This window comes from Mesorhizobium delmotii, assembly GCF_900149755.1.
GTDB lineage: Bacteria > Pseudomonadota > Alphaproteobacteria > Rhizobiales > Rhizobiaceae > Mesorhizobium > Mesorhizobium delmotii.
Genome location: NZ_FUIG01000013.1, coordinates 934559 through 992229 on the forward strand (window position 1 = coordinate 934559; position 57671 = coordinate 992229).

The window sequence follows — 57671 nt, forward strand, 5'->3', positions numbered from 1 at the left end:
CGCCGCTCTACGTCGTCGTAGGACGCGGCGGTCCGAACCTGGTGCGCGGTATGGGCAACCTCGCCGAGACGCTGGAGTCCCTCGGCCTGCCCTACCGCTTCTTCGGCTTCGACAGCGCGATCTCCGAGGTCGTGAACTACGCCAAGCGCGTCGACACGTGGATGCGCGCCGGCGGCCGCGACGAGATCGCCGCTACTCTGGGGCTCAAGGCCGCGGCGGCCTGAGGGAGGACGGACATGTATCACAAGGGCATTGAAGGCTTTCCCTATTTCCTCGGCCTCCGGTCACTGGCCGATATCGCGACCCGCGACGACCGGGTCTGCGTACTCAACATCCTCGGCGGCGAGTCGCGCACGGTCACGCCGACCAGCCACGCCTTTTCCGGCGGCAACGTGGTCTTCGGCACCTCGCCCGGCCGCGGCGGGCAGGTGCTGAAGACGCCCGTGGGCGATATCCCGGTCTACAACAACGTGCGCGAGGGGCTCGACGCCGGCCACGCCTTCGATACCGGCGTCGTCTACCTGCCGCCGTCGGGCGTGCGCGACGGCGTGGCCGAGCTCGTGCGGGTGAACCCGGGCTTGCGCAAGATCGTCATCATCACCGAGAAGATCTCCGTGCACGACGCCCGCGAGATTCGGGCGATGGCTCAGGCGAACGGCATCGACATCATCGGCGGCAACTGCCTCGGCGTCGCCGATTCGTGGAACCGCGTGCGCATCGGCGGCGCGCTCGGCGGCGACAAGCCAGAGGAGTCGCTGCTCAAAGGTTCGGTCGCGATCTTCTCGAACTCCGGCGGCTTCACCACGACGATCGCCCAGTATCTCGCCACTGCGGGCTGGGGCACGACGACGCTCGTCTCCTCCGGCAAGGACGTTTACATCCACTACGCCGCGCCCGACTTCGCCCACGCCTTCGGCAACGACGACCGTTCCAAGGCGGCGGTGCTCTATGCCGAACCCGGCGGCTACTACGAGCAGGGCATCGACTGGACGAAGCCCGTCGTCGCCTGCGTCGTCGGCCGCTGGAAGTCGAAGCTGACCCGTGCCGTCGGGCATGCCGGCGCTATGGCCGGCTCGGGCGACAGCGCCGAGGACAAGGAGCGCTGGTTCATGGAGGCCTTCGGCGTGCCTGGCCTCTTCACGCCCGAGAACCCGGTCGTGTCCGCTAAGGGCGCCGTCGTCACCAACATCGCCGACATCCCCGCCGCCCTCACCGCGGTGATGGCGCTCAACGGCGCCGCGCCCGACTTCGCGCCGCGTGGGGACCTCGCGCTGAAGCCCTGGGTCGCCAACGACCAGGGCCTGCGGCTGCCGCCCGAACTCGCCATGCCGGCCGTCACCGCGCCCGAGCCCTACGCCGGCCAGATCGCCGCGCTCGGCGCCCAGGTCGGGGCGGTGGTCGCGCGGCAGAACATGAAGGACAAGTCCGGCGCGTCGGTCATGGACCCGAAAACCCAGGTGACGAGCGTGCACGGCCATTCAGTGCTCGATCTCGCGCTTGAGCCGCTGGAGGCGACCTTCGCCCTGCCGCTCGTGCACGAGATCGCCACCGAGAACGACCGGGCGATGCTCGACGTCGCGGTCGCAGCCGAGGTCAACCTCGTCGGCGACCCGATCCTCGTCGCCGCCGACGCGGCGCGGGAGGCCGGCAATGCTCCGAATGCGGTGATGGCAACCGCCGCCGCCATCGTCGGGCCGAAACGCGTGGAGCGGGCGCTCGGCTGCACCCGGGCACTGATCGGGCTCTTCGCCCATTCGGGCCTCAGGGACGGGCGCGACGAGGAATTCGACGCCTCCGGGATTGTCTGTGACGATGCCACCCGGGCGCTGTTCCTGGCCACCGAGGCCGAGGCCGCCGACCCGCGTCCAGAGGCGATGCTCGCGGCGATCGCAGCCCGCGGCGGCAGGTCGGCGTTCCTGAAGTTCCTTGGAGGCCTGGGCGGCCGGTTGTCGCGGGACGCAATTCTCGCGGCCATCGCCACGACGATCGCCTGGGGGCCGCTGATGCGCAAGCGCATCTCGCGCCTTACCGCCGAGACACTGCCCTGGTACCTGCGGCTCTATGGCGTCATGGTCGGCGCGACAATCCCCGGCGAGCACCACCGGTCGGGCTCGCTATGGGGCATCCCACGCGACGAGCGCTTTGGGCAATGGACGATGGCCGACCTCTGCTTCCTCGCCATGACTGGAAAGAAGCCCACTCCCGAGGAGGCGCTGCCGCTGCAGATGCTCGTCGGGCTCCTGATTTCGAACGGCCCTGGGTCGATCTCGGCTCAGGGTGCCAAGGGCGCGGTCTCGGCGGACGGGCCACAGACGCCCGCGCGCGTGCAGATCAACAAGGCGATGGTCGGCTTCCTTACCCATACCGGCTACAGCCACGGCGGCAACGGCTTCGAGGGCATGGCCTTCCTGCTCGAGCAATTCAAGGACACCGGGCTGACCGACCCCTCCGACCCAGCCCACGGCCTCGACCTGAAGGCGATGGCGACGGCGTTCGCGCGCACGTACCGCCGCGAGAAGGCCCAGGCCAAGGAGCTCGGCACTGAGGTCCGCGCGCTCCCCGGCGTCCATCACCCGGTCTTCAAAGGCAAGCCCGTCAACCACGATCCGCGCGAGCGCTTCATCGCGGAATTCATGGCGCGGCAAGGAAAGTACAACGTCTTCCACGCCTTCTACCGCGAGCTCGTCCAGGCACTCCACGATCAGGGGGCCTCGCCTTACGTTTTCTGCGTCAACGTTGACGCGGTAATTGCGGCGCTGCTGCTGGCGCTGCTGTGGAAGGACTTCAAGTCCGGCACCCTGACCGAGCGCGACCTGGAGACCGCTGCCTTCACCGTCTTCCTATACGGTCGCATGATCGGCGCGGCCGCCGAGATCGACGACCACCTGAACCGCGGCCGCAACATGGACACCCGCACCCCCCCGCCCGCCTGCGGCTTCGTGGTCTGATGGCGACCCCGCCCGCCACCAGCCCGCGGTCCGCACCATCGCGATGCCGCCGCGGAATACTGAACTGATCCCACACCGGCCTTGGCTTTGACTTTGGGAATGACCGGAACCCACACACTTAGCGGTCATTTGCTTCGCCCGAATGGATGTCCGGCTTGGCCCGAAACGGTCATTCCGGATGCCAATTTGCGTTAGTCCTTGGGCAAAACCCAATCACTCTAAACGACCGGGTTCGATCCCTTGCGGATGTTTAGTTGGGGCGTCGCATGACGCGATCTGACCCGAAGACGACTCACACACTCCACTCACGGAACGGCTGTTGTGCGCCGATCTCAGCCGTTCGTCGACGCTCAGCTCGATCCCGAATGCCGCCGTTCGCTCAGTCGTTGTGATGGGCTCGAGTCAACCGTGCAATCCAATGGATTGGCGGCTATCCGCCGGCATGATCCCGCCGGAAGAGCGAATTCGAACCAACGGCCGCTCGATGAACAGTCGAGATCTCTACCGGTGGGCTCTCGGGAAGCTGCTGATGCCAAACTCAACTTAATTTCGGATCGGGCTATAAGGCATTTGCCGAATATGGTGGCGACGTGCTTGCCGCCCTATTTCACCAAGGACGGGGCCGCCGGAATGAAGGCCAGCTTTCGGGGACCGGCGAGGAGCCAGTCAGCGACTGACATTGGGTCGTTGCCGGAATGCCGCCGTCGAAGAACGAGAAGGCACTGGCTGGGTGTTGATGGCCACATCGGGAGGTGAACCCATGGAACCGCGCGCCAAGGAACAGGAGAACCTTTCCCGACTCGAACGGGCCGCGCAACAGACTGCTGATCCAAAAACTATTGAACAGAAGGCGAAAAAGCCCGAGGAAAAATTCCGCTTCAGCCTTCGCAAGGAAGACGTCTGGTGGACGGTTGGTTTCGCTGCCGCTGCCTTGCTGCTTTTTGGCATCCAAGTCCTGATCAATTGGCGCTTAGAATGGCTTGACGCGCCTTTGCGCGTTCGCGTGCTGAACTACGTCAGGGGCGGCCTTCTCATTTTCGTTATGCTGACCGTTGCGAATGTTATCGAAGTCTTTCTCATTGGCCGAATTCCCAGTCGTGTTTCGCGCTTCAACTTGCAACGTATTTTTCGATTAGTCGTCGTCGTCGCCATTGTCTTCGTGGCCATTTCAGTCTTGTTTGTGAACTGGTACACTGCGGTTGTTTCACTCGGCCTGATTTCGCTGATTCTCGGCTTTGCGCTGCAAATGCCGATCTCCAGTTTCATCGCGTGGATTTATATTCTGGCCAGGGCGCCTTATCGCGTTGGCGACCGCATTCGCATCGGCGATGCCCATGGCGATGTCATTGATGTCAGCTATCTCGACACGACGTTATGGGAATTCGGCGGCGAACATCTTTGGACCGATCATCCGAGCGGACGCGTCATCAAGTTTCCGAACTCCACCGTGTTTGACACGCCGGTCTTCAACTACTCCTGGCCGCTGTTTCCCTATGTCTGGAACGAAATCAAGTTCCAGCTCGCTTATGAAAGCGATCTGGAATTCGTAGCGAAAACCATGAGAGAGGTCGTTGACGAGCAGATCGGCGACATCATGAGCCAGAAGGTGAAGGTCTATAAGCACATCCTGTCGCAAACGCCGGTGGACGAACTCGAAGTGAAGGAGCATCCAGTGGTTCATTTTCGCGTCAGTGAAAACACCTGGCTCGAGGCCATCGTTCGTTACCTCGTGCCGCCGAAGGAAGCGGGGCGCACCAAAACACGCTTGATCAAGGAAATGCTGGCGCGAATGAATGCAAAACCCGATCGCGTGCTGTTTCCGAAGAGCAATTTGAGGTGAACTTCCTCAGGCCACGCCCGGGCGGAGCCATCCCCCGCCCGCGTCGCGGCAGGCAAGCCCGGATACTCGAACGTGTGCGTCCAATCCTCCTCACTCGTTAGTGTCGACATGGCTTGCGATCTCCGACTCAGGCGGAACCCATGATTCACAACCGACCCCAAGGAACACTGTTGCCGCCACATCTAGCCGTCTTATCGGTATCGGCGAAGCCGCTGATCTGTGCTAAGCCGCCGCCCGAATAGCCAAAGGAGTAGACCCGTGAGCGAGCCGACCGTGGCCGAGGCGACCGACAGCATCTATGCATCGCTCCGGGCGAACAATGCCGACATCGACGCCCATATCGCGGCGCTCAAAGCAGCGCTGGCGCGAGAGGGGATAGAACAGGCGGTGTTCGATCCGGCAAGGCTGGCACAGAACGACCGTTCGGGCCGCAAGCTGATGCAGGCTTATTTTCGGCAGCGCGGCGTGGGCGTGAGGTTTTCGGCCTCGTAGGGGCGCACGCTGAGGCGCCACGGCCCGCCGGCAATCATTGTGGTCCAAGATCCCGCGGGGAGTTCAGGCAAGTCCGCTTTTGGCTTCTGTAGGCCGACATGCGGCTTCCGGCCCCGCCGACGTCAAAGTACTTAGGAAATCGGCCGACAAATGGTCAATTCAATCACCTGCGCCGGCTGCCGAGTACATCAGCGACCGATTCGCCGCTTCTGGCCTTCGGATTTGACCGGCTCAATCGCATGAATCTGCCGCCTTGAGCGCTTCGGCGCGGTCAGATTTGTCTAACGCTCCTATCCGTCGAACCGACGCGAAGAATCGTGGATAGTCGCCCGAACACAAATCGAACAAGCGGAGAAACGTCGCCACCCGATCGCCGTAGACGGAAGTCGCGGCGAGCTTCGCGTTGTTGATCGGAGAATCGAACCAGACATCGTATCCCCGGTATCCACGCCAGCGACTGTCGCGCATCTCTCGGTAGCGCATCCGCAGCCGTTCGATCGCGGCTGTCTTTGCGGCTCGCTTCTGGTCCGAGGTACTGGAGTCGTCATAGACGTGCGCTAGCTCGTCCCGGGTGTGCGATATAAGCGCAAGAAATTCGGTCCTGCGCTTTCGGTCGGCTTTGTAACGGCGCAATTCGCCGGTATCACCAGCCGCGCGCAGCCATTTTCTCACGCCGGTTGTTTCGACGGCGACAGCGAATGCCTCGTTGAATGCGGAATCGTCCTTCACATAGACGCGTTGGTGGGCCAGCTCGTGGAAAACTAGCCCTGCAAGATACGTTTCATCTTGGCTGAGCATCGTACTTAGCAGCGGGTCACTTGACCAGCCGAGCGTGGAATATGCAGTGATGCCCGTCACATAGACGTCCAGGCCCTGTCTCTGAAGTTCGACAGCGGTTTCAATCGCAGACCTTTTGGAGAAGTATCCTCGGTACGGAACGCATCCGAACACCGGAAAGCACCATGTTCGTGGCGTCAGCGAGAATTCCGACGCGGCGAAGATGGCCCATGTCACCGCGTCCGGACCAACGTCAACATAGCTGCGGTAGCTATTGTTGTCCGGCAGCGCTAGTTCATCTATCGCAAACTGTCGGATGGCGCTCGCCGATGCCATTCGAGCGCGCAATGTCCCAGGGGTCGACGGATCGTCGATCAGCTCTCCGACATCCTGGCGCGCCGCCATGATCTCCACGTGACCCTTCAAAGATTGTGCGTAGTAGGAAATGCTGGTGCAACCTGCCACGCCGGACATCACGATCATCGCAGCAACCGAACGAAAAAATACACGCATCACGGTTGCCCACGGCATTGCTCACACGTCCGGATAGGGCAAACGTCGCAACTACGCCCGGTCCCAAACAGTCGCGCCAATTTGGTTAAGATCCTGGATGGGGTTTAGGTTAGACGTTCGTCCTCGGCAAGATTTGTCACAATTCGGTCACTCGCCGCCAAAATGCCGAATGTCCGGGCACGGCGGACTGAAACAACGCAGCATTTTCCACTTTGAGGCGAAGTAATTCTCAACTATGGTCCGCCAGGCTTTTGGCATGGGGGGGGGAATATTGCCGATGGTTTTATCACGCAGGGGTGTCGTGCTCGGCGGCCTGGCGCTGGTCGCGGTGGGTGCAACCAGCAATATTGCTCAAGCCGCGGCGGCAAAATCCTTTTTCGCCGGTACCGCCAGCGACAACAATTTTGTCTATCGCAAGACCAACTTCGCCAAGATCGACAAGAGATGGCATCGCCAGATCGTCAAGTATTTCAGCAGCGAGCCGGTCGGCACCGTCGTGGTCGATACCCGCCACCACTTCCTCTACGTCATCATGGAAAACAAGACCGCCATCCGCTACGGCGTCGGCGTCGGCAAGGACGGCTTCAAATGGTACGGCCGCGCGACGATCGACCGCCGCGCGCTGTGGCCGCAATGGGTCCCGCCCCCCGAAATGCGTAAGCGCAAGCCGGACCTACCGCACATGGTCGCCGGCGGCGCGTCCAACAATCCGCTCGGGCCGCGCGCGCTCTATCTGCACCGCAACGGCGCCGACACCGGCTACCGCCTGCATGGCACGCTGGAGCCATGGAGCATCGGCACCGACGCTTCCAGCGGCTGCATCCGCATGTTCCCGGAAGACATCATCGACCTCTACCAGCGCTGCCCGATCGGCACCGCGGTGCAGGTCCTGCCGCACATCGCCGACCAGGCGCCCGCTTCCACCACTGTCGAATGATTGGCGCCTCATGAACCGGATGATTGAAAAAACGCGCCGGCTGCTCGCCGCCGGCCTGCTGGTGCTGGCCGCATCCTGCTCGACCAGCAACACGCTGGCCCCTTCCACGCCCGACATCACCAACACCGAGGTTGCCGGCTTCCAGAACGTGCAGCCGGGTAGCGAGGAGGATTTTATCCTCAATGTTGGCCGCCGCACCTATTTCACGCAAGGTTCGGCCGCGCTCGATTCTGTCGCCAAGGCCACCCTCGACACCCAGATCGCTTGGTTAGCAAAGCATCCGCGCTGGCTGCTCAAGCTGCAGGGTTTCGCCGACGATCCCGGCGCAAGTGAAACGGCGCTGTCGCAGCAGCGCGCCGATGCGGTGATGGACTACCTCGCCGCCGGCGGCATAGACCGCAACCGCATGTGGGCCAAGGGCTACGGCAAGGACAGGCTCGTCCGCGACTGCCCCGACACCGCCTGCAGGTCGCAGAACCGCCGCGTTGTGTCTAATTTGCGCGATGAGAGGGACGAGCCGTAGGGGGCTGCTGTTCTGCTTGTGACCCGAAGCAGAGTCTCACACGCGACGGCGGCATGGCTGCTTTGCGCCCCAAATGCGACGCTCAGTCCGGGCGCGGCGCCGCCTGAAAGCGGACGTCGCTCAAGCGCGCGCACGATGGTTTCGTCGTGCGGCTTTCGTATCGTCGACTCCCAAGGCCAAAGCGCGCTTTCCTTTCCGCCCTGACCGGAAGGTGCAGCTTAGGACCGCTTTCAAACCAGCGGCGCATCTCAAGGAAGAGCGCTCTGTCGCCGCGATCGCCGCGTACAAGGCTGCCCAGTCGCCCATATCCGAGTTTATCGGCGGCTCTCCAGTCAGCATCTGCGCAAGTCCGAATTCGATCGCACGCTGCAGATTTCGCCCCTCGGCATCCTTTCCGTTCGTCAGCTAGAGCGTATGAACTGGCTCTCCTCAATGAGGCCATTTGTGGTTGTCATTCCATCAGAGGAATCTTCCTTCGTCATGCAATGGACGTTCAGATGTTTTCAGGAGTCACGATATCGAAGGGGACCGTCCGTTGCAGCGTTGCGCCGGTGGCGTCCTGGCTGACAACGTCGATCATGGTCTGGACAAGCAGGTTGGATATCGGCTCAAGTGGGTGGCAGAGAGCCGCGGTGATTAGGCCTTCGGAAAGCCCTTTTCTCGTCTCCGGGCCTATGTCCCTGCATATAAGGCGTATTCCCTTGCGCCGGTCCGGGGGAGCTTGCCTGAGTGCGCGCAAAACTCCTGAAATTCCGCCTCCCACAATAAGAATGCCCACAAGGTCATCGGTTGTCTGAAGGAGATCGCTGACCATTCGGAAGGCCACCTCGGGCTCCTCATGCGTGGGCCGGCTCTCATCGACGACGAGCCGCGGGGCGTGTTCGCGAAGATAGGAGCGCATGCTGGCGTCGGCGACGTCCTGGCATTGATAGCGATGGTTGCCAATGAACACCGCGACGCGTCCCGGCCCGGACGTCATTTGTGCGATGAGCCATGCCGCCGTTCGCCCGAGTTTCCAGTTGTCAGCTCCGACATAGGCTGCTCTTTCCGGGGCCGACTGATCGGTAATATAGGTCACGACCGACGTTCCCTGTTCTCTCAGCGTGCGGATCGCCTGCCCGATGACGGGATGGTCCGCCGCGATCACGGCGACCGCATCACATTCCTTACCGAGTTCCAGGAGACGACCGGCGATATTGTCGGGAGTGAGAAGGTCCACGAAATCGATGAGTGGATCTACGACCTCGTCGCGGCGACCGCGACAGGCTTCGATGATTTTCTTGCTGAACAGCTGATAGAGCTCACGGGTCGATTGCTGGAGCAGGAAACCAAGGCGATAGTTCGGAGAGGCCTTCCGCAAGCGATCCTCGATCGCACCGATACCGTAGAATCCGATCCGTTCTGCCGCGCTCTGCACGCGCTGCATGGTTGTTCCCTTCACCGGCAAAGTGCCGCCGAGGATCCGGTTTACGGTCGACACCGAGACGCCCGCTGCTTCCGCTAGATCGGCAATGGTCGGTCGGCGCATCTTCGTCTCCTTCAGCTATTGTTTCATCATGACAGAGACGAAATGAAACAATCGACACACAGAACTCTATTGCAGTGTTCCATAATGATCAAGCATTCGGTATCAATGCGGATGCGTAGATGCCTGCCAACGGGGCGGGGCACGGGAGGAGACAGACATGACACTGAAGAAATGGCTCAAGCCGAGCCTAATCGCTGTTGCGCTCGCGATTGGGGCAAATGCCGCGGCGGCCGAGGGTGCAAAAATATTCGTGGTGGGTGGCAAACCCGACGATCCGTTCTGGTCAATCGTGAAGCGCGGCGCCGAAGATGCCGGCCTTGTCGTCAAGGCACAGGGCGGTTCCGTTACCTGGCTCGGCCCTCAGAACTATGACAATCTTGGTGTTGACGCCGCCGAACTCATCCGTCAGGCCATTGATCAGGGTGCGGACGCAATCGTCGGTCCGAATTGGGTGCCTGAAGCGATGGATCCGGCCTTCAAGGCTGTGGTCGATGCGAAAATCCCGCTCGTTATTTACAACGCGGGCGGCCTGAAGGCGGCCGACCGTCTGGGCGCGATGAATTACGTCGGCTCGGACGACTACAAGGGCGGCTTCGCGGGCGGAGAATATCTCGGCAAGGGCGGGAACAAGAATGGCGTTTGCCTAAATACACTGCCGGGCGCTGCCAACATCGAAGCGTTTTGCTCGGGTTTCGTGGACGGCATCAAGAGCGTCGGCGGTGAGGGTTCGGTTCTTCCGTTGCCGGCGACCTCCTTCGGTTCCGCAACGGCGGTTGCACAAGCGCTTCGCGCTCACCTGCTCCAGCACCCCGAGATCAATGCTGTTTTCGCCATCGGCAACGTCGATGCGAACTCGGCCGTCAGCGGCATCTCCCAATCCGGGAAGGCTGGGCAGGTGAAGGTCTGCGGGATGAACTTCGACGAGTCCATCCTCAACAACATCAAGACCGGGACGCAGGCCTGCGCGATCGACCAGCAGGGCTATCTTCAGGGCTACCTCGCCGTGTCGATCCTGAACGGCCGCGTGAACTACGGCCTCAGTGTCCCGACGCGCGAAATCCTGACCGGTCCAGGGATCGTGGACTCGGCCAACGTGGATGCAACGTTGGCCGGTGTCGCGGCGGGTACTCGGTAAGAGCCACTCCTGCCGTAGTCGATGCAGCCCATCCCTGAAGGGAGGGGCTGCAGTATCTCTCACGATCCGAGCGGCGCTTGAAGAGCCGCGCGAACGGTTGGTGCAAAGCTATGACAATGCATTCCAATGAGACTGCGGCGTCCGCGGCGGCTTCGGCCGACTTCTCTGCGGCGTTGGGACGGCTGGCGCGGCGCCCCGAAGCGGGCACCTTCCTCGGTCTCATCACGGTATTCGTCTTTTTTGCCATGTTCGGCGGCGCGCAGTTTGTCAGCCCGGCTGGCTTTGCCAGCTGGCTGAACATCGCCGCCGAGATCGGTATCGTTGCCCTGCCTGTCGGCATCTTAATGATCGCGGGCGAACTCGACATCTCGGTGGGCGCGGTGATACCCGCGTCCTCGCTGACCGTGGCCATCGTGTCGGGGGTCTATCAAGCCCCCGAACTCATTGGCATCTTTGCAGGTCTGGGTGTTGGCCTCGCCGTAGGCTTCGTGAACGGCTTTTTAGTGACGCGCACGTCCATACCATCGCTCATCATTACCATCGGAACGATGTTTGGCGTCATGGGCCTTACCTTAGGCCTGACGGTCATGATCGCCGGCAGCACAGGGGTCTTCATGGTCCCGAGCCCCACGACCAAGCTGCTGTTGGGTCAGTTCATTGGCGGCATGTTTCAGGTCACGATCTTCTGGTGGGTCCTTTTCATCGTGCTGCTCATTTTTCTGCTGCACCTGTCCCCCATCGGCAACTGGATCTTTGCCCTCGGCGGTGACAAGACCAGCGCTCGCAACGCTGGCATCCCCACCAACAGGCTGACCATCGGACTTTTCATGCTGTCGGGCTTTTCGGCGGCCTTCGTGGGCGTCAGCCAACTGCTGGTCTACCAGAGCGCGCAGGTGCTTGCCGGACAGTCCTTCATCTTCAATTCGATCATGTGCGTCGTGATTGGGGGCGTGCTCCTGACCGGTGGTTTCGGGTCGGTGATCGGCATCGTCTTCGGCACCCTGACCTTCGCGATCGTCAACCAGGGCATCTACTTCACCGGTATCGATCCGAACATCGGCTCGGTCATCATCGGCGCGCTGCTGCTGATCGCTGTCCTAACCAACGACAGCTTCCGCGCGATGGCGCTCAACTACGTCGCAAAGAAGAAGGGGTGAAGAGATGAACGCAATCGGCATGTTCTTTCGTCGCCCGGAGGCTGGGGCGGTACTCAGCCTCATTTGTGTCATCGCATTCTTCGTGATCTTCGGATCTGTGAGCATAGGCAGCCTCGCCGGCGCGGCGAGCTGGGTAAACTTTGCAGCCAATCTCGGTATCGTGGCGATCCCAGTCGGGCTGCTGATGATCGCTGGCGAGCTTGACATCTCCGTCGGCGCGATGATCCCGGCGGGCTCGATGGCTATCGCACTGCTGTCGGGCTACTACGGACTGCCAATTTGGATCGGAATGGCGGGGGCACTCGGACTAGGTGTCGTCGTCGGGCTGGTCAACGGCCTGCTGACGGTGCGAACTTCAGTTCCGTCGCTCATCATCACTCTTGGCACGCTGGTCGCGATGCAGGGCATCGTGCTTGCCGGCTCGGTGCTTCTGACCGGCAATGCCAGCGTCTCCCTGATTGCGCCTGACTGGGCAAAGTTCGTTTTCGGCCAGCTGATCGGCGGCAGTCATCAGGTCATCATACTCTGGTGGATCGGGATTACCGCAGCCTTGGCTTTGGTCGTCCACCATACCCGCTACGGCAATTGGCTGTTCGCCATGGGTGGGGACAAAGAGAGTGCGCGCAATGCCGGCATACCGGTGCGCAAAATGACGTTTGCTCTCTTCATCCTTTCCGCCACCAGCGCGTCTTTTGTTGGCATGTGCCAGGCGATCCTCTTCAACTCAGCACAGGTGTCGGGCGGCATGAGCTTCATCTTCAACGCGATCGTCAGCGTCGTCGTGGGCGGCGTGCTGCTGACCGGCGGGTTCGGCTCTGTCCTCGGCATCTTCTTCGGCACCTTGACCTTCGCGGTCGTCAGCCAGGGCATCTATTTCACTGACCTCGATCGCAATTGGTCGAATCTGATCATCGGCGTGATGCTGCTGATCGCCGTGGCGATGAACGAAAGCTTCCGGAATCTGGCGATGCGCCATGCTCCCAAGAAAAAGGCGAGGGCTTAAGACATGTCCGACAAGATCCCCGTTCTGGAACTGCGTAAGGTCGACAAGTCCTTCGGTCCGATCGACGTCCTGCATGAGATCTCGCTCAAGGTGCATCGAGGTGAAGTGCTCTGCCTCCTTGGCGACAATGGCGCCGGCAAATCGACACTGATCAAGACGCTCGCCGGCGTCCACAAACCGACACGCGGCCAAATCTTCATGGACGGCGAGGAAGTCGCCTTCTATCGACCAAAGGATGCTGCGGACCGGGGCATCGCTACCGTGCATCAATTCGGTGGCACCTTTCCGCTGATGAGCATTGGCCGCAGCTTCTTCGTCGGCGTCGAACCGACCAAGGGCTGGGGGCCGTTCAAGATCTTCGACCGCAAGACGGCGAACGAGATCGCCGTCAAGGCGGTTCAGGATTTCGGCATTACTCGGATAGACGATGGTGACCGGCTTGTCGGCGGCCTGTCGGGCGGCGAACGGCAGTCGCTCGCCATCGCGCGCGCGGTGCATTTTGGGGCTCGGGTCCTGATCCTCGACGAGCCGACCGCGGCGCTCGGCGTCAAGCAGGCTGCCCACGTCTTGCGCATCGTCAACGAAGCCAAGCGGCGGGGGCTGGCCGTGATCTTCATCACCCACCAGGTCATGCATGCGATGGCCGTGGGTGATCATTTCGCAGTGCTAATCCGCGGCGCCGTCGCTGCCGATTTCCGCAAGGGGGAGAAGACCCGCGAGGAGATCACCGACCTGATGGCGGGTGGCGAGACGATGGCCGATCTCGAAGCCACAATCGAAGGTTACATGGAGGCCCACGACGGGCGCCCGCCGCCCGCGCACTGAACGTCCAGCCAGCCGGAAGCCTCGCAGTTCCGTCCGCGATGCGCGCACGGGCCGGCTTCCTTCAACACCAGACTCGGAGAGGCGCGATGAAGATTGCTCTCGACCCATTTATGCACCGCCACCTGTCGCTCGAGGCGCTGCCGTCCAAGGTGGCGGAGCTCGGCTACGAGTGGATCGAACTCAGCCCACGCGGCGACTTCCTTGAATGGTTCAAGGCACCACGCGTATTTCCCGATCGCATCAAAAGCTTCAAGAAGGCGCTGCGCGACGCGAATGTCGGTATCGCCAGCCTTCTTCCGATGTACCGGTGGGCCTCGAACGACGAGGACGAGCGCCGCGCGGCCGTACGCCACTGGAAGCGCGCCATCGAGATCGCGGTCGAGATGGGCGTCGACACGATGAACTCAGAATTCGGCCGCGGCCCCCATCCCGATAAGGGCACCTGCTACTGCTGCCACACCGGCAGCATGATCGAGGCATGCGAAGATGCCTGGTGGCGCTCGATCGAAGAACTTGTGCCGATCTTGGAGAAGGAGAGCATCAACCTGCACATCGAGCCCCACCCCGAGGACTGGGTGGAGACGCTGCAGCCCTCCGTCGACATCATCCGCACGGTAAACAGCCCGCGGGTGAAGTTCCTCTACTGCTCACCGCACACTTTCTATTTCGGCGACGACACGGCGGCGATGCTTCGCGAATGCGCCGACGTGCTGGCGCATGTGCATGTTGGCGACACCTTCAACCACAAGGCGTCCTCGGGGCTGCGCTACATCGTCAACCCGCCGGGAAGCGCCGCGCGTGTACACCAGCATCTCAACATCGGCCAGGGCGAAGTGCCGTGGGACGATTTCTTCCGCACGCTGGCCGAGATCGGCTTCGACGGCATCATGACCGCCTGCGTTTTCGCCTGGGAGGAAAAAGCCGACGAGTCCGGCATCTTCATGCGGGCCGAAATGCAGCGCTACATCGACAAGTATTGGGGGCCGAAATGACCCTCTCCGTCGGAGTCATCGGAACGGGGATGATCGGAAGGGATCATATCCGCCGTCTGACCCAAGTACTTTCCGGAGTGAAGATAGTCGCGGCAACCGACATCGACCGCGGGCGTGCCGAAGCCGCAGTGCCGGATGGAGCTGAGGTCTTCGACACGCCACGAGCCCTCATCCAGTCCGACAAGGTTCAGGCGATCGTCATCTGCTCTTGGGGCCCGGCGCACGAGGAGCAACTCCTCGCCTGCATCGCCGCGGGCAAGCCGGTGTTCTGCGAGAAGCCGATGGTGACGTCGGAGGCCGCCGCGCTGCGAGTCATCGAGGCCGAGATCGCCAGCGGCCGGCGCCTGGTGCAGGTCGGTTTTATGCGCCGTTTCGATGCCGACTACCGGCGGCTCAAGGCGGTGATCAACGGCGGGACCCTCGGCGCCCCTCTGATGTACCATTCGGTCCACCGCAACGCCTCGGTGCCGGCTGGCCTCTATACCTCCGAGATGCCGCTCAACGACACGCTGGTGCATGACGCTGACATCTCGCGTTGGCTCCTTTCGGACGAGATCACCGGGGTAGAGGTTCGGCTGCCGCGCCGGTCGCGCCAGAACGAGGAGCTGCGCGACCCCCATCTGGTTCTCCTGCACATGGGATCCGGCGCGATCGTCGACGTCGAGATCTCGGTCAACATCGCATACGGCTACGACATCCGCGGCGAAGTCAGCTGCGAACTGGGGGTCGCCGCGCTGCCAAACCGACCCGCGACGGTCATTTCCGACGCGCACGGGATCCGGCAGGCGATCCCCGAGGACTGGCGCGAGCGTTTCATTGAGGCCTACGACCAGGAGTTCCGCGAGTGGATCGCGGCGGCGGCGGCAGGGACTGCCACCGGCCCTTCCGCATGGGACGGCTACGCCGCCACCCTGACTGCAGATGCTGCCTTGCGCGCCGTTGCGAGCGGCGGCCTCGAACGTATCAGTATGATTGAAAAACCCAGGCTCTACGAAATTCCGGCGGTACTCGCTGCGGAGCAGTTTGGCGCCCCCTTCACAAGAGCAGGGTCATGATCAACGGAGAGAGAACCATTTCGCGGCCCCTGCGCTGGGGCATGGTGGGCGGCGGGCGCACCGGCCAGGTGGGCTATAAGCACCGCACGGGCGCACTACGCGACAACACTGCCTACAAAATGGTCTGCGGGGCCTTCGACCTCGACTTCGAGCGCGGCAAGGACTTCGGCGTGAAACTCGGCCTCGACGCCGAACGACTGTATCCGGACTACAAAGGGCTCATCGCGGCGGAAGCCAAGCGCGAGGACGGCGTGGAGGCGGTGACGGTCGCCACGCCCAATTTCACGCATTTCGAGATCACCAAGGCCTGCCTGGAAGCCGGGCTGCATGTCATCTGCGAAAAGCCGCTCTTCTTCACTGTAGCCGAGTGCGAGGAAGTTGCCGCGCTCGCTGAGAAGAAGGGACTGATCGTCGGAGTGACCTACGGTTTCACCGGTCACCCGCTGGTGCATCAGATGGCGGCGATGGTTGCCAAGGGCGTGCTCGGCGAGATCCGTATCGTGGACCTGCAATACAGTCATGGTTTCAATGCGGGTGACGACGTGGGCGCGCCGGAAGCCGTGAAGTGGCGCACCAATCCCGCGACCGCTGGTGCGACTTTCGTTCTCGGCGATATCGGCACGCATCTCTACTACCTGTCCGAAATCGTGCTGCCGCACCTGAAGATCGAAAAGCTGTTGTGCGATCGCAAGGCGTTCATCCCGAGCCGTGCGCCGCTTGAGGACCATGCCACCGTGCTCATGCACTACGACAACGGCGCGCGCGGCCGTCTCTGGGTGTCTTCGGTGGACGCGGGCAACATGGGATCGCAGCGCTACCGCTTCGTCGGCTCCAAGGCCAGCGTGGAATGGTCCGACAGCCATCCCGACCAGTTGCTTTATGACGTGCAGGGCGAGCCGAACAGCATCCTGCATCACGGCATGCCCTATCTCGAAGAGGAGAGCCTTGCGTTCGACCGCATGGGCGCGCTGCACACCGAAGGGCTCGGCGACAGCTGGTCGAACATCTACCTGTGGATCGCCCAGGCCATCGACGCGAAGCGGCGCGGCAATGACGCCTTCCTGAAAACCCACCACTACCCCGGCATTAAGGCCGGCACCGAGGGCGTGCGCTGGCTGGAGAACTGCGTGCGCTCGGCGGATGCAGGTTCCGCCTGGGTCGACTTCCAATAAGTTCCTCCCCACCTGGGGCGCACTTTGGTGCGCCCCCCTTTTTTGGACAGAGACAATATGAAACTATCGATCTGCACCGATGTTATGGGCAATCTTTCCTTCACGGAGATGCTCGACAAATGCCTGGCGCTTGGCGTCGAGGGGGTCGAGATGACCGGCGGAGGCTGGTCGCGCGCGCCCCATTTCCGCGCTGACGAGCTCCTGTCCGACAAGGGCCTGCTGGAGTCCAAGCTGAAGGAGCTCGCAGCCCGCGGTCTCGAGATCTCCGCGCTCAACTGCTCGGGCAATCCGCTCGATCCCGGCGCCCTGGGCGAACGGCACCGCAAGGAGATCGAACAGACCATCCGCCTCGCGGGCGAAATCGGTGTGAAGAAGATCGTCACCATGTCCGGCCTTCCAGCGGCGGCACCCGGCGACTCCGTGCCGAATTGGCTTGTCTATACCAAGAGCTGGCCGGACGAGATGCCCGAGCGTGACCGCTACCAGTGGGAAGGCTGTGCCTTGCCCTACTGGCATGGGCTTGTGGAGTTGGCTGATGAGGTCGGCGTCGAGAAATTCGCGCTGGAAAATTTCTCGGCCATGCTGGTGTGGAATCCCGAAACCCTGTTCCGTCTGCGGAACGCGGTCGGCCTGAAAGTCGGCATGAATCTCGACCCATCCCACCTGTTCTGGAAAGGGGCCGACCCGATCGCCAGCGCGCGCGCCTTGGGCGACGCCATACACCACTGTCACGGCAAGGATACACGTATCGAGCGCGGCCTTGCCGACGTGAACGGCCTGCTGGAACTGAAGGAAGTCACCGACGTCGCCAACCGCGCCTGGAACTACGTCGCCGTGGGCGCGGGGCACGATTTGCAATGGTGGAAGGAATTCTTCTCGGTCGTGCGGATGGTCGGCTACAACGACTGGGTCAGCCTCGAGATGGAAGATTTCACCATGTCGACGGAGGCGGGAATCCAATCCTCCATCGACGCATTGCAGGCCACCATCAGCCGTTGAGGGTGGCCGAGTGAACCCGATCACCATTACCACGGCCCCCTGCTGCTGGGGCGTCGATGACGTGAAGAACCCCCATTTGCCCCATTGGGAAAAGGTGCTGGACGAGGTTGCCGCGGCTGGTTTCGGCGGGCTGGAACTCGGCCCATACGGCTACCTGCCACTGGATCTCGGCCTTATGTCCGAGGCTCTGGACAAACGCGGACTGAAGATCGTCGCCGGCCCCATTTTCGATGACCTGGTGAGCCCCGGCAACCGCGACAACCTCTTGCGCCAGACCGACGAAATCTGCGCGCTGATCACCCGCTTGCCTACACCGAAAACCCATCCGGGTCAGCGCTTTGTGGCGCCTTACCTAACGGTGATGGATTGGGGCCATGACGAACGCGACTACGCGGCGGGTCATTCGACCCAGGCACCACGCCTCGACGATGCCGATTGGGCGGGTATGGTCGAGAATATCCGCGCCGTCGCCGAACTCGCCCGCGACAGATACGGCGTGCGGGCGACGATCCATCCTCATGCCGGCGGCTATATCGAATTCGCCGATGAGTTGGAGCGGATCGTCCGCGACATTCCCGCCGATGTGGCGGGCCTGTGCCTTGATACCGGGCATATGGCCTATTCCGGCATGGATCCGGCCACGACGCTGCGGCGCTATTGGGATCGAGTCGACTACATCCACTTCAAGGACATCGATGCCAGCGTGTTCGACCAGGTGATGGGCGAGCGGATCCGCTTCTTCGATGCCTGCGCCAAGGGGGTGATGTGCCCGATCGGGCGCGGGTGGATCGATTATCCGGCCATCCGCTCGTTGCTCGGCGGGCTTGGCTATGGCGGCTACATCACCGTCGAACAAGAACGCGACCCGCGCAACGCCGGCTCGATCCTCGATGATCTGGCGGCCAGCCGGACCTTTCTGGCGCGCGCCGGTTTCTGACCGGGCAAGGAGATTTCAGATGAAAACCCTCGACGTAATCACCATTGGCCGGTCCTCGGTCGATCTCTATGGGGCCCAGATCGGCGGACGGCTCGAGGACATGGGCTCGTTCAACAAATATATCGGCGGGTCGCCGACCAATATCGCCTGTGGCGCGGCCCGGCTCGGGTTGAAATCGGGCCTGATCACCCGGGTGGGCGACGAGCATATGGGCCGCTTCATCCGCGAGCAGCTCCAGCGGGAGGGTGTGGATGTCCGCGGGGTCAAGACCGACCCTGAGCGCCTGACAGCTCTGGTGTTGCTGGGGATCCGCGACCAGGAACAGTTCCCGCTGATCTTCTACCGCGAAAATTGCGCGGACATGGCGCTCAGCGAGGAAGATATCGAGGAGGACTACATCGCCTCCGCCCGCGCGGTCGTTGCGACGGGTACCCATCTGAGTCATCCGCGTACCGAGGCCGCGGTTCTCAAGGCGCTCAGGCTCGCCCGCAAGCACGGCGCGCGCACCGCCCTCGACATCGACTACCGGCCGAACCTGTGGGGTGTCGCGGGTCATGGCGAAGGTGAAAGCCGCTTTGTGGAAAGCGCGGCGGTGACCGCCAAGCTGCAGTCAACGCTCAACCTCTTCGACCTGATCGTCGGAACCGAGGAGGAGTTCCATATCGCGGGCGGCTCGACCGACACGCTGGAGGCCTTGCGCGCGGTTCGGAAGGTTTCAAACGCGACCTTGGTCTGCAAGCGCGGCGCCAGGGGTGCGGTGGCATTCGAAGGCGCGCTTCCCGACAGCCTCGATGACGGCCAGACCGGTCCCGGCTTCCCGATCGAGGTGTTCAACGTGCTGGGAGCGGGTGACGGCTTCTTCTCCGGCTTGCTGAAGGGATGGTTGGAGGATGCCGGCTGGCCAACGGCGCTGAAATATGCCAATGCATGCGGCGCCTTCGCGGTCAGCCGCCATGGTTGCACGCCGGCTTACCCGTCGCTCATAGAGCTCGAGTTTTTTCTTCGGCGCGGCATCCAAACACCCGCGCTGCGTCACGATCCGGCGCTGGAGCAGATCCACTGGTCGATGAACCGCCATGGTGACTGGTCCGAATGCCGTGTCTTCGCCTTCGACCATCGCATGCAACTCGAGCAGATGGAGGGCTACACGCTCGAAAGGGGCGGTGCGTTCAAGGAGCTCTGCCTCAGGGCCGCGCTCGAGGTGCAGGCCGGCCGGCCAGGCTACGGCATTCTGTGCGACAACCGGATCGGTCGGGCCGCGCTGCATGCCGCCTCCGGCACTGGCTTGTGGATCGGGCGGCCCTGCGAGTTGCCGGGGTCGCGCCCGCTGGCGCTAGAGCCGGAACTGGGCAGCGACTGCGGCGGTTTAAGCGAGTGGGCCAAGGAGAACGTCGCCAAGGTTTTGTGCTTCTGCCATCCCGATGACGACGAAGCCTTGCGGGCCGATCAGGAAGCAACCGTCAAGCGTCTCTTCGAGGCGTCGCGCCGCAACGGGCTGGAATTCTTGCTGGAGATCATTCCTTCCAAAGTAGCTCCGGTCGATGACGAGACTACGGCCATCTTGATCCGGCAGTTCTACGAGGCCGGTATTTACCCCGATTGGTGGAAGCTGGAACCGATGGCAACGCGTGAGGCATGGGCCAAGGCCTGCGCCGCGATCGAAACATGCGATCGTTATACGCGCGGCATAGTCGTGCTTGGACTCGATGCGCCCGAAGCCGAGCTTGCGGCAAGTTTCCAGGTGGCGGCCGGCTTCGACCTCGTCAAAGGCTTTGCTGTTGGGCGGACCATCTTTGGCGACGTGGCCCGAGCCTGGATGATGGGCCAGACGAACGATGCGGAAGCAGTGGCCGAGATGGCGCGGCGCTACGCGCGGCTTTGCAGGATCTGGGACAGAGCGCGGTCGAACGCGCGGGAGAAAGCGGCATGAAAGGGACGATCAGACTGACGGCCGCCCAGGCCATGGTGCGCTGGTTGAGCGTGCAGATGACGGAAGAGGGTGAGCGCTTCATCGAGGGGGTGTGGGCGATCTTCGGGCATGGCAATGTGGCCGGAATCGGGGAAGCACTGCACGGGATCAGGGATGCCTTGCCCACCTGGCGGGGCCAGAACGAACAGACGATGGCGCACGCCGCGATCGCCTATGCCAAGACGAAGCGGCGCAAGCGGGCACAAGCCGTGACCTCGTCCATCGGACCCGGGGCGACAAATATGGTAACGGCGGCCGCACTCGCCCACGTGAATCGCCTTCCGGTGCTGTTCATTCCAGGCGACGTGTTCGCAAACCGTCGGCCTGATCCGGTGCTGCAGCAGATCGAGGACTTCGACGACGGGACGGTCAGCGCGAACGACTGTTTCCGGCCCGTTTCACGTTACTTTGACCGGATCGCCCGGCCGGAGCATCTTTTGACAGCCCTGCCGCGCGCGTTGCGCACGATGACGGATCCGGCGAATTGTGGGCCGGTTACGCTCGCCTTTTGCCAGGATGTGCAGGCTGAGCCGTTCGATTATCCCGAAAGCTTTTTCGAGCAAACGATCTGGCGCATCCGACGCCCTGAACCCGATTCGGTCGAGGTGGCGGAGGTCGTGGGGCTCATCAGGGCTGCGAGGAACCCGGTGCTGGTTTCGGGTGGAGGCGTGCTCTACTCGGAGGCGGAGGAGATGCTTGCCGCTTTTGCCGAGAAGCATGGCATTCCTTTTGTAGAGACTCAGGCGGGCAAAGGGGCGAGTGCCGCCTCACACGCAATGAACTTCGGCTCACCCGGCGTGACCGGCTCGGCCTGCGCCAACGCGCTCTGCGAGGCTGCGGATCTGGTGATCGGCGTTGGAACGCGCTTTCAGGACTTCACGACCGGCTCCTGGGCGCTTTTCAAGAACCCTGCGCGTCGGATCGTCTCGATCAATCTTCACGGCTATGACGCCAACAAGCACGGCGCGGTAGGTGTCGTGGGTGATGCTCGCGTCACGCTCAAGAAGATCTCCGCCGCGCTCGGTGAAACCAGATTCTCGGCCTTTGATCCGAAGTCGCGGCTTGACTGGCACGCCGCAGTTGCCGAGGCGACTGCCGCGCCCGAAGGCCCATTGGCCAATCGCTTGCCGACCGACGCGCAGGTGATCGGCGCGGTGCAGCGTGTGGCTACCGAAAAGACGGTCGTGATGTGTGCGGCGGGCACCATGCCAGGTGCGCTGCAGGTGCTCTGGCAGGCTGCCAAGGGCGGCTACCACATGGAATACGGCTATTCATGCATGGGCTACGAGGTCGCGGGCGCGATGGGCATCAAGCTCGCCGCACCGGAGAAGGAAGTGATCTGCTTTGTTGGCGATGGCAGCTACATGATGGCGAACTCGGAGCTCGCTACGGCGGTCATGCGCCGTGTGCCCTATACGGTCGTGCTGACCGACAACCGCGGCTACGGTTGCATCAACCGGCTGCAGATCGAATGCGGCGGGGCCGAGTTCAACAACATGTACAAGGACTCGAATGTCGAAATTCAGCCGGAAATAGATTTCGTCGCGCATGCGGCGTCGATGGGGGCGCATGCCGACAAGGCGGCGAACATCGCCGACCTTGAAGCTAAGATTTTGGCCGCGCGCGACCGCGATGTCCCGAGTGTGATCGTGATCGATACGGACGCCGTGCCCAGCGTTGAGGTGGGTGGCCATTGGTGGGATGTGGCCGTTCCGCAGGCTGGAGGTCCCGAGCGTCTGGAGAAAGCGCGCGACCGATACAACGCCAACGCCGCGAAACAGCGCGCATACGATTGAAACGGCGGGACTCTCCGCCACCCGAACGACGGAAAGCAAGGAGTGAGACATGGGCGATCTGCTGCGCAAACCGTTTGGCACGCATGGGTGCATCAGATCACGCCGCAATCAGCAGGCTGGCGGGATGTGGGATTCTCGCTCTACCGCTTGCGTCCCGGAGGGTGCGCCGCCGAGGCGACGGCGTTGCCGGTGCTGGCCAGGACTGGGGTGTGCTCGGTGAGCGCATGGACGTGTTCGATAGGACGCCGCCGCATTGCCTTTATCTGCCGGATGGCACCGACTGGGAAGCTGTTGCCGAAACCGCCTGCACGCTCGCGGTCTGCTCCGCTCCTGGAAAGGGAGGCCACGCGGCACGCCGCATCGGGCCGCAGGGGATCACACTGACAGAGCGCGGCAAGGGCACAAACACCCGCTATGTCAACAACATAGCCATGGAGAACGAAGACTACTGCGACTCGCTTCTTGTGACCGAAGTGTTCACGCCGGCCGGACACTGGTCGAGCTATCCCAGCCATCGGCATGACGAGGATGACTACCCCCGCATTACCTATCTCGAGGAAACCTACTACCACCGCCTGAATCCCGACCAGGGCTTCGGCATCCAGCGCGTCTATACCGACGATGGCACCCTCGACGAGACAATGGCTGTGGCTGATGGGGATGTCGTGCTGGTCCCGCGCGGCCACCACCCTTGCGGCGCGCCTTACGGCTTCGAGATGTACTACCTCAACGTGATGGCCGGCCCCCTGCGCAAGTGGCGCTTCGTCCCCGACCCAAACGTTGAGTGGATCATAAACCGGGATTCGTGACTGCTCCGCCTCCAATTTAGTTCGCGAGTCGTAATGCGACCGATGCAACCGTCAAACAAGGAGGAAACATCCATGACCGATCTCACGCATTATTTTGGCGGGCAATCGATCCCCGGTCGCTCGCGCCGGTTTGCCGACGTCTTCAACCCCGCGACTGGCATCGCCGAGAAAAGGGTGCCACTTGCCTCGACAGAAGAAGTGGCGACCATTGTTGCCGACGCGAAGGCGGCATTCCCCGGTTGGCGCAAGACCCCGCCATTGCGGCGTGCCCGCATCTTGGACCGTTTCAAGTTCCTGCTGCAGGATAACGCGGACCGTCTGGCCGAGTTGATTTCATCCGAACATGGCAAGACCCATGACGATGCTCTTGGCGAAGTGACGCGTGGCCTCGAAGTCGTTGAATTCGCTGTTGGCGCGCCGCACCTTCTCAAAGGCGAGATCACCGAGAATGTCGGGACCAATGTCGATAGCCATTCGCTGCGCCAGCCTCTCGGCGTTGTCGTGGGCATCACGCCGTTCAACTTCCCGGTCATGGTGCCGATGTGGATGTTCCCGGTGGCGCTCGCCTGCGGCAACACCTTCGTGCTCAAGCCGTCGGAACGCGACCCTTCGGCGTCACTGCTGATTGCCGAACTGCTCAGCGAGGCCGGGCTGCCCAAAGGCGTGTTCAACGTCGTGAACGGCGACAAGGAGGCAGTCGACGCACTCCTGACCCATCCCGATGTCAAGGCCGTCAGCTTCGTCGGCTCAACTCCGATCGCGCGCTACATCTATTCGACCGGCACGGCGCACGGAAAGCGCGTACAGGCGCTGGGCGGCGCCAAGAACCATATGGTAATCATGCCCGACGCCGATCTCGACATGGCGGTTAGCGCGCTGATGGGCGCCGCCTACGGCTCGGCCGGCGAGCGCTCCATGGCGATCTCCGTAGCGGTCCCCGTGGGCAAGAAGACCGCCGACGCGCTGATCGAACGCCTCGTGCCGAAAATCAAGGCGCTTAAAATCGGCCCGGCGGCCGATCGCTCGTCCGAGATGGGTCCGCTCGTTACTGCCCAGCATCTGGCCAAGGTGCGCGGCTACGTCGATCAAGGGGTAGCGGAAGGCGCCGACCTTGTCGTCGACGGGCGTGATTTTCGCATCGACCGGCAAGGTTACGAAAACGGCTACTTCATCGGCGGTTCGCTGTTTTTGACGGCGTCACCACCGATATGACGATCTGGAAGGAAGAGATCTTCGGGCCGGTTCTGTCGGTGGCGCGCGCTGCGAATTACAACGCTGCGATCGACATGGTCGCCAAGCACGAATACGGCAACGGCGTCGCGCTCTTCACGCGCGACGGCGATGCGGCTCGCGCCTTTGCGCACGACATTGAGGTCGGCATGGTCGGTGTCAACGTTCCGATTCCGGTGCCGATGGCGTTCCACTCCTTCGGCGGCTGGAAAGCCTCGCTCTTCGGTGACCACCACATGCACGGACCGGAAGGGATGCGCTTCTACACCCGCCTCAAGACCATCACCACACGCTGGCCTACTGGTATGCGCGCGGAGACTGAATTCGTCATGCCGACCATGGGATGAGGATTGCTGCTCCCCGTCGGGTCAGTCGAAATACAAATGGGGCCGCCCGAAATGGGCGGTCCCATTTTGTTGAACGGACCGGTGCTTCCTCGGGCCCTGTCTGAGTATGGAAATCCATTGTTTGGCAGACCAGTATCTGTCGACTGAATCTGCCGCAGGCCCTCGATCTGGCGCTATCAAACGCCTGAACCGCGCTGCACGCCATGCTTGATGCGAACGGCAGCTCTGCGCCCGATGTCCGCCATTGAGGCGATCTTTGCGATTGCCGGATAGCAGACGCTGCCGGCGACCACCCTGGACATCTTATTGCGCCAGAAGCAGACATTTCTGATCGCGGGCAGGCTGCCCGGATGAGTCGCTACTTCGGCATTGGGAGGAGACTTCTGAAGTCCGGTCCCTCTCCGCCCCCAGATCGGTATTGATGTACCGACACCGGGTAGTCATACTTACGGGGCAAGTGAGGAGAAACGAGCCACAATGCGTCTGCTGCCAAATCTGCTCTCCCGTTTTGTAAAAAACGGGCGCCTGACTGTCATATTCGAGGACGGTTTCAGGCAAGCCTTCGGCAGTGGACAGGATGGGCCCGACGTGACGATCCGCCTAACTGACAAAGCGGTCGAACGCGAGATCTTCTTCAATCCGGAACTGAGGGCGGCCGAAGCCTACATGGATGGCCGCTTGGTGATCGAGAACGGTGGCAAAGCATTTGACCTCTTGTCACTTTTTTCCGTCAACCGCACTGGGTTGGCAGCCCACCCTGTTCAGAAGGCGTTGCGGAAAGTCTGGCGTGCGTTGCGCCGGCGCCAGCAGAACAACAAGCTCGGTCTCGCCGCCAAAAACGTTCAGCATCACTACGACATCCCGACGAAATTTTATGAGCTATGGCTCGACGAGACAATGACCTATTCGTGCGCCTATTACACGGCACCGGACAACAGTCTGCAGCAAGCGCAGATGGACAAGCATCGCCACATTGCCGCGAAGCTCAAGCTAGAGCCGGGCATGCATGTGATGGAAATCGGCTCAGGCTGGGGCGCTCTCGCCATCTATCTCGCCAAGTATTGCGACGTGAAGGTCACGGCGATCAACGTTTCGACGGAGCAATTGGCGGCGTCTCGGCTTCGAGCGATCGAGGCCGGGGTCGCTCATCAGATCGATTTTCGCGAGGTCGACTATCGCGAGGTCAGCGGACAGTTCGACCGTGTTGTCTCGATCGGAATGATGGAGCACGTGGGCGTCGTTCATTTCGACAGCTATTTCACGATCATTAGTAGATTGTTGAAGGAGGGCGGCTTCGCATTGGTTCATGCGATCGGACGCATGTCACCGCCTGGTACGACGGCGCCGTTCATCCGCAAGTATATCTTTCCAGGTGGGTATGTGCCGGCTTTGTCAGAGGTGTTTGCCTCATTGGAGCGCACGGGGATCTGGTGCGCCGACTGTGAAAATTTGCGGCTGCACTATTACTGGACGATCCACGATTGGCGTCTCGGTTATGAGGCCAGGCGCGAGGAGGCAATCGCCATGATGGGCGAACGCTTCTGCCGTATGTGGGATTTCTATCTGGCCTCGGCCGAACTCGGCTTCCTAAACGGTTCAAATTTTGTCTTCCAGATACTGATCTCAACTCGCCGTGACGATGTCCCAGTCATCCGCGATTATATTGTCGAAGAAGAGCGACGCCTACTGAGCTCGATGCAGACGAGTGCGTAGTTTCGCTATCCACACCAGTGGGCCCGGTCCGCTGGTTAGCTCGCCCTGCAGGACTCGGATGCCATCATCCCGCCGGTCAATCTTCGTTCGACGGAAGCGCCAGTGCAACCAATCGACAAGTCCGCAGATCAAAGCGGTCGGCCACGAATGACAGCTTTGCGCCTAATATCGGCCGTTCAGGATCTCGTAGCCACCGCCTGAAAACGGACCTCGCCGACAGCGAAGTTAACTTCGAGCATGGCTACAGAGTCAGGCCCCAGGGCGATGCTTCGCCAGTTTCTTCAGGGTTGTTTGTTCGCGGAACCATTCTCGCAGTGGTCTGGCGGGCATTCCGCCCCAGCGTTCGCCTGCCGGTACGTCTCTCATGAACCGCGAGGCCGCGGCTAGTTGAGCGCCCCGGCCGATGTGCAGATGGCCGGCAATGGCGCTATGGCCGCCCACCGCAACGCAGTCCTCCAGCACGGTCGAGCCCGCGATCCCGACCTGAGCAGTGATCACGCAATGGCGTCCAATCCGCACGTTGTGGGCAATCTGAACGAGATTATCGATCTTCGTCCCGTCTCCAATGACGGTATTGCCCCCGCTGCCGCGATCGACAGTGCTGTTGGCTCCGATCTCGACGTCGTTTCCGATTGTGACGCGGCCAAGTTGCGGCACCTTCACGAGTCCTGAAACGCTCATCGCAAAGCCAAAACCATCCTGGCCTATGCGGGCTCCCGCATGAACGATCGACCGATCGCCCATGTTGGAATGGGCGATGGTGACGCTGGGGCCGATGGAGCAATCCCAGCCGATGACCACGTCTGGACCCAGCACCACATGGGCACCGATTGTGGTGCCGGCTCCGATAAATACCCGCTCTCCGATAACAACGCCAGGATCGAGCACGACGCCGGCTCCGATCTGCGCCGATGCATGCACAAAACATCCCTCGCTGACATTGGTACTACCCAAAAGCGGTGCGGCTCGCAACGCCTCGGGGTGTAGCCGGGCAAGCACCTTGGCAAAAACCAGGCGGGGATCCCGTACGGTAATGGGAACGGTGCCGGGCGGCACCATATGGGCGAAGCGCTCTGTGACAAAGCAAGCGCCGGCCTTGGTGGTGCGCAAGGCGTTCGCGTAACGGGCGTGATCAATGTAGGCGATGTGCCATGACTGTGCCATCTCGAGGCTCGCCCCACTCTGCAGAAGCATGCTTGGATCGGCAGATGCCGGCAGTGGCACTCCGGCCTCTTCCACGAGTTCGGCTAAAGCTAATCCGCTCGGCTGAGAAATCGGTGACACGGTCAGGCTCGGTTGATGGGAGGATTGGGTCGGTTGGATTTGCCATTCATCAGTGTGTCGGTCGGCCTGTCGGGGGGCAGGGGAGAGCAGGCCGACCGACTTACCGCGGGTCCGCATGCGGACGACGCTGTCCGGATTTCCGGCTATGGGGGTTGGTCGATACAAATTCTACTGGCTCTGCGGTCGAACTGGCTTGTCGGTCCACGAGGGCGGCAAACCGAGCTGTGACCCTGCGAAGTCCTTCAGTCCGGGCGCCCGGCCGAACCTTTCGCAAGCCTGATATTTGGGTTTGCCGCCGAGTCCGGATTTCAGCTTCTGATAAGACGGAAACTTCGGGAAGCCAAACTTGAACGGTGTTTTGCCCGTGACAAGCATCTTGGAGAAGTCACTTCCGAAACTCTCCGCCAGAGAGTAGGCGTCACCGATCTTCGACATCCGCGCGCCTGTGGTCACGAAATTTGCGCCCTTCGACCACACCATCGCGCCCGCCTGTTTCCCGTCCCGGGTGGTCGCCTCGGCCTCGACGGCAAGCCCGCCCAGTCCCAGCGGAATTCTCGGCACGGGAACTGATGAGGCCGCGAACGAGGCTCCGATTGACGCCGCGGTCGACAGGCCGGCGGCTGTGGCGTTGGTGGGCACAATCCGGGTGACCGTCGCGTGAACGATCAGATCGGCGTTTTCTCTGTCGCCTGTGACTACGAAACGATCGCTGACGCCAACGCAGAGTGCGCGGCTGACCACTGTCGCCACCAAGGCCTGATCGGCAGGCTTTATGGTGGATTGCGCAGCGGTGGGCGAAACCACGGTAGGCTCAATGTACACTGTCTTGCTTACTTTGAGATCCTCGGGGACGGCCTTGTACTCTGCCTTCCTTATTCGCCCATCGACCTTGGTAAGACCGTCATAGGAGGCCAGCGAATTGGCAGGTTGGAGCGGCACCGAGGTGCATCCGGCAACTGCCGATACGAGCACGGACGACAGAAGCGCGAAACCGATCGATCGATGCTGCGGTCGACCGGCAGCCTGGTTTGTACGGGAATTTGGCACTTCGTTCTCCTGTTGGGGCTTGGTGTATGGAAGGAGGCAGGTGGGGTAGGCTATTGCCTCTGTTCCGCTGGCTGAGCGGCAGCAACCTTGTCGGTGAACACGGGCCTGTCGTGCCACAGGCTGCCGTTCGCCATTTTTGCGTATCCGAGGTTGTAAACGGCGCGCATGTAGTCGGTGTTGAATGGATCGGTCATCCTGTAGGGGAGCTGCTTATCGATCGAGGCCACGCGGAACTGAATGCCGTTCTTTTGGGCGTAAATGTAGGTGGCCAGCAGCGCACTGCGGGTCTGTGCCTTGACGAGGGTGGAATTCGCCCTGGCCATGACAGCAAACGTGTTGTTCGTTGTCGTGGCAAATTCTGGCATGAGCGCATTGTTGATGATGATGTACATGTTGAACTTGAGGTTTTCAGGCCGCACGCCCTTGTCCGAATTGGCTATCCACCCCTCTGGGATCGTCAGGATTTGGGACGCCGACCCGCCGTCGGAGTGCATTTCTTCAAACGCCTCCGCTCCAGCTTCGGCCTTGATGAGCACGGCCGGATAAACGCCGGGGATACTTGCCGACGCGATCAGTATGTCCTGGAAGAGTTTCAGCGCACCGGGCCGCCCGCTATTGGCGATGGCGCCCATGTTCCAGATCACCGCTCTTTGGGAATCGAGATTCGAGGTCAAAACAAACAGTCGTCGTCCCTTGCGGTGCTCAGCCGCGATTTTTTCCAGTATGTCGCGCGTCAGATAGCGCTCGACCATTTTCCGAAGCGGCTCCTGTTTCAGGAGACTTGCTCCGAACAGGCCCCTCGGTAGGAAATCTGCATCGACCAACTCCTTGGCAACACCGCTTGTATAGAGATCCACGAGAGGCTGGTCGTAGGCCGAGCCGAGGAAGGCATAGGGCGCGATCAGCGCACCCGTGCTGACGCCGCTGACCATGTCGAATTCCGGCCGCTGTCCGTTGTCCGACCAAGCCTTGAGCGCCCCGACGCTGAATGCGCCTGCGCCACCGCCGCTCGACAAGACCAGGTAGTTGATTTCCTTGTGTCTCGGGATGGGCAGCCAGGCGTGCGCCTCGGGCAGTTTCCGGGCCGAATCTGCATAAATACGAATGTCGCTGAACCCCTGGATGCTGGCTGCCGTCGCAGCCTTCGGCCCGTAAACAATGCGGTCTGGCGCCAAACAGCCAGCAAGAAAGGCCAGCAGGACAATGGCCACCAGTCGATGCATGTCTACCGCCTTGTCCCGGGCCATCGCCGGAAGGAACCATCAAGGTCTCCAACGGCGATACGGCGCTCGGCGACCGTTCTTTGCAGTCGCGTCTGGCGGCATTAATCCCGATTTGTCATTGCCGTGGGTTATGTATTGTTAAGAGTTGTTGCGCCCCGCAACCCGGCACGTCGTCCTACGCTCGTTCCGGTAACCGTGACGCGGTGCGAGCCACTTCCGTCTGAGCGGGGGGCTCGGCGACTATCTCCGCAACTACGATGCAATCGGTGACACGCGGCCGCCAAGGACGACGGACTCCTCGCTACGCCCATGCGCAGTGCACAGGAAACATCGTAATTGGATTAGCGAACCATTTTGCCCAGGACAGCAACTTCTTATCCGTGCGAACGACCTCGTCCTCGAAGCTAGACGGCAAACGGGGGAAGTCCATCAGGCTCTTCCGATCGCGTCCGGCCGCCTGGCGATCCGGTAAACCTGTGCAGGTGGTGCATTTGCGAAAACCCATTCAGTGAACGTCGCCTCAAGCCCGATCCGGTCGAGAACGGAGTCAGGTACCGGGCACTGCCAGCCATAGGTAAATTGATAGACGGCTCCTTCCGGACGAAGAATGTGGAAAGCGCCGTACAGAATGGCGAAGACACGCCAAGCCGGCATGGTGAGAAGCGGGAGGCTGCTGATCACCGTGCCTATTTTCTCGCCATTAAAGGGATCACATCGGCGCAACTCCGTCGCATCGATGTCAAGCAACGCAGCAGCCGGAAACTGGCGACGTAACATGTGGGCAAAGGAAGTGGCGCTTTCTATGAGCGCTATGCGCTCCTGAGGCACGCCGCGGAGAATGAGCTGCCGGGTGAAGACTCCGGTTCCAGGGCCGAGCTCAACAACCGGAGACTGCGAAGAACTGATTTCGCGAGTCATTGCCACCGCCAGAGCTCGCCCGGAAGGCACAAGCAAGGCGGTCCGAAAAGGATGCGACATCCAGGTGCGGAATAGAGTAGTCGGGTCCGACATTGCGTAGCTCCGCATTACTGACAGAGAACATTCATTTATCCGTAAGCCCTACCTGGAGACGCCAGTTGCGGTTTTTGAAGAGATGTTAAGAGTTGTTGCTGGCCGGAAAGCGTCGACGGGATTGCCCTGCCTGTTGGCCAATGGCTTGTTTTGCCACCAGTTAGCCGACGTTCATGCCAGGGTTGGCGAATGTGCGCCTTGCTGGACTCCTAGAACCTGTAACCGACGAAGAGCATCCCGGACGGCTGCACGTCCTTCTGAACGATCGGGCTGTCCTTCGCATCGCCGGCGAGGAAACCGACACCGACCTGGCCGCGGATAAGCCAGTTCTCCGTCGCCATGTAGGTTACCGAGGCTTCGATATCGTAGCGCTTCAGCCCCGCGCCAGCCTCGTATTGCCGCAACCCCGACCGTGCGGATTGGACGGCCGTCACCCCAAAATAGGTATGCATATAGTTTTCGTCCGCGAAGGTCGCAGACGCGCCGGCGGAGAAAATAAAGGCGTTATAATGATGGGAGACATTTGCGCCCACCACACCGAGCAGGCCTTCGCTGCCGCCAATCGTCTTGTCGACGGAAGCATATAGTTCCACCGGCCCCGTTTCATACGAGACCTTGGTTCCGACCATAGCGCTAGCGTCGATGTCACCGAGGCCTTTCAGGTGCTTGGAATCCTCTTCCTTGCGCCCTCCGCCCATCTCGAAACCGCCTTTTACCGAGACTTTGAAACCGTTTGCTTCCAACACGTCGACATCCAGCCCGCCCGGAGAGATGGTGAGGCGGCCAATGGTTGCGGAGACCATCGGAAACGGGACGAGTTCGTACTCGTCCGATCCCTCATATTTCGGCTGATACATTGCTCCGGCCGCAACCATGACATTCCAGTCGGAAAGCTTCTGGCGTATGCGACCGAACCGTCTCTCATCGACGTTTGCCGCCGAGGGAGTCGCTGCGGCCGATTCGTTATCGTAGGGCTCGGCCGCGCCTGCCTGGAGCGGGAGAAAAGTAATCGCCGAGAGGCTCGTAGCGACGGCGACATGCCGCAAGCGGGTTGAGAAATGCTTCGTTAGCGACATGCGAACCGGCTCCTGGGGATGGTGGAAGATACTCAACGCGTGCGAGGGGAAGCCCGACGCATCGGCCCTCCAGCGGCTGCACTGTCTAGGACTACGAGGTTGCTTTGGATTTTGTGATATTAAGAAATGTTGCGCCGCGATCGATGTGGTTGGCCTGGAGGCGCAACAAGCACTCGGCTTTCGCTTGAATTGTGCATATCAAGAGCGAATCAAAGCTAAGCTTTTAGACGAGTCGGCTGAGCAACTGCGCGACGCCCGCAATCAGCCCCAACAGCAGCAGCAACAGCAAGGTGTTCACCGACCACTTGATGACGAGGTACAATGGATGGTTCGTCGACTTCAGTGCCTTGCTGCCTGCCAGGATGGGCGCAAGTCCAGCAAAGACCCTGTTGGCCAAGCCACGACGGTCTTCGGGCGTGTTGGGTACCACCGTGGCACGCGTTAAGCCTTCGTAGAAGAAATTGAATATGGCACCCAGCGGGTTCAGGGGCCGTTTCACGTCGCACATGAGGATGAGGCGATCGCAGTCGGTATCGTTGCGCACGAAGTGCAGGTAGGTCTCATCGAACATGATAACTTCGCCATCGCGCCAACTCAGCTTGCGGCCATCCACATTGATGAAGCAGGCGTCGGAGTTCGGGGTCACGAGACCGAGGTGGTAGCGCAGTGACACGGCAATTGGATCGGCATGCCGGGTCAGTTGGGCTCCCTTGGGTAGATAGGCAAACATCGCGCCATGCACGCTCGGAACGCTCTGCAGTATCTTGACGGTGCTGGGGCAAAGGCGTCTCGCGGAATGATGCTCATACCCGTACCACTTGATGTAGAAGCGGCTCCAGCCGTACTTGAAGAACGTCCGGAAGCCGACGTCATAGGTTCCTGCGGTGCCGGGCCGTTTGCTGGCGTCGAAGTAGTTCTCGCGCAGCAGGTCCATGCCCTCATTCCGAATGGTTTGCCAGTTCTGACGCAGCAGTTCGAGTTCCGGAAAATCCGCCGGGTCGAGCACGGCCTTTGATCCGCGCGAGAGCGTTGTCATGTACAACGCACAATTCAACGGCGAAAAGATCGGCCATCCCTTGCGGAGGTACTCAGACAGGCTTTCGTAGCGGGCTTCGCCCCGGAGGCGGTAGACGTACACGATGCTCGCTGCCACAAGCGTGACCATGACGACAAGAATTAGCATGAGATTTGCCCTGAGTGCGCCAGTTGCCGCGATGTTGATGGATGGGTCCCGTTGCGCCGACCCAGGTCAGACACTTCAGAATGGTTTCATCCGAGGCGCTCACACGCTCCGGATGGCGGCATTAGTCCAGATTTGTCATTGCCTTGGATTTTGTATTGTTAAGAGTTGTTATCGTCCCACGGCATGCACTCGCTGTCGGTCATCCGCGGCTCTTGAGGGTTGATCATTATGATGGTTGCCGGACACCATCCGGCTGGCCTGGAATGACCAGGCCGTGCGAAACCTTGTCGCGAAATGGTCCGCGATGGCTGGGGATGTGCCTGCCATGGCCGATTCGACCGACGACTTTCGCCTGACATGTCGCGCTTCGCCGAGCGCCGCAAACACTGGCTCCCGCTCAGGGAGCGGGTTGCTGGAAAAGGGTTCGCCCAGGAGCCCCCAAGCTCGACTCCCGCGTTCGACCAATGTTCAGGTAGAACGAACGCCTGGCAGCTATCACGACGTCCTCGACAAGGTCTCGTCTCAGCAAGTTGATGGGAACACTGCCCTCGAGATAGGGTGACGGGCGAACGAGCCACGACCACGCAAGCCTTGGCTGCTTTGCCAGCGCGAACACCTCAGGTATTCCGGCAACGGGTCTTCCGTCAACGAACTGGGCCAGCGGGAACACGTGCCTCCCGAGGCCCCTGCGCAATGCTATGACCTGGTTACGCTTCTGCCAGCGGTGCAACGTCGATCTCGGAATCTGCAGATTTTCTTCGAGGTATGTTGGCCCGGCAACTGCGCCTGCCCAGTCTTCAAGACGCATTGTGGCAACATCGGCGAGACGCGACCGCGTCAAATAGGGTTCAGAACTCGCCCCGCGTTCGCTCGCGCCAAATCGGCATTCTTTTCCTCAGACGGCCTTGAGCCCCTGCCGGTCTGGCCGAGACAGCCGCGCGGCAAGTTTCGCTGGCGAAGGGAGCGGCTTGACGGTTCCGCAAGATTTGCCCAGCGACCGAGCGCGGCGCCGTCACCAAGAGGCAACCTCATCGATCGCCCTGGCCACCTGGGTTGCTGCTGGGCCTGCTGACCGGAGCGAAAGCCGCCACGGTGGCCGGCAACAAAACTTCACCAACCGCCTTGGTTTTGTCCCGCTTTTGACATCGCCAGGGTCTCGGCCGCGGCTACGTCCTAACACGATAGAGACGGAGACCCTTTATGGCCGATGATGATCTAAAGCGTGCGGACATCCTCAAAGACCCACTCATCAGACAGATGATGCGCGCGGACCGCGTCTCTTTGAGAGAGATGAGGAAACTGCTTCAGGATGCGGCGCGGTCGCACAGACTTCATGGGAAGGATGAGCCCTTGCGGCCCCAGGAGGCGCTCCCCCTCACCGCGCCAAGGCGTTGAACGACGGTCCCAAACGTCACGGCCCGCGTCGTGCTATATAGTCGACTATCTGCCTTTGGCGAGCGCCTGCCGCGTTGAAGCCTGTCGTTGCATATCGTCAGTCTTGCTGTTTTTGAGCGGAACAACCCGTGCCGGCGGCAACGATATCGTCGCTCGTAGCCCATGCGGGGATATGTTCTCGAGCGACAGCGAGCCACCATGGCTCTTTGCGATCTCATCTGCGATCGAAAGACCCAGTCCAAAACCGCTGTTGATAGTCGAGGACCGGGCCTGATCTGCCTTGAAAAAAGGCTCAAGAGCCTTCTCGTGGAGACCCTCCGCAAGGCCGGGGCCATCGTCCTGCACAACAATGGACACTTTGCTTGGCGGGAAATTGGACAATTGGACGTGCACGATCTTACCGAACCTGACGGCATTTTCCACGATGTTGGTGACTGCCCGCGTCAGCCCTTTCTGCTTGCATGAATATCCGAATCTCTCGGGCCCGACGTAAATCACCGTGTGTCCAACATCGGAGAACCCGGCAACGATTGTCTTCATCAGGGCTGCAATATCAACCTTTCGAAGCGGCTCGTCGCGCGCCGTGCTGCTCAGATATTGAAGGCTTTCCTCGATCATCGCGGTCAATGTGGCGATATCGTCAAGCATCAATTGTTTCGACGGGGTCTCCTTTGATCGCTCCACGCGCATTCTTAGACGCGTTAGTGGTGTTCTCAGGTCGTGGCTTACGGCGGTCAGCATCCGCGTGCGGTCATCAACCATCTTACGTATTCTACGCCGCATATCGTTGAGCGCCGTTGCGAGGGTGCGAAGCTCCTTGGCGCCTGCGACAGTGAATAGCTGCTCCTCGCTGCCGTCGAGCCGCAAGCTCTTTGCCGCTTCGGCAAAACGGACAAGAGGCGACGTGATCACGCCACCTATGTAAAGCACCAGCAGAAGCATCGGGAGGATCAACATCAGGATCTTGGCAATGAGTTCGACAACCGTGCCGAAGACGGCTGGATAGGTATCAGCGTCAGAGAACCGTACCAGGAGGCCACGCTTGGCGTCGACACGCACCGCCAGGGCATTGTGTTCCGCATCCTGCGGAAGAACAGCGGCCTCAAAATCAGTGGGCAGCACGTCGCGAAGCTCATCGGCGATAAATTGCATATCCCCTTGGTGGCTGCTTCCGACGTTAAGATCACGCCACGGCAAAATCCTCATCTCCAGACCGATGGGAGCGCTCGCTCGCAGCAGCTTCTCGGCGTCGGCATCGTCCGCGCCGTTTCTGAGTTGCTCTACGATCAATTCGATCTGTGTGCTTCTGACCGCAATCACTTGCTTAGCCTGGAAGATGTACGGCTCCGGCAAGAGCGCGATAACGCTAAGAAGCACTGCCGGAATAGGGATCGCAGCGAGCACGACGAACTGGAGTCGAATGGGCGCCCGTCTGAACCGACCGATCATATGGCTACCGCGACCTCCGGAGTGAAGATGTAACCGCCCAGCCGCACTGTCTTAATGAAAGTGGGCTCCTTATAGTTCGGCTCTATCTTTTGCCGGATACGGCTCACATGCACATCAATGCTGCGCTCGACAGGTCCGGCAGCGCCAGCGTGGGTGCGGGCAAGTATGTCTTGCCGGTTCATCACCTGTCGAGGATTCTCGCAGAACACAAGCAGCACATCAAATTCCGCCGTCGTGAGCGGCACATGGACACCGTCAATGTCAGTCAATTCGCGAGTGACAGGATCTATTCGCCAGCCCGCGAACGTCATCGGGTCCTGGCTTGGCTTGAGTTGGCTTGAATACGACGATCGCCGCAGCAGCGCCTTTATTCTCGCCAAAAGTTCCCTTGAACTAAACGGTTTTGTGACATAGTCGTCGGCCCCCAGTTCCAGTCCGACGACTCTGTCCACCTCTTTCGTCAGCGCGGTAAGCATGAGGATGGGTGTAGTATCGGATGCCCTGATCCTTCTGCAAATGCTAAAACCGTCCTCACCCGGCAGCATTCCGTCCAATACAATAAGGCTGAACTCTTTCTTTTTGAGAACGCGGTCCATTTCCATGGCCGATCCGACTGTCTCGGCGACGTAGCCCGCCTCTTTCATCAGTTCGATCAGCATAGTCGCTATATCCCGGTCATCCTCGACGACGAGAATTCGGGCTGAAGCTGGAGTGATGACATCATATCCGACGTTTTCCATAGGCTTGGCCATTTTGTTGCCCTTTCCCCTTCGGAATAACACGCTGCTCATCATGGCTGTCAGCAACAATTGTGTTTAATTTTGTTGCTGTGGTCCCCGGCAGGCCTCCTCCCGGCCCAACAGTCGCCGCGTCTGCGGCAGCGATCCCATCCGCGCGGCGCGGACCAGCGCTTCCGGCGGGCGCTAGGCCGCTGCGCCTTAGCAACTCTTAACAATACATAACCCACCGCAATGACAAATCGGGATTAATGCCGCCCAGGAGCGATTGCGAAGAACGATCGCCATACGCGGTGCTGCCGGTGGAGACCTAGATGTTCCGCTGGGTGGCGGCCCCGGAACAAGGCGGTAGACATGCATCGACTAGTGGCCATCACCATGATGGCCTTTCTTGCTGGCTGTTTCGCGCCGGGCCGTAATGCCTGCCAATCGAAGGCCGCGATGAAGGCGGCCTATCGCAGGATTGTCGGTATGGGCGGTCTTGGAGCGTGCCTGATCGTGTCAGGCTGCACGACCGTCGCCAGCGTTCAGGAACCTGATTTGAAGATCGCGAATGCCTGGCACGCGACCTTTCCGCATGGCGGCCGGACCGGCGATCTCGTGTCCTGGTGGTCCACGTTTTCCGATCCATCGCTGACGGCCCTCATTGCATCTGCGCAGGCGGAAAGCCCCAGTCTCGAGTCCGCCGCTGCAGAGATCGAGAGGGGGCGCGCCACGCTGGCATCTACGCAGGCGAGCCTTTTTCCGGGGCTTGGCGGCTCGGGATCGCTCGCCCGCTCCGGCACGGGCGGCAACAAAGCCAACCAAGTTGCTGCCGCTACGACGGTGAGCGGCAGCCTCGACGCTTCTTGGGAAATCGATCTGTTCGGCAAGACGCGGCAGAGGAGCGAGGCTGCGCGGCTGCGGGTCCACGAGCGCACCGCCGATTGGCACGATGCGCGCGTCTCACTCGCGGCGGAGGTGGCGGACTACTATATGCAGTACCGTGCCTGCCGGCAGCTGGAGCAAGTTTATACCACCGAACTCGCCTCGCAGCGCGAGACGATCCGGGCAATGGAAATGGCCGCAACCTCCGGCCTTACGTCGAGCGCCGACCTTGCGCTAGGGCGGGCGAGTGCTGCTACCTCGGCCTCGACACGGACCGCCCAGCGTGCCGAGTGCGAGGTTCTCGTCAAATCTCTCGCCCGCCTTATCGGCGGTGACGAGCCTCACGTCCGCGATATTCTGGCGATGGGCAAGCACGGGTTACTCACGCCGAGGACCCTCAAGCTATCCGCCGTGCCTGCCGACGCCTTACGGCAGCGCCCCGACATCGACGCCCTTGAGCTCGAGGTCGCTGCATCGCTCGCCGAGATCGGCGCGGCAAAAGCCGATCTCTATCCGAGCCTCAGCCTCGGCGGCTCGGTCACGATCGACAGTTCATCGCTGATGGGAACCTCTCTGCCCTGGTCCTTCGGCCCGGCCATCTCGATCCCGCTCTTTGACGGTGGCTCGCGCCGGGCGGCAGTGGGCAGCGCGGCAGCCGCATATAAGGTGGCGGTGGCCGCCTACAAATCAGGTGTGCTGGACGCGGTCGCCGAAGTCGAGACCGCACTCGTGCGGATCGACAGTACGCGACGGCAGATCGGCGACGCCAGTGTCGCGGCGCGCAACTACCGCGCCTACTTCAAAGCCGTGGATTCGAACTGGAAGGCCGGTGGCGCAAGCCTGCTCGACCGCGAGGACGCCCGGCGTTCGGCGCAGTCGGCGGAGGTCTCGCTCATCGAAATCCGTCGTGACTCCGTGCGCTATTGGATCGCCCTCTACAAGGCGCTCGGCGGCGGCTGGGATGCGAGCGCCTCCTCATCCAAGGACCTGCCGCAAAAATCGAAAGAAAACCTGCTCTGATGCGATCTTCACCTCTTCTCCTCGCCGCTTTCCTGAGCGGGATCCTTGTTTTCGCCGCAGAGCCCGCGCTCGCGCAACAGAACGAGGCGGCAGCGCTTACCGTCGCAGTGGCAAAGCCCGCGGAACGCCAGTGGCCTGAAACGATACCCGCCAGCGGCTGGCTGAAGCCTTGGCACGAGGCCGTCATCGCCGCGGAAATCGGCGGCCTGCGTGTGACCGATGTCCTTGCCGATGTCGGGTCGGTTGTCTCAAAGGATCAGCCCCTGGTTCGGCTGGCCGACGAAACGGTGCGCGCGGAACTGCGCAAAGAAGAGGCTGTGCTGGCAAGCGCCAAGGCGGACCTCGCAAAAGCCAGGACGAGTGCGGGCCGAGCACGCAAGGTGCAGGGAAGCGGTGCGCTTTCTGAGGAGAAGATCACCGAATACCTGATCGCCGAGCAGACTGCGATCGCGGGTGTCGAATCCGCCGAAGCGTCGTTGGAAAGCCAGAAGATCAAGCTTGCTCAGGCGACCATTCTGGCCCCGGACGACGGGCTGATCACTGCCCGTTCGGTCCAACTCGGCGCTGTCGTTTCCTCCGGCACGGAGCTGTTCCGTCTCGTGCGCCAGCAGCGCGTCGAGTGGCAGGCGGAAGTGTCTGCACGTTATTTGCCTCGCATCAAGGAAGGCCTGACCGCCACGATCGTCGGTCCGGAGGGGCGGCGCGTCAACGGGACCGTGCGGCTCGTCGGGCCGACGGTCAGCACCGATACCGGAAGGGTGCTCGCCTACGTGGCGCTGCCGGCGGAGGCGCACCCACCCATTGGCCTTTACGTCACCGGCCAGATCGAGCTTGCGACCACGAAGGCATTCACCGTGCCCGAGACGGCGCTCGTGGTGCGTGACGGCATCGCTTACGTCTTCACCGTGGATGCAGACATGCGTGCGTCACGCGTCCGTGTTGAAACCGGCCGCCGCAATGCCAGCGAAGTGGAAATCCTCTCGGGCCTTGATCCCTGGGCCGACGTGGTGACGACGGGCGGCGCCTTCCTTTCGGATAAGGCGCTTGTCCGGGTAGAGGAGGAAGCACGATGAATTTTTCCGCCTGGTCAATCCGCAATCCGGTTCCCGCAATCCTGCTGTTCATCCTGCTCACCGTCGGCGGCCTGCTCGCCTTCGATCGCTTGGCGGTTCAGAACTTCCCCGACATGGTGCTGCCGACTGTCCAAATCAACGCCGCGCTCGAAGCTGCAGCGCCGGCCCAACTCGAAACCGAAGTCGCGCGCAAGATCGAGGACAAGCTCGCCTCCCTGAACCTCCTAGAGCACGTCACAACCACGATCACGGACGGCGCGGTCAGCATCAATGTCTCATTTCAGCTGGAGAAGGACGGCGAGGCAGCGCTGAACGAGGTGCGCAATGCCGTCGACAGTATGAGCGGTGACCTGCCCGCCCAGATGCAGACACCAAGCGTGACGAAAACGACGGTGCAGGGATCACCAATCCTTACCTACGCCGTGCGCTCCATCCGCCTCAACGAGACGGAACTCTCGTGGTTCGTCGACAACGACATGACGAAGACCTTGCTTGCCGTGCCCGGCGTCGGCCAGGTCAGCCGCATCGGCGGCATCGATCGTGAGGTGCATATCGATCTCAATCCCCAGCTGATGAGTTCGCTCGGCCTTAGCGCTGCAACCGTTTCCGCGCGGCTCAAATCCGTGCAGTCGGACGCTTCGGGCGGCCGGGCCGAAATCGGCGGCAGCAAGCAGGTGATCCGCACGCTTGGCGCGGTTTCGTCGATCGAGGCGTTGAGGGCGCTCGCAATCCCGCTTCCGAGCGGAGCTCTGGTGCGTCTGGACGAGATCAGCACGGTTACGGACAACTTCGCCGACCGGTCGTCCATCGCCTATCTCGACGGCAAGCCGGTAATCGCATTGCAAGTCAAACGCTCCAACGGCTTTTCGGATACGGGCGTCGCGACGGCTATCCAGGTGGCCATGCAGAACTTCGCCGCCGCCAATCCTGATGTCGAGATTGTCGAGGCGTACAGCACGATCGGGCCGATTATCGAAAACTATGACGGCTCCATGCACATGCTCTACGAGGGCGCGATCCTCGCAATCGTCGTGGTCTGGCTCTTCCTGCGCGACTGGAGGGCAACCTTCCTTTCGGCGGTGGCGCTGCCCCTATCGGTCATCCCGACCTTCCTTGTGATATACATGGCGGATTTCAGCCTCAACACGGTGACGCTGCTCGCGCTCTCGCTTGTGGTCGGCATCCTCATCGACGATGCGATCGTGGAGATCGAGAACATCGCGCGCCACCTGCAAATGGGGAAACCGCCGAAGGAGGCCGCGCTCGAAGCCGCAGACGAAATCGGCCTTGCCGTCATCGCCACGACCTTCACGCTCGTTGCCGTCTTCCTGCCGACTGCCTTCATGGGCGGTATTCCCGGCCTTGTCTTCCGCCAGTTCGGTGTGACGGCAGCCGTGGCGGTTCTCGCCTCCCTGGTCGTCGCGCGCCTGCTGACGCCGATGATGGCCGCTTACATGATGAAGGCGCATCCTGTCGAGGCAAAGGACGGCCGGATCATGCGCGCCTACCTAGCCATTGTTAAAACCTGCCTGCACCATCGCAAACTGACGGTCCTTGGCGTCTGCCTGTTCCTCGGCCTGTCGATTTCGACGATCCCGTGCCTCAGTTCCGGTTTCCTACCCGCATCGGACGATGCGCAGACACAAGTCACTCTGACGCTGCAACCCGGCAGCACTATTGAGCAGACGGACGCGATCACGCGGCGAGCCGCAGAGATTGTTTCCCGACTGCCGGACGTGACGCATGTGTTCTCCTCCGTCGGAAGCGCCTCTTCAGGTGACCTGATCGATTCCTCGACGACCGTCGATACGGCGGCCGCCTCGCTCGTCGTCGACCTGAAGAAGATCGGCGAACGCACCCGCAAGCAGACCGAGATCGAGAATGATATCCGGCAGGCACTCGCCATTCTTCCTGGCGCCAGGATCGCTGTGGGTACGGGCGGCAACGGCACGACACTGGAAATCACGCTGGCCAGCGACGATTCCAATGCGCTCGGCCAGGCAGCCGGCGCGCTCGAAGAGCAACTTCGCACGCTGCGGGGGATCGGCGCGGTTACCTCCAGTGCCTCCCTGCAGGCCCCTGAAATCCAGATCGTCCCGAACCTCGACCGCGCGGCCGCTCTCGGCATCACGGCGGAAGCGATTTCCGAGGCGGTTCGCGTGGCCACCAACGGCGATTATTCCTCCTCGCTAGCAAAGCTCAACCTGCCGCAGCGCCAGCTTCCTATCCGCGTCCGGTTTGATCCCAGCAACCGTACGACGTTTGATGACATTGCCAATCTTCGCATTGCTGGCGCCAGGGGCAGCGTCGATCTCGGCTCGGTCGCCGAGATCAGCATCGGCGGCGGCCCGTCGGAGATCAGCCGCATCGACCGCTCGCGAAATGTCACGCTGTCGGTCGAACTCAACGGGCGCATCCTCGGCGACGTCTATCGCGAAGCGCAGGCACTGCCCGCCCTTCAGCGCCTTCCAGACGGGGTGAAACTCGTCGAACAGGGGGAATTGGAGCGCAGCTCCGAGCTCTTCGGCAGTTTCGCCATCGCCATGGCAATCGGCGTTTTCTGCATCTATGCCGTGCTGGTCCTGCTCTTCCATGATTTCTTCCAGCCGGTGACGATCCTTATGGCGCTTCCGCTGTCTCTTGGCGGCGCCCTGCTGCCGTTGGTGCTGACCGGCACGAGCTTTTCCATGCCGGTGGTGATCGGGCTGCTCATGTTGATGGGTGTGGTGACGAAGAATTCGATCCTGCTGGTCGAATACGCGATCATCTCACGCCGGGCCGGTCTCTCGCGGTTCGACGCCCTCATTGACGCTTGTCACAAGCGTGCTCGTCCGATCGTCATGACGACGATCGCGATGGGATGCGGCATGCTTCCCGTAGCGCTCAGTCTCAGCGGCGGCGACTCCAGTTTCCGTCAACCGATGGCAATTGTCGTTATCGGTGGCCTGATGACTTCCACCGTCCTCAGCCTCGTCGCCATTCCCGTCATCTTCACCTTCGTCGATGACTTTCTCAGGCTTCTCAAGCAGCTTGTCGGCATAAGACAGCCTGAGCCCTCGCCGGCTTCCACACCTGAAGATGGGGGGCGGTTCGGGGCACCACTTTGCGGGGAGCGGCCCTGGGAGGCACCTCCACTTGGATCCGGCCGTCGTGGACCAGACGCGGCATCGAACTGGGCTGCAACGCCCGCGGACGGGCGTCTGCCTCCTGCTGCCAGACAACCAGCACGTCGGAATTGAAGCCGATGGCTCGCTGCACTTCAGCCGAGGTGGCGAACCGTCGCGCTGTCCGCCTCTTCGGAAATGGCGCGGATCGGGACCGGCGGTTGCCACGAAGGCCGGCCGACCATCAGGTCCATTCTTATTATTCAGACAAAGTACATTGGTGACGTTGTCTAAATGTCAGAAATGCGCCCCTTATCGGACATTGAGACCAGCGTCGCTGTGCGCTCAGAAACGGACCCTCGCGATCCAGAATCGGCAGCTGGATGGACCAGCAAGCGCGCCGAGCAGCAGACGCGCTTGGCCGAAGAGTCTAGCACCTGGTCGGTGATCGGTCGGGTCCCAAGCCAATTTCCTCCTGCCGCGCTCCACTATATTGCAAGACGGTCAAATTTGAGCTTCCGCATTCATGCTTTGTCGAGCGTATCTCTTAGAGTCGCTTAAACCTTCTGCGCCGTAAGTTTTAGCCGTGCTGAATCGCCGTCAGCGCCGATGACGACGAAATAGGAGAACGCAATGACTCGCAATCACGTTGAACGTCTTGGAGAGTTCAGGGAAATCCTGGTCGCGACTCGACGCGAAGGAGTCCGTAACGTGCACCATACCCGCGACGCAATGCGGGCAAGTGGCTTTCAGATCGGGGACAGCGACGGCTCCAGCTACGGAGCTGAGCTAAAGGAGCTCCAAGAGGAAATCGAGGCAGTCGATCGCGCCATCGAAGACGAGAAGCGGCTGGCCTTGGCCCTTGAGAGTGCGGCTCAATCCCGCCGACCAATTAAGCCGAGAATCGTGAAGGGAACATAGAGTCGGAGACGGCCCTTGGTGCCCGTCGCGTGGATTCGCCTGCGACATCGTGTCGGGCTCGTCGCCGCCGTGCTACAGAGCCCTGAACGTCATCCGTTGCCATCAAACGTGGGGCAGGGGCGGCCGAAGCCGCCCTGTGTCGATGTCGACTTCGCTATGTCCATCGTTGTCGATGCCGTCGCTACCCTCGCCAACGGCGTTCCTCAGGTATCCGATCTGAAACGCGATATTTGGACATGAAATCACGGAGGCCAGCTTCTGGCGCAAAGCGGTCGGCACTACCCTGGATGAAAAGGTCGGCTTTCTAGCCCCATCATCCCGGAGAACGAACCCGCTGCGCGGGATGGGGCAACAAGGATAGTTCAGTCGAAGAAGCCCGCATCCTCTTCCCCGAGATACTTCCTGGCTGCTTCGGCGTCGATATCGAGGCCCAGCCCCGGCGCTTCCAGCAGGTCCACCATGCTGTCCTTCACGATCTGCGACGGCAGGCCGATTACGAGGTCCTCCCACCAGGGGTCGGAGGCGCTCGGGTATTCGAAGGCGATGTAGTTGGCGGGCAAGGTGGCGCAGACATTGATCAACGCGCCGAGGCCGAGCAGGCCGTTCGCCGTGCCGTGCGGCGCCATCAGGATCGAGTGCATATGGGCGTGCTCGGCTACCCATTTCAGCTCGGCGATGCCACCGACATCGGCCGGGTCCGGACCGATGATACGCACCGCCTGCGTTTCGATCAGCTCCTTGAAATTATGGCGCAGGTAGATCTGCTCGCCGGTATGGATTGGCGTCGAGGTAGAGGTGGTCAGCTCCCGATAGGCCTGCGGATTGACCCACGGCACATAGTCGCCGGTCAGCATGTCCTCGAGCCACATCAAATTGTACTTCTCGACCGCGCGAGCAAACTTGATCGCATCGGGCAGCATCCAGCCCGGGCCGCAGTCGAGCGCCAGGCTGACCTTGTCGCCCAGCACTTCCTTCATCGCGATCACGCAGTCGAGCATGTGATTGAAACCGCGCTCGCTGATCACGCCTTGATCCATGGCGCCGTGATAGCCGGCCTTCTTCTGCGTCACGCCGTAATGGAAGCCCTCAATGGTGTCCTTCATGTTGGAGTGGAACGAGATTCCTTGCTTGATCATGAAGAAGTTCTGCGGCTGCTCCATCATCCATTTGACGTCAGCGGCGTAATCCTCCGGCCGGTCGCCCGTGCGCTTCTGGCGGATCGAGCCGTTGTAGACGCGCACCTTGTCGCGCACCTTGCCGCCGAGCAGTTTGTAGGCCGGCACGCCTGCGGCCTTGCCGGCAATGTCCCACAGCGCATGCTCGATAGCGCTTACCGCCGCGCCATAGGGCTTGAAAGAGCCGCGTTGGCGGATCTTCAGCATCACGCGCTCGACGTCGGTCGGGTCCTCGCCGATCAGCGCCTCGCGAAAATGCAGGACCCAGGGCTTGAGGTAGGGCTTGGTGTACTCGACCTCGCCGAGGCCATAGAGGCCCTCGTCGGTGACGACGCGAACGATGGGGTGCCTGCCGATGACGGCACAGCGGAGATCGGTGATATTCATGTTCGGTTCTTTTCGCCTCAGCTCCAGGTGCGATCCCAGGAATACTCGTTGTCCCAGTGATCCGTGGGCTGCCAGATGCCGGTGACACCCGGCTGCAGATGCCGCGAGATCACCTCGTCGACGACGTCGTCAATCCCCAGGCCCGGCTTGTCGGGAACAGTGATAAAGCCGTCCTTCACGAGCGGCTTGGGAAAGCCGATGACGATATCGTCCCACCAGTCGACATCGGCAGAATGGTATTCGAGCGCCATGAAGTTTTCGGTCGCGGTCGCGACATGTGCCGCGGCCATTGCGGCGATTGGACTTTCTGCCATATGGATCGCCATAGCGACGCCGTGGTCCTGCGCCATGTCGCCGATCTTCTTGGTCTCGAGGATGCCCCCGCTGGTGAGCAGGTCTGGGTGGATAACGGATAGGCCGCCGCTCTTGAGCAGAGGTTCGAAGCCCTCCTTGAGGTAGATGTCCTCGCCGGTGCAGATCGGCACCGTGGTGGCGTCCTGCAGTTGTCGGTACTGCTCGGTGTACTGCCATGGGATCACATCCTCGAGCCAGGCTGGCACATATTTTTCAATCCGCCTGGCGAGGCGAATACCGTTCTGCAGTGAGATGTGGCCGACGTGGTCGATGGCGAGCGGAATATCCATGCCGATAATTTCGCGAACCTCGGCAATGTACTGCTCAAGCAAGTCGAGGCCCTTGTCGGAAAAGTGGAGACCGGTAAATGGGTGGGGGACGTTATGCAAATCGTAGGCGGCGTTGCGGGCGCGTCGCTCTTCAAGAGTCTTGACCGGGCCGCGGCCGGGGTGGACGCGGTACCCTTCAAGTGAGCCGGCAGGGGCCACGACTGCACCGGGTACATCCGCGATCTGCATCAGCCCCAGATCCATCTTGAGGAACGTGAAGCCGAGCGCCATGCGCTGCTTGAGGCGCTTGCCGGTCTCGGTGCCGCTTGGCACGGTAGCGTCGGTATCGCAATAGAGGCGCACCTTCTCCCGAAACCGGCCGCCTAGCATCTGGTAGATGGGCACGTCATAGGCCTTGCCGGCGAGATCCCACAACGCGATTTCGATCGCCGAGACGCCGCCGCCTTGCCGGCCGTGCCCGCCGAACTGCTTGATCCGGCGAAACAGGCGATCGATGTTGCAGGGGTTCTCGCCAAGCAGTCGGCTCTTCAGCATCAGCGCGTAGGTGGCGCTGGCGCCGTCGCGCACCTCGCCAAGCCCGACGATGCCCTGGTTGGTGTAAATCTTGAGCAGGGTTGAGGTGAACGGCGCGCCGACGATTTCGGCTACCCGCATGTCGGTGATGCGAAGCTGGGATGGCTTAGAGTTCGCGTTCACCCGATTGAGCGCCTCGTCGGCGCCACCCGTCTTTGCCATGACTTATCCTCGTTCTGGTGGATGGGGCTTGTCGCCCGCCCGCCGGGCCGGCATAGAGCGTTGCTAGCCCAGCTCAATCTCATGGGCCTGCAGGTAGTCGCGGTTCATCTCAATACCGAGACCAGGCCTCGACGTCAGCTTGAGGCTGCCGTTCGAGACGTCGAGTGGTCTGTCGATCAGGTGATCGTATTTGCCCAGGTTCCACTCCGACGTTTCGAGCTTGTAGAAGTTAGGAACGGTCATCATCACCTGCGCTCCCGCAACCACGTTGATCGGTCCCGCGGCGTCATGTGGCGAGACCGGGACGTAGTAAGCTTCGCATAGGGCAGAAATCTTCTTGAGTTCGGTAATGCCGCCGGTCCAGGTGACGTCCGGCATGATGTAGTCAGCGAGCCTGTTCTCGAGTACCGGCACGAAATCCCACTTCGTGTGGCCGCGCTCGCCCCACGAGATGGCGGCACTGACCTTTTCACGCACCTGCTTGAGGGCGTTGAGGCTCTCGGGCGGGCAGGGCTCCTCAAACCAGTCGATCTGGCCGGCTTCCTCGAGGCTACGACAGAGGCGAATGGCGGTGGGAACGTCGAAGCGGCCATGCGCATCGATGAGGATGTCGACATCGGGCCCCGCCGTTTCGCGGATCAGAGCCGTGAGTTCGGCGGCTTCGCGCTCGTCCTTGCGGGTCATGCTGCCATCGAGGTAGCCGTCTCGCTGTTCGCGGGGCTGGCCATCGGCGCTGCGGCCCTGGTGGGGGTAAGGATCGAACTTGAGCGCAGTATGTCCGGACTCGACGATGTCCAGAATTTCGCGGACCACAGCCTCCTTGCTGGTAAATTTGGCCTGGTTGGGATGGGTGTAGAGCGCGATTTCATCGCGTACTGGTCCGCCCAGCAGCTCGTAAATCGGCTTGCCGAGGACTTTGCCGCGGATGTCCCAGAGGGCTATATCGATGGCGCTCACGCATTCGACGGCGGCGCCGCGGCTGCCCATGTAGGTGAAGCTGCGAAAAATCTTGTGCCAGAGATGCTCGATACGCGCTGGATCCTCGCCTGTCACGGCCACACCGATCTGCCGCAGGATCGTGCAGAGAGCGCGGTTGGCGAGCCTTGTAGTGGTGGTGATCTCTCCCCAGCCACTCACCCCCTCATTGGTCGTCACTTCGACGAACAGGAACTCTCCCCAATAAGAAGCATCGGACTTGATCAGCCACGGCCGAATGCTCGTGATTTTCATCTCAATTCCTTTATCTGAAATCATCAGGGCTAACGATGTTCGAGACTGGATCTTCGTTCCTATCCGGCCCGAGCGGCGTTGCGCGCACGCATCTGTTCGAGGATATGCCGGCCGGAACCCTCGACATGGCGGGAGACGAGTTCGGCCGCCTTGTCGGCTTCTCCCGCTTTTACGTGCGCGATGAGTTCGCGGTGCTCGCGAATGATCGCGGCACGCCGCGCGAGCGTGAAATTGAAACGCCGGCTCACTGCTCGTAGCACTTCGCGATGCTTCCACCAAAGTTCGGCGGCATGGCGGTTATAATGCCGCTGGTACATGACAGTGTGGAAAGCGGTATCAAGCTCGCTGTGCCTGAATGTGTCGGCAAAGTTGTTCTCTTCAATCAGGCCTTGGAGACGTTCGAGTTCGGCGATGTCCTCGCCGGTCGCCATATTCACAAACCATCGCGTCAGGGCCGGCTCGATCAGAACACCGATTTCATAGATATCCCGGACAAAATCCTGATCTATGGGTCGGACGCGCGCCCCGCGGTTGGGAAGAAAGGTGACAAAACCCTCCCCGCGCAAGAGCTGCAGGGCCTCGCGCACGGGGTTGGTCGAGGTGCCGTGACGCCGGGCGAGATCGGTGACCACAAGCCGTTCGTTGGCGGCGAGCCGTCCCTCAATGATGTCTTCCCTGATCAGTTCATAAAGCGAGGCGCCCTCGCTGGAGGCCATGGGGTCAGTCTCCACCGGTGGCATGGCTTTAAAATCATCTATTTCGGCCAAGGCCGGCTCCCCTGATCAATACATACCCTGCCCGATATCACACACGGTTTTCACAAACAATGTACGATCCAGCGCGTTGACAGGCAATCCATGATCTGAAAACGTACAAAATGATCGAAGGGATACATAGAACAGAAAGGCGTCCCGCGGTCGAACGAGCTAGACCGCTTTGCCTCGGCGCAGGGCGGCATGGAGAACCAGGGAGGATACCTATGACGAGGATTACGCTCGGCAGTGCGGTCCTGCGCGGCACTGTCGCCACTGCTTTGATGGCATCGCTGATGTCCACATCGGCGCTGGGAGCGCCGCCGGTCGACCTCAGCAAGTGGTCGCCGGAATATGTGCGCTCCATTGCGGGCACACAGGATTTTGACACGGCGGCCGATTGCGCCAAGGTCACCCCCCTCGACTACAAGGGGCGACTGACTTTCTGGTATCAGGGCGTGTTCGAGGGCGACCCCGACCTTTTGCGCCAGTACTACAAAGATTTCTTCGAGACCTTCCGCAAGACCTATCCGAACATCCAGCTCGAGGAACAAGCCCTCACCTATAACGACCTTCTTGACAAGTTCCGCACGGCGCTCCTGGGCAATGCCGCGCCGATGGCGGTCCGCCTGCAAATCCTGGGTGGTACCGAGTTCGCCTCAAAGGGCTATCTGGAGCCGCTCAAACCCGAGGATGTCGGCTATTCGACCGAGGATTTCTGGCCCGGCGCCATGAAGGCCGTAACCTGGGAGGGCGTAACCTACGGCATTCCGACCAACAACGAGACGATGGCGTTCATCTGGAACGCCGACATCTTCAAGCGGGCGGGCCTCGATCCGGACAAGCCGCCGGCAACCTGGGACGACGTCGTCAAATATTCCAAGCAGATCCACGACAAGCTCGGCATTGCCGGCTACGGCCTCGTGGCTCGCAAGAATGCCGGCAATACGCCGTACCGTTTCATGCCACAGCTATGGGCCTATGGCGGCGGCGTCTTCGACGAAGCCACCGCGAACCCGACCTATAAGGAGGTCGAGCTCGATAGCCCGCAGAGCAAGGCGGCGCTGCAAGCCTCGTACGATATGTATGTTCGCGACAAGTCGGTTCCGGTTTCGGCACTCACCAACCAGCAGGCCGATAACCAGCCCCTGTTCGTCGCCGGCCAGCTCGGCATGATGATCTCGCACCCGTCCGACTACGACGTGATGCTCGACCTGCAGAAGAAGGCGACGGGCACCGACAAGGACAAGGCGCAGACCGTCATCGACAACATGCGCTACGGCCTGATTCCGACTGGCCCCGACGGCAAGCGCGCCGTCGTGTTCGGCGGCTCGAACATTCACATCCTGAAGCCCGAATATGTCGAGGGCGGCAAGGTAGACGAGCCGGCTGCAAAGGCTATCATCTGCATGTGGACGAGCCCTGAATGGTCGCTGAAGATGGCCTACGCCGGCTCGAACCCGGGCAACCTTAACGGCTTCAAGACCAAATGGATGAAGGAACGCCTAGACAACATCGAGTTCCTCGATGTCACGACCTCGATGCTGCCATACGGCATCCCGTTCCCAGCGCTGCCGCAGTCCCCCGAGATCATGAACATCATCGTCCCGGACATGCTGCAGAATGCCCTGACCGGAGCGATGACCGTCGACCAGGCAGCGGACGACGCGGCCCAGAGGGTAAAAGACCTGATGGGCGGACTCTAGTCCAAGCCTGACCTGCGATCTGGCCGGCTGCGCCGATAGTGCAGCCGGTTCGTTCCGAAGAACGAGGGCACGCCACAGTGACGATCGTGACCGGCAAGGCCGAGGCTCGCCGAAGATTGCAACCCGGCAGGTCCGGCGTGCTGCGGAAGATATGGGAGCATCGCGCCGACTACGCGTACGTGCTTCCCGCGATCGTCGTGATGCTCATCGTCATCGCCTATCCGATCTACTACACGATCGAGCTGTCGTTCTTTAAGACGCCACCTGGCCTGCAGCTCCGCGACAAGACTTTTATCGGCTTCGACAACTACACTACCATCCTCGCCAGTCACGTGTTCTGGAAAGTCACCTGGAACACTCTGATCTGGACACTGGGATCCACCCTCATCTCCTTTGTCCTGGGGTTTGCCGCCGCGCTGGCGCTCCACCGCGATTTTATCGGCCGTGGTGTCCTGCGCGCTATCCTGATCATTCCCTGGGTCATCAGCGCGGTCGCCGCCTCCTATATCTGGAGGTGGATCTACCATTCGGACTTCGGGATCATCGGCGCAGTGCTGGTCGGTCTCGGATTGGCCGACCGGCCGCCGAATTTCATCGACAGCGTCAGCACGGTGCTGCCCTCCCTGATCGTCGTCAATATCTGGCGCGAGTTTCCGTTTGCCATGATCATGATGATGGCCGGCCTGCAGACAGTCCCCGAACAGTTGCTGAGCGCCGCAAGAGTTGACGGGGCCAGTGCATGGCAGCGCTTCTGGCACGTCACCTTCCCGCATTTGCGCAACGTCTCGACAGTGACGATCCTGCTTCTCGCGGTGGCCAACTTCAATTCCTTCATCATCCCCTGGATCATGACCGGCGGCGGGCCGTCGAACGCATCGCATATCTGGATCACCCATATTTATGAGCTCGCCTTCGGCCGACAGCTCTGGGGCGTGGCATCGGCCTATTCGGTGCTCCTGTTCCTCATCCTGATGACGCTGGGCTACTTCTACGTCCGTGCGCTAAGCGGCAACGAGCGGAAAGAAGGAAGCGCATGAGCACGATTGCCGAGACAGCCCCTCGAGGTCAGACCCGGCGCCGCATGCGCGTCGACGGATGGCGGTGGGCCGGGCGCATCTTCCTCGTGTTCATGCTGCTTTACACCGCGTTGCCGATGATCTGGATGCTGATCACTTCGATCAAGTCCGGGTTCGCGGCGATGCAATTCCCGCCGCAATGGTGGCCGGACCAGCCTACCCTCGCCAGCTATCAAAAGCTGCTCGATCCGCAGAACAGCGTCGGTCAGGACTTCCTCCGCTTCTTCTGGAACAGCCTTTTCGTCTCGACCGTCACGACAATCCTTTCGGTGATCGTGGCTGTCCCTGCGGCCTATGCGTTTTCGCGCTTCAGTTTCCCCGGCCGCAACTTCCTGTTCTTCGCCGTGCTGCTGCGCAACATGTTCCCGGCGGTGATCTTTCTCGTGCCGCTCTTCATCCTGATGCGCGTGCTGGGGCTAGTGAACACGCATGGCTCGCTGATTCTCACCTATCTCACCTTCGGCCTGCCGCTGGCGATCTGGCTGCTCAAGGGCTTTTACGACAATATCCCGGTGCAGCTCGAGCAGGCGGCGCGCATCGATGGCGCAACGCGGTTCCAGGCCTTCATCATGATCGTGATGCCGCTCTCGACGCCGGGAATCATCGCCACCGCGATCTATTCCTTCATCGGCGCGTGGAACGAGTACATCTACGCCTACACCTTCCTCTCCAAGAACGAACAGCTGACACTGCCGGTCGGCATCCAGCGCTTCTTCTCGGAAAATACGACGGACTTTCCGGGCCTGATGGCGGCCAGCTTTATGATGAGCGTGCCCGTCGTGGTGCTGTTCCTCGTCCTGCAACGATACTTCGTACGCGCCCTCACAGAAGGCGCGGTCAAGCATTAGGGAGTTGCCGATGGCCCACGTGGTCCTCAAAGATCTCGTCAAGACCTACGGCAGCTTCAAAGCCGTCAACGACGTTTCGCTGACGGTCAATGACGGCGAATTCGTTGCGCTCGTCGGCCCTTCAGGCTGCGGCAAGACAACCACGCTCAATCTCGTCGCGGGGCTGATCCCGATCACATCGGGCGACATCGTCATCGGCGACCGGGTGGTCAATGACCTCGACCCCAAGGACCGGGACATTGCAATGGTGTTCCAGAACTACGCGCTCTACCCGCAGAAGTCGGTTTACAAGAACCTGGCGTTCCCGTTGCAGATGCGCAAACTCCCCAGGGACGAGATTGACAAGAAGGTCAAGGAAGCGGCGCGAGTGCTCGGCATGACGCACCTGCTCGAGCGCAAGCCGCGCGAACTTTCGGGCGGGCAGCAGCAACGTGTGGCCCTGGGCCGTGCCCTCGTCCGCGACCCCGCTGTGTTCCTGATGGATGAGCCGCTCTCTAACCTAGATGCCAAACTGCGCGTGCAGATGCGGTCCGAAATAAAGCGGTTCCATCAGGACCTGAAGGCGACGATCATCTATGTAACGCACGACCAGCTCGAGGCCGTGACCATGGCAGACAGGATGGCGGTGATGAACGGCGGCTATCTGCAGCAATACGATTCGCCGGCGCAGGTTTTCGCCCATCCCGTCAACATGTTCGTCGCCAGCTTCATAGGCAGCCCGGCGATGAGCCTTATTCCGCTGCAGGCATCGACGGCAAACGGCAACACTGTGTTGACCAGCGCGGAAGGCTGGAGCCTCGAGCTGTCGCAACTCAACGCGCGCAAGGTCCAGAGGGCGACGACCAAGAAGGTCGTGCTCGGAGCGCGGCACTCGACGATCAAGCTGCACAACAGCGCGGTCCCCGGTGCCATTCCGGCCAAGGCCTTTACGGTGGAACCAACCGGAGACGTCACCTTCGTGCAGGCGTTCCTGTCCGGCGCCATCGTCAACGTCAGCGTGCCGCCGAACATTGCCGTCGGGCCCGATGAACAGATCTGGCTCGAGTTCGACCAGGAGCGGATGCATCTGTTCGACGGCGAAACCGAAATGGCCCTCAAGGCCAACTGAGACAGGGCGGATGCGTTTGGAGCGTGGGCGCGGATGACTGAGAAGCTTAAGATCACCGCGATCAAGCCATATCCCGTGTGGGTAGGAACGCGCAACCAGATGCTCGTCAAGGTCGAGACCGACCAGGACATCTTCGGCTGGGGCGAGAGCGGCTTGAGCGGTCGCGAGAAAGCGGTGGCCGGTGCGGTCGAGCACTATCGCGAATTTCTCATCGGCCGCGACCCGATGCAGATTGGTCGGATCTGGCAGGAGGTTTATCGCAGCCAGTACTTTGAGGGCGGGCGAGTTCTGCAGGCGGCGATTTCCGCCATCGACATCGCCCTTCACGACATCAAGGGCAAAGCGCTGGGGGTGCCGGTCTACGACCTGCTAGGCGGCAAGCAGCGCGACCGCATCCCCACCTTCGCCTCGACCGGGGACGAGGCCGAGGGCGATGTTGCCATCGAACGAGCCCGCGAACTACGCGCACAGGGGTGGCAGGCGATCCGCTTCTTCCCCGTCGGGCAAAACAGCAGGGACATCTTCGAGCCGCGCGAGTCGATCGGCGCTACCGCGAGTATGCTAAACAAGGCGCGCAAGGCGCTGGGCGACGACGTTGTCCTCGGCATCGACTATCATCATCGGTTGTCGGTGGCCGAGGCGGCGAGCTTCTGCAACAAGCTCGGCCGCGGCGTGCTTGATTTCCTCGAGGAGCCGATACGGGACGAGACACCGGAGGCCTACGAATCTCTGCGTACGATGACCGACATCCCCTTTGCCATCGGCGAGGAATTTGCCAGCAAGTGGCAGTTCCTGCCCTACATCGAGCGCGGCATCCATCAGTTCAACCGGCTGGATATTTGCAATGTCGGCGGGTTCACCGAGGCGATGAAAGTCGCTGGCTGGAGCGAAGCGCACTACGTCGACCTGATGCCGCACAATCCCCTTGGTCCGGTGTGCACGGCCGCGACCGTGCATCTCGCCGCCGCGGTAGCCAACTTCGCGTGGCTCGAGACCAGGGAACCCGAAACAAAGCTGGGCTTCGACAATTCCGACTTCTTCCCCGTGCAACCACGGCTCGACGGGACCAACTATCCGGTCGGCGATCTGCCGGGGCTCGGCGTCGAGGTCAACGAGGAGGCGGTCCAGGCGCAGAGTTTGCGTTTCTGGGAAGCGCCTCACCTTAAGCGCCGCGACGGTTCTGTGACAAACTGGTAGTTCCCTTTCAACCGGAGTCCATAATGACGCATATTTCCGACATCACGCGGCCGCCTAAAGACCTGATCGACGCGCTCCGGGAGATCGGCGCCGCGACGGTTGCCGGCACGCTTGGCCACATGGGCTTCCGCAATCCGCATATGGTGGGACCGGTGGCGCAGAACCACGGGAAGTCGATCGTCGGGCCGGCGCTGACGCTGCAGTTCATGCCGCAGCGGCCGGACCTCTTCACCGAGGGAGAATATGCCGATCCAGAGACGCAACTGCACCGGCACGTGCTCTACCACGCGCAGGAGGGCGATGTGGTCGTGGTCGACGCGCGCGGCGACATGAGTTCGGGCGTCTTCGGCGATATGATGTCGACGTATTTCAAAGGCAGGGGCGGGGCGGGCATCGTCATCGATGGATGCATGCGCGACCGGCCTAATGTTGAAAAGCTCGATCTGCCCCTATGGCTGCGCGGCTGGACGCCAAATTATCATGTGCAAACCAGCATCTATCCCAATGCCGTCAACGTTCCGATTGCCTGCGGCGGTGTCACGGTGATCCCCGGCGACATCATCGTCGCCGACGACGACGGGGTGGTGGTGCTTCCCGTCGCAATGGCCGCAAAGGTGATCGAAGAATCACAAAAGCATCACGATTGGGAGGAGTTCTCACGAGTGAAGCTCATGGAGGGTGCGCCGTTGCAACGCTATTATCCGCTGCATGACGATGCCCGCGGGGAGTACGAGGAGTGGCGCAAAACAAACCGCGTGAAGAACCCAAGTTAGCGGCCGCCGACGCGGTGGCGAACATGCCGAAATCGGCGATGGACAGCGTGTTGGCCAGCGCGATGAAATAGGCGAGCGAAAACACCCAGCCTCCATCGAGGAAATCCGAGCCAGCCTGCGCGAATTCCGCGAAGCGGTTCGCGAACTCACCGAAAGCCGATCGCGGCGCTATTTCTGAGCGCCGAATAGAATAAAAGCCATCGGTTTCGAGTTAGCGGCATAAGACGGCGCTTTGACGGGGTTGCCCGGTCGGGTTTTCGTGAAAATGCCGCCCGAAGCAGAACGATGTCGAGGGTGGTTCATGGCCGAGTTGATTGACGGAAAGAGCGTCGCCGAAGACGTGGTGCGGCGCGTCAAGGCCTTGACGATCGAACTGATGGAAAAGCGCGCGCACAAGCCCGGTCTTGCCGTGGTCATCGTCGGCGAGGATCCGGCGAGCCAGGTTTATGTCGCCTCCAAATCCCGCACCGCCAAGGAATGCGGCTTTCATTCGGTCCAGCACACGCTGCCGGCCGAGACCTCCGAACAGGAACTGCTTGATATCATCGGCGAACTCAACGCCGATCCCGGCATCAACGGCATCCTGGTGCAGCTTCCGCTGCCTGGCCATGTCGATGCGGGCAAGGTCATCCAGGCAATAGCGCCGCAAAAGGATGTCGACGGCTTCCACTTCATCAATGTCGGCAAGCTCGGCACCGGCGAACTGGAGACGGCGTTCGTGCCTTGTACGCCGGCCGGCTCGATGCTGCTGATCGAGCGTGTGCGCGGCAAGGATCTTTCCGGGCTCAATGCGGTGGTCGTCGGCCGCTCCAACATTGTCGGCAAACCGATGGCCAATCTTCTGCTCGCCGCCAACTGCACTGTCACCATCGCGCATAGCCGCACGAAGGACTTGGCTGCACTGGCGCGCACCGCCGACATTCTCGTTGCCGCTGTCGGCAGGCCTGAAATGGTCAGGGGTGACTGGGTCAAATCAGGCGCCACCGTCATCGACGTCGGCATCAACCGCATCGCGGCGCCTGAGAAGGGCGAAGGCAAGACCCGCCTCGTCGGCGACGTCGCCTATGCGGAAGCGGCGAAGACGGCCGGCGCCATTACGCCGGTGCCTGGCGGCGTCGGACCGATGACCATTGCAATGCTGATGGCCAACACGCTAGCTTCCGCCTATCTCGCGGCCGGATTGAAACGGCCGTCTTTCTGAACCTGGAAAGCCTCAGCTTTGCCGAACCTCACTGTTCCCTCAGAGCGGCTGGTCACGAACGATCCCGTTCACGGCGGCCGGCAGTTCGGGTTCCTGCTGGTCGACAAGTTTTCCATGTTCTCGCTGGCCGCCGCAATCGACACGTTCCGGTCGGCGAACCGGCTGCTCGGCCACGACTTCTATGGCTGGACGACGGTGTCGGCCGACGGCGATGCCGTCATGGCCTCCAACGGCCTGCCGCTCAAGATCGACTACGCTGTCGCCGATCTGCCGCCGGTCGATATCCTTTTCGTCTCGGTCGGGCTGACGACGGAGTTTCCCGGCAAGAGCAAGGTGCTGGCGGCGCTGCGCAGCTGGGGCCGGCGCGGCAACGCGCTCGGCGCACTGTCGGTCGGCTCCTATCTGCTCGCCGAGGCAGGCCAGCTCGAAGGCTATCGCTGCACCATCCACTGGGAAAACCGCGCCGGCTTCGTCGAGCGGTTTCCCGACATCAACTGCACCGGCAATGTCTTCGAGATCGACCGCAAACGCTACACCTGCGCCGGCGGCACCACCTCGATCGACCTGATGCTGGAGATCGTGCGCGGCGATTTCGGCTCGGGCCTCGCCAACGGCGTCGCCAACCAGTTCCAGCACGAGCGCATCCGCTCCGCCGGAGACCGCCAGCGCGTCGGTCCTGAGCGCGACCTGACCGGCAAATCGGAAAAGCTGCGCCGCATCGTCGAGCTGATGGCCGATCATCTCGACGAGCC

Annotated in this window: 46 protein-coding genes and 3 pseudogenes (2 of these 49 running past the window's edge); 33 read left to right on the forward strand and 16 right to left on the reverse strand. The window is 61.4% G+C overall.

Annotated features, from left to right (window positions below):
- From BQ8482_RS06030 to BQ8482_RS06045, 4 genes are all read left to right on the forward strand, one after another.
- Positions 1 to 224 carry the final stretch of an ATP citrate lyase citrate-binding domain-containing protein gene (locus BQ8482_RS06030; protein ID WP_123146651.1) on the forward strand. 1060 nt of this gene lie to the left of the window's left edge, so only the last 224 of its 1284 coding nucleotides appear in the window; its start codon lies beyond the left edge, outside the window; it ends in the stop codon at positions 222 to 224.
- A gap of 12 nt (positions 225 to 236) precedes the next feature.
- A complete protein-coding gene (locus BQ8482_RS06035) occupies positions 237 to 2948 on the forward strand; it encodes a CoA-binding protein (RefSeq protein WP_123146652.1) in 2712 nt (903 codons plus the stop codon).
- Between the two features lie 760 nt (positions 2949 to 3708).
- Positions 3709 to 4788 carry a mechanosensitive ion channel family protein gene (locus BQ8482_RS06040; protein ID WP_123146653.1) on the forward strand — a complete coding sequence of 360 codons (1080 nt, stop codon included), beginning with the start codon at positions 3709 to 3711 and terminating at the stop codon, positions 4786 to 4788.
- A gap of 258 nt (positions 4789 to 5046) precedes the next feature.
- Positions 5047 to 5280: a hypothetical protein gene (locus BQ8482_RS06045; protein WP_123146654.1), complete on the forward strand. Its 234-nt coding sequence runs from the start codon at positions 5047 to 5049 to the stop codon at positions 5278 to 5280.
- A 231-nt stretch (positions 5281 to 5511) separates the two neighbouring features.
- Here the strand turns inward: BQ8482_RS06045 and BQ8482_RS06050 are convergent, their stop codons facing one another.
- Positions 5512 to 6588: an aminopeptidase gene (locus BQ8482_RS06050; protein WP_244602627.1), complete on the reverse strand. Its 1077-nt coding sequence runs from the start codon at positions 6586 to 6588 to the stop codon at positions 5512 to 5514.
- A 259-nt stretch (positions 6589 to 6847) separates the two neighbouring features.
- On the opposite strand from BQ8482_RS06050, the gene BQ8482_RS06055 reads away from it, so the two are divergent.
- Both BQ8482_RS06055 and BQ8482_RS06060 read left to right on the forward strand, forming a co-directional pair.
- Positions 6848 to 7507, forward strand: coding sequence for a L,D-transpeptidase (locus tag BQ8482_RS06055; RefSeq protein WP_077380658.1), 660 nt, complete (start codon positions 6848 to 6850; stop codon positions 7505 to 7507).
- A 10-nt stretch (positions 7508 to 7517) separates the two neighbouring features.
- Entirely contained in the window at positions 7518 to 8030 is a 513-nt protein-coding gene (locus tag BQ8482_RS06060; RefSeq protein WP_123146655.1) for an OmpA family protein, read from the forward strand.
- Positions 8031 to 8523: 493 nt separating this feature from the next.
- On the opposite strand, the gene BQ8482_RS06065 is transcribed toward BQ8482_RS06060, so the two are convergent.
- Positions 8524 to 9558, reverse strand: coding sequence for a LacI family DNA-binding transcriptional regulator (locus BQ8482_RS06065; RefSeq protein WP_123146656.1), 1035 nt, complete (start codon positions 9556 to 9558; stop codon positions 8524 to 8526).
- A 157-nt stretch (positions 9559 to 9715) separates the two neighbouring features.
- On the opposite strand from BQ8482_RS06065, the gene BQ8482_RS06070 reads away from it, so the two are divergent.
- The 13 genes and pseudogenes from BQ8482_RS06070 (at position 9716) to BQ8482_RS06130 (ending at position 24984) form a co-directional block, all read left to right on the forward strand.
- Positions 9716 to 10693 (forward strand): sugar ABC transporter substrate-binding protein, encoded by a 978-nt coding sequence (locus BQ8482_RS06070; protein WP_165848434.1) that lies wholly within the window; start codon positions 9716 to 9718, stop codon positions 10691 to 10693.
- 116 nt (positions 10694 to 10809) lie between these two features.
- Entirely contained in the window at positions 10810 to 11850 is a 1041-nt protein-coding gene (locus BQ8482_RS06075) for an ABC transporter permease (RefSeq protein ID WP_425294080.1), read from the forward strand.
- Between the two features lie 4 nt (positions 11851 to 11854).
- On the forward strand, positions 11855 to 12853 hold the full coding sequence (locus BQ8482_RS06080; RefSeq protein WP_123146658.1) for an ABC transporter permease: 999 nt from the start codon (positions 11855 to 11857) through the stop codon (positions 12851 to 12853).
- Between the two features lie 3 nt (positions 12854 to 12856).
- Positions 12857 to 13678: an ATP-binding cassette domain-containing protein gene (locus tag BQ8482_RS06085; protein WP_123146659.1), complete on the forward strand. Its 822-nt coding sequence runs from the start codon at positions 12857 to 12859 to the stop codon at positions 13676 to 13678.
- Positions 13679 to 13764: 86 nt separating this feature from the next.
- Positions 13765 to 14670: a sugar phosphate isomerase/epimerase family protein gene (locus BQ8482_RS06090; protein ID WP_123146660.1), complete on the forward strand. Its 906-nt coding sequence runs from the start codon at positions 13765 to 13767 to the stop codon at positions 14668 to 14670.
- Positions 14667 to 15725: a Gfo/Idh/MocA family protein gene (locus tag BQ8482_RS06095; RefSeq protein WP_123146661.1), complete on the forward strand. Its 1059-nt coding sequence runs from the start codon at positions 14667 to 14669 to the stop codon at positions 15723 to 15725. Before BQ8482_RS06090 ends, BQ8482_RS06095 begins: the two co-directional genes overlap by 4 nt.
- Entirely contained in the window at positions 15722 to 16897 is a 1176-nt protein-coding gene (locus tag BQ8482_RS06100; protein ID WP_123146662.1) for a Gfo/Idh/MocA family protein, read from the forward strand. Before BQ8482_RS06095 ends, BQ8482_RS06100 begins: the two co-directional genes overlap by 4 nt.
- Before the next feature lie 57 nt (positions 16898 to 16954).
- The gene (locus tag BQ8482_RS06105) at positions 16955 to 17896 is read left to right on the forward strand and encodes a sugar phosphate isomerase/epimerase family protein (protein WP_123146663.1); all 942 of its coding nucleotides are present in this window, start codon (positions 16955 to 16957) and stop codon (positions 17894 to 17896) included.
- A 10-nt stretch (positions 17897 to 17906) separates the two neighbouring features.
- On the forward strand, positions 17907 to 18833 hold the full coding sequence (locus BQ8482_RS06110) for a TIM barrel protein (protein WP_123146664.1): 927 nt from the start codon (positions 17907 to 17909) through the stop codon (positions 18831 to 18833).
- A gap of 19 nt (positions 18834 to 18852) precedes the next feature.
- On the forward strand, positions 18853 to 20763 hold the full coding sequence (locus BQ8482_RS06115; protein ID WP_123146665.1) for a bifunctional 5-dehydro-2-deoxygluconokinase/5-dehydro-2-deoxyphosphogluconate aldolase: 1911 nt from the start codon (positions 18853 to 18855) through the stop codon (positions 20761 to 20763).
- Complete coding sequence (gene iolD / locus BQ8482_RS06120) at positions 20760 to 22598, forward strand: 3D-(3,5/4)-trihydroxycyclohexane-1,2-dione acylhydrolase (decyclizing) (RefSeq protein WP_123146666.1); 1839 nt, start codon at positions 20760 to 20762, stop codon at positions 22596 to 22598. The genes BQ8482_RS06115 and iolD overlap by 4 nt, the downstream gene beginning before the upstream one ends.
- Positions 22599 to 22647: 49 nt before the next feature.
- Positions 22648 to 23407 (forward strand): annotated as a pseudogene (gene iolB, locus BQ8482_RS06125) (5-deoxy-glucuronate isomerase).
- A 72-nt stretch (positions 23408 to 23479) separates the two neighbouring features.
- Positions 23480 to 24984 (forward strand): annotated as a pseudogene (locus BQ8482_RS06130) (CoA-acylating methylmalonate-semialdehyde dehydrogenase).
- A 176-nt stretch (positions 24985 to 25160) separates the two neighbouring features.
- Here BQ8482_RS06130 and BQ8482_RS40000 read toward each other — a convergent pair.
- Positions 25161 to 25286: a hypothetical protein gene (locus BQ8482_RS40000; protein WP_280178798.1), complete on the reverse strand. Its 126-nt coding sequence runs from the start codon at positions 25284 to 25286 to the stop codon at positions 25161 to 25163.
- Positions 25287 to 25461: 175 nt separating this feature from the next.
- On the opposite strand from BQ8482_RS40000, the gene BQ8482_RS06135 reads away from it, so the two are divergent.
- Entirely contained in the window at positions 25462 to 26697 is a 1236-nt protein-coding gene (locus tag BQ8482_RS06135) for an SAM-dependent methyltransferase (protein ID WP_123146667.1), read from the forward strand.
- Between the two features lie 249 nt (positions 26698 to 26946).
- Here BQ8482_RS06135 and lpxD read toward each other — a convergent pair whose 3' ends face one another.
- The 7 genes from lpxD to BQ8482_RS40500 form a co-directional block, all read right to left on the reverse strand.
- Complete coding sequence (gene lpxD / locus BQ8482_RS06140; RefSeq protein ID WP_123146668.1) at positions 26947 to 28098, reverse strand: UDP-3-O-(3-hydroxymyristoyl)glucosamine N-acyltransferase; 1152 nt, start codon at positions 28096 to 28098, stop codon at positions 26947 to 26949.
- Positions 28099 to 28149: 51 nt separating this feature from the next.
- On the reverse strand, positions 28150 to 28920 hold the full coding sequence (locus BQ8482_RS06145) for a DUF3313 domain-containing protein (RefSeq protein WP_165848435.1): 771 nt from the start codon (positions 28918 to 28920) through the stop codon (positions 28150 to 28152).
- 158 nt (positions 28921 to 29078) lie between these two features.
- Positions 29079 to 30251: a patatin-like phospholipase family protein gene (locus BQ8482_RS06150; protein ID WP_123147419.1), complete on the reverse strand. Its 1173-nt coding sequence runs from the start codon at positions 30249 to 30251 to the stop codon at positions 29079 to 29081.
- 429 nt (positions 30252 to 30680) lie between these two features.
- Complete coding sequence (locus BQ8482_RS06155) at positions 30681 to 31169, reverse strand: class I SAM-dependent methyltransferase (protein ID WP_244602628.1); 489 nt, start codon at positions 31167 to 31169, stop codon at positions 30681 to 30683.
- 302 nt (positions 31170 to 31471) lie between these two features.
- Complete coding sequence (locus BQ8482_RS06160; protein ID WP_165848436.1) at positions 31472 to 32338, reverse strand: MipA/OmpV family protein; 867 nt, start codon at positions 32336 to 32338, stop codon at positions 31472 to 31474.
- Between the two features lie 223 nt (positions 32339 to 32561).
- Positions 32562 to 33521, reverse strand: a complete 960-nt coding sequence (locus BQ8482_RS06165; protein WP_123146669.1) for an aspartyl/asparaginyl beta-hydroxylase domain-containing protein — start codon at positions 33519 to 33521, stop codon at positions 32562 to 32564.
- A 397-nt stretch (positions 33522 to 33918) separates the two neighbouring features.
- Complete coding sequence (locus tag BQ8482_RS40500) at positions 33919 to 34329, reverse strand: antitoxin Xre/MbcA/ParS-like domain-containing protein (RefSeq protein WP_123146670.1); 411 nt, start codon at positions 34327 to 34329, stop codon at positions 33919 to 33921.
- A gap of 392 nt (positions 34330 to 34721) precedes the next feature.
- On the opposite strand from BQ8482_RS40500, the gene BQ8482_RS06175 reads away from it, so the two are divergent.
- On the forward strand, positions 34722 to 34916 hold the full coding sequence (locus BQ8482_RS06175) for a hypothetical protein (RefSeq protein WP_123146671.1): 195 nt from the start codon (positions 34722 to 34724) through the stop codon (positions 34914 to 34916).
- A 45-nt stretch (positions 34917 to 34961) separates the two neighbouring features.
- Here BQ8482_RS06175 and BQ8482_RS06180 read toward each other — a convergent pair whose 3' ends face one another.
- Together BQ8482_RS06180 and BQ8482_RS06185 are read right to left on the reverse strand one after the other, a co-directional pair.
- Positions 34962 to 36365: a sensor histidine kinase gene (locus BQ8482_RS06180; protein ID WP_123146672.1), complete on the reverse strand. Its 1404-nt coding sequence runs from the start codon at positions 36363 to 36365 to the stop codon at positions 34962 to 34964.
- A complete protein-coding gene (locus BQ8482_RS06185) occupies positions 36362 to 37117 on the reverse strand; it encodes a response regulator (protein WP_123147422.1) in 756 nt (251 codons plus the stop codon). The genes BQ8482_RS06180 and BQ8482_RS06185 overlap by 4 nt, the downstream gene beginning before the upstream one ends.
- 339 nt (positions 37118 to 37456) lie before the next feature.
- Here BQ8482_RS06185 and BQ8482_RS06190 point away from each other — a divergent pair, with 339 nt between their 5' ends.
- From BQ8482_RS06190 to BQ8482_RS06205, 4 genes and pseudogenes are all read left to right on the forward strand, one after another.
- Positions 37457 to 38989, forward strand: a complete 1533-nt coding sequence (locus tag BQ8482_RS06190) for an efflux transporter outer membrane subunit (RefSeq protein WP_244602630.1) — start codon at positions 37457 to 37459, stop codon at positions 38987 to 38989.
- Complete coding sequence (locus tag BQ8482_RS06195) at positions 38989 to 40062, forward strand: efflux RND transporter periplasmic adaptor subunit (RefSeq protein WP_123146673.1); 1074 nt, start codon at positions 38989 to 38991, stop codon at positions 40060 to 40062. Before BQ8482_RS06190 ends, BQ8482_RS06195 begins: the two co-directional genes overlap by 1 nt.
- Positions 40059 to 43142, forward strand: a pseudogene (locus BQ8482_RS06200) (efflux RND transporter permease subunit); the annotation flags it as partial. The gene BQ8482_RS06195 and the pseudogene BQ8482_RS06200, both read left to right, overlap by 4 nt.
- 657 nt (positions 43143 to 43799) lie before the next feature.
- A complete protein-coding gene (locus tag BQ8482_RS06205; protein WP_123146674.1) occupies positions 43800 to 44087 on the forward strand; it encodes a hypothetical protein in 288 nt (95 codons plus the stop codon).
- Positions 44088 to 44449: 362 nt separating this feature from the next.
- On the opposite strand, the gene BQ8482_RS06210 is transcribed toward BQ8482_RS06205, so the two are convergent.
- The 4 genes from BQ8482_RS06210 to BQ8482_RS06225 form a co-directional block, all read right to left on the reverse strand.
- Complete coding sequence (locus BQ8482_RS06210) at positions 44450 to 45649, reverse strand: mandelate racemase/muconate lactonizing enzyme family protein (protein ID WP_123146675.1); 1200 nt, start codon at positions 45647 to 45649, stop codon at positions 44450 to 44452.
- Positions 45650 to 45666: 17 nt separating this feature from the next.
- A complete protein-coding gene (locus BQ8482_RS06215; protein WP_123146676.1) occupies positions 45667 to 47028 on the reverse strand; it encodes a mandelate racemase/muconate lactonizing enzyme family protein in 1362 nt (453 codons plus the stop codon).
- A gap of 63 nt (positions 47029 to 47091) precedes the next feature.
- Complete coding sequence (locus BQ8482_RS06220; RefSeq protein ID WP_123146677.1) at positions 47092 to 48258, reverse strand: mandelate racemase/muconate lactonizing enzyme family protein; 1167 nt, start codon at positions 48256 to 48258, stop codon at positions 47092 to 47094.
- Positions 48259 to 48317: 59 nt separating this feature from the next.
- Positions 48318 to 49025, reverse strand: coding sequence for a GntR family transcriptional regulator (locus BQ8482_RS06225; protein WP_027151244.1), 708 nt, complete (start codon positions 49023 to 49025; stop codon positions 48318 to 48320).
- Positions 49026 to 49237: 212 nt separating this feature from the next.
- Between BQ8482_RS06225 and BQ8482_RS06230 the strand changes: the two genes are divergently transcribed.
- The 8 genes from BQ8482_RS06230 to BQ8482_RS06265 form a co-directional block, all read left to right on the forward strand.
- On the forward strand, positions 49238 to 50716 hold the full coding sequence (locus tag BQ8482_RS06230; protein WP_123146678.1) for an ABC transporter substrate-binding protein: 1479 nt from the start codon (positions 49238 to 49240) through the stop codon (positions 50714 to 50716).
- Positions 50717 to 50793: 77 nt separating this feature from the next.
- The gene (locus BQ8482_RS06235; protein WP_123146679.1) at positions 50794 to 51753 is read left to right on the forward strand and encodes a carbohydrate ABC transporter permease; all 960 of its coding nucleotides are present in this window, start codon (positions 50794 to 50796) and stop codon (positions 51751 to 51753) included.
- Entirely contained in the window at positions 51750 to 52640 is an 891-nt protein-coding gene (locus BQ8482_RS06240; protein WP_123146680.1) for a carbohydrate ABC transporter permease, read from the forward strand. Before BQ8482_RS06235 ends, BQ8482_RS06240 begins: the two co-directional genes overlap by 4 nt.
- 10 nt (positions 52641 to 52650) lie before the next feature.
- Positions 52651 to 53748 (forward strand): ABC transporter ATP-binding protein, encoded by a 1098-nt coding sequence (locus BQ8482_RS06245; RefSeq protein WP_123146681.1) that lies wholly within the window; start codon positions 52651 to 52653, stop codon positions 53746 to 53748.
- Between the two features lie 33 nt (positions 53749 to 53781).
- A complete protein-coding gene (locus BQ8482_RS06250) occupies positions 53782 to 54945 on the forward strand; it encodes a mandelate racemase/muconate lactonizing enzyme family protein (protein ID WP_123146682.1) in 1164 nt (387 codons plus the stop codon).
- A 23-nt stretch (positions 54946 to 54968) separates the two neighbouring features.
- Positions 54969 to 55718 (forward strand): ribonuclease activity regulator RraA, encoded by a 750-nt coding sequence (locus BQ8482_RS06255; RefSeq protein WP_123146683.1) that lies wholly within the window; start codon positions 54969 to 54971, stop codon positions 55716 to 55718.
- Positions 55719 to 56019: 301 nt separating this feature from the next.
- Positions 56020 to 56919, forward strand: coding sequence for a bifunctional methylenetetrahydrofolate dehydrogenase/methenyltetrahydrofolate cyclohydrolase FolD (gene folD, locus BQ8482_RS06260; RefSeq protein ID WP_095491399.1), 900 nt, complete (start codon positions 56020 to 56022; stop codon positions 56917 to 56919).
- 18 nt (positions 56920 to 56937) lie between these two features.
- On the forward strand, positions 56938 to 57671 hold the 5' portion of the coding sequence (locus BQ8482_RS06265) for a GlxA family transcriptional regulator (protein WP_123146684.1). The gene runs 265 nt beyond the window's last position; the window shows 734 of its 999 coding nt (coding positions 1–734); the start codon lies at positions 56938 to 56940; the stop codon falls past the right edge of the window.

What these genes read in the sequence shown, in the direction of transcription:
- BQ8482_RS06035 (WP_123146652.1), top strand. Translation starts at nt 237, where the DNA reads ATGTATCACAAGGGCATTGAAGGCTTTCCCTATTTCCTCGGCCTCCGG.
- BQ8482_RS06040 (WP_123146653.1), top strand. Translation starts at nt 3,709, where the DNA reads ATGGAACCGCGCGCCAAGGAACAGGAGAACCTTTCCCGACTCGAACGG.
- BQ8482_RS06050 (WP_244602627.1), bottom strand. Translation starts at nt 6,588, where the DNA reads ATGCCGTGGGCAACCGTGATGCGTGTATTTTTTCGTTCGGTTGCTGCG.
- BQ8482_RS06055 (WP_077380658.1), top strand. Translation starts at nt 6,848, where the DNA reads ATGGTTTTATCACGCAGGGGTGTCGTGCTCGGCGGCCTGGCGCTGGTC.
- BQ8482_RS06060 (WP_123146655.1), top strand. Translation starts at nt 7,518, where the DNA reads ATGAACCGGATGATTGAAAAAACGCGCCGGCTGCTCGCCGCCGGCCTG.
- BQ8482_RS06065 (WP_123146656.1), bottom strand. Translation starts at nt 9,558, where the DNA reads ATGCGCCGACCGACCATTGCCGATCTAGCGGAAGCAGCGGGCGTCTCG.
- BQ8482_RS06070 (WP_165848434.1), top strand. Translation starts at nt 9,716, where the DNA reads ATGACACTGAAGAAATGGCTCAAGCCGAGCCTAATCGCTGTTGCGCTC.
- BQ8482_RS06075 (WP_425294080.1), top strand. Translation starts at nt 10,810, where the DNA reads ATGCATTCCAATGAGACTGCGGCGTCCGCGGCGGCTTCGGCCGACTTC.
- BQ8482_RS06080 (WP_123146658.1), top strand. Translation starts at nt 11,855, where the DNA reads ATGAACGCAATCGGCATGTTCTTTCGTCGCCCGGAGGCTGGGGCGGTA.
- BQ8482_RS06085 (WP_123146659.1), top strand. Translation starts at nt 12,857, where the DNA reads ATGTCCGACAAGATCCCCGTTCTGGAACTGCGTAAGGTCGACAAGTCC.
- BQ8482_RS06090 (WP_123146660.1), top strand. Translation starts at nt 13,765, where the DNA reads ATGAAGATTGCTCTCGACCCATTTATGCACCGCCACCTGTCGCTCGAG.
- BQ8482_RS06095 (WP_123146661.1), top strand. Translation starts at nt 14,667, where the DNA reads ATGACCCTCTCCGTCGGAGTCATCGGAACGGGGATGATCGGAAGGGAT.
- BQ8482_RS06100 (WP_123146662.1), top strand. Translation starts at nt 15,722, where the DNA reads ATGATCAACGGAGAGAGAACCATTTCGCGGCCCCTGCGCTGGGGCATG.
- BQ8482_RS06105 (WP_123146663.1), top strand. Translation starts at nt 16,955, where the DNA reads ATGAAACTATCGATCTGCACCGATGTTATGGGCAATCTTTCCTTCACG.
- BQ8482_RS06115 (WP_123146665.1), top strand. Translation starts at nt 18,853, where the DNA reads ATGAAAACCCTCGACGTAATCACCATTGGCCGGTCCTCGGTCGATCTC.
- iolD (WP_123146666.1), top strand. Translation starts at nt 20,760, where the DNA reads ATGAAAGGGACGATCAGACTGACGGCCGCCCAGGCCATGGTGCGCTGG.
- BQ8482_RS40000 (WP_280178798.1), bottom strand. Translation starts at nt 25,286, where the DNA reads ATGTCCAGGGTGGTCGCCGGCAGCGTCTGCTATCCGGCAATCGCAAAG.
- BQ8482_RS06135 (WP_123146667.1), top strand. Translation starts at nt 25,462, where the DNA reads ATGCGTCTGCTGCCAAATCTGCTCTCCCGTTTTGTAAAAAACGGGCGC.
- lpxD (WP_123146668.1), bottom strand. Translation starts at nt 28,098, where the DNA reads ATGCGGACCCGCGGTAAGTCGGTCGGCCTGCTCTCCCCTGCCCCCCGA.
- BQ8482_RS06150 (WP_123147419.1), bottom strand. Translation starts at nt 30,251, where the DNA reads ATGCATCGACTGGTGGCCATTGTCCTGCTGGCCTTTCTTGCTGGCTGT.
- BQ8482_RS06155 (WP_244602628.1), bottom strand. Translation starts at nt 31,169, where the DNA reads ATGACTCGCGAAATCAGTTCTTCGCAGTCTCCGGTTGTTGAGCTCGGC.
- BQ8482_RS06160 (WP_165848436.1), bottom strand. Translation starts at nt 32,338, where the DNA reads ATGTCGCTAACGAAGCATTTCTCAACCCGCTTGCGGCATGTCGCCGTC.
- BQ8482_RS06165 (WP_123146669.1), bottom strand. Translation starts at nt 33,521, where the DNA reads ATGCTAATTCTTGTCGTCATGGTCACGCTTGTGGCAGCGAGCATCGTG.
- BQ8482_RS40500 (WP_123146670.1), bottom strand. Translation starts at nt 34,329, where the DNA reads ATGCGTCTTGAAGACTGGGCAGGCGCAGTTGCCGGGCCAACATACCTC.
- BQ8482_RS06175 (WP_123146671.1), top strand. Translation starts at nt 34,722, where the DNA reads ATGGCCGATGATGATCTAAAGCGTGCGGACATCCTCAAAGACCCACTC.
- BQ8482_RS06180 (WP_123146672.1), bottom strand. Translation starts at nt 36,365, where the DNA reads ATGATCGGTCGGTTCAGACGGGCGCCCATTCGACTCCAGTTCGTCGTG.
- BQ8482_RS06185 (WP_123147422.1), bottom strand. Translation starts at nt 37,117, where the DNA reads ATGGCCAAGCCTATGGAAAACGTCGGATATGATGTCATCACTCCAGCT.
- BQ8482_RS06190 (WP_244602630.1), top strand. Translation starts at nt 37,457, where the DNA reads ATGCATCGACTAGTGGCCATCACCATGATGGCCTTTCTTGCTGGCTGT.
- BQ8482_RS06195 (WP_123146673.1), top strand. Translation starts at nt 38,989, where the DNA reads ATGCGATCTTCACCTCTTCTCCTCGCCGCTTTCCTGAGCGGGATCCTT.
- BQ8482_RS06205 (WP_123146674.1), top strand. Translation starts at nt 43,800, where the DNA reads ATGACTCGCAATCACGTTGAACGTCTTGGAGAGTTCAGGGAAATCCTG.
- BQ8482_RS06210 (WP_123146675.1), bottom strand. Translation starts at nt 45,649, where the DNA reads ATGAATATCACCGATCTCCGCTGTGCCGTCATCGGCAGGCACCCCATC.
- BQ8482_RS06215 (WP_123146676.1), bottom strand. Translation starts at nt 47,028, where the DNA reads ATGGCAAAGACGGGTGGCGCCGACGAGGCGCTCAATCGGGTGAACGCG.
- BQ8482_RS06220 (WP_123146677.1), bottom strand. Translation starts at nt 48,258, where the DNA reads ATGAAAATCACGAGCATTCGGCCGTGGCTGATCAAGTCCGATGCTTCT.
- BQ8482_RS06230 (WP_123146678.1), top strand. Translation starts at nt 49,238, where the DNA reads ATGACGAGGATTACGCTCGGCAGTGCGGTCCTGCGCGGCACTGTCGCC.
- BQ8482_RS06240 (WP_123146680.1), top strand. Translation starts at nt 51,750, where the DNA reads ATGAGCACGATTGCCGAGACAGCCCCTCGAGGTCAGACCCGGCGCCGC.
- BQ8482_RS06245 (WP_123146681.1), top strand. Translation starts at nt 52,651, where the DNA reads ATGGCCCACGTGGTCCTCAAAGATCTCGTCAAGACCTACGGCAGCTTC.
- BQ8482_RS06250 (WP_123146682.1), top strand. Translation starts at nt 53,782, where the DNA reads ATGACTGAGAAGCTTAAGATCACCGCGATCAAGCCATATCCCGTGTGG.
- BQ8482_RS06255 (WP_123146683.1), top strand. Translation starts at nt 54,969, where the DNA reads ATGACGCATATTTCCGACATCACGCGGCCGCCTAAAGACCTGATCGAC.
- folD (WP_095491399.1), top strand. Translation starts at nt 56,020, where the DNA reads ATGGCCGAGTTGATTGACGGAAAGAGCGTCGCCGAAGACGTGGTGCGG.